Here is a 53,493-nt window from a genome sequence, read left to right on the forward strand (position 1 = left end):
GCCGGGCGGGCAGGCCATCATTGCCACCGTCGCGGTGGCGCGCGCCGAGCCGGACGGCTACACGCTGGGCTTTGCCGGCACCAACGGCATGATCCTGAACCCCTTGCTGTACAACAACCTGCCGTACCAGCCGTCGGACTTCAAGCAGCTTGGATCCATGGGCAAATCGCCCATGCTGCTGATCGTGCATCCCGACCTTGGCGTGAACACCGTGCAGGAATTCATTGCCCTGGCCAAGAAAAAGCCCAACGACATCACGTGCGCGCACGCGGGCCGCGGTGTCATCAACCACCTCGCGCTGCTGCATTTCCAGTCCAAGACCGGCACGCAGTTCCAGGACGTGCCCTACAAGGGCAGCGGCCCGGCGCTGCTGGATCTGATGGCTGGCACCGTGCAAAGCACGTTCGACTTCCCGACCTCGGCGCTGCCCAACATCAAATCCGGCAAGCTGAAGGTCCTGGCCGTGACCGCGGACAAGCGGCTGTCCAGTCTGCCCGATGTCCCGACCATGAAGGAAGCGGGCGTGGACGACTTCGAGCTCTACACCCGCATGATGATCTCGGGCCCCGCCGCAATGCCTGCCGACGTGGTGAAAACGCTGGAACACGCCGTGCGCGAAGGCACGCGCGACCCCAGCTTGATCCAGCAGTTTGCCGAGCAGGGCGTGGCCGTGGAGTTCACGTCATCCGCCGACCTGGATAAGGTCATCGCCGACGAATCGGCGATGTGGGCGCAGGTCATCAAGGCCAACGGCGTGCCCAAGACCGATCTGAAGGCATGAGACCGCGACTGCCAGGGAGACGACCGTGACGCACCCCCGTATCACCGTAACGCCCGAACGCGCGCTCATCGACGTCGAGCGTGACATCCACATCGAAGGTTTTCCGGCGTATGCCTTCATCACCGTCACCGCCAGCATGAGCATGTGCGGCGCGACGTGGCGCTCGGAAGCCGTGTTCATGGCTGGCCATGACGGACGGCTGGACCTGCGGCGCGATTGCCCGGTGTCCGGCTCGTATGCCGAGCCTTCGGCCATGGGACTTGTCTGGTCCATGGTGTGCCAGGACATGGACCGCGTGGTGTTCCCGCCCGACAACACCCAGGCGCTGACCGTGCGTATCCATGCCGCCAGCGGCACGCTCACGGCCGACGCCACGATGGTCCAGGACTTCCTGGCCGACGGCGTCACGCACCGGTCCGTGCGAGAAACGGTGGACGGCATGTTGGTGTCCGGCGAACTCTACGTGCCCGCCGGCCCCGGTCCGCATCCCGTCGTGGTCTACATGAACGGCTCGTCGGGCGGCGTCAATGCGCCCCGCGCCGCGCTGTTCGCCGCCCGCGGCTACCAATGCCTGGCGCTGGCGATCTTCAACTACGATGGCCGGCCGAAATACCTGAACGACATGCCGCTGGAATACTTCGAGGCGGCGCTGAAGTGGGTCCGTAAATCGCTGCAGCCCCGCGACGGCTTCGTGGCGGTGTCCGGCATCAGCCGCGGCGGCGAGACCTCATTGCTCGTGGCCTCGCATTTCCCCGACCTGGTAAGCGCCGTCGTCGCTTATGTGCCGTCGCCCGTGACACACGGGGTGGTCAGCGCGGGCGCGCCGGGCACGGGACGCAACGCCCAGGTCTGGACCCGGCATGGCGAGCCCTTGCCGCACTTGTGGCAGGACAACGCCACGGCCGACTGGGACGCCGCCTATGCCTCGGATCCGCCGTACCGCCAGACCCTGGCGTTCCTGAGCGCCACGCGCGATGCGGCGGCCGTCGAGCGCGCGCGCATTCCCGTCGAAAACTATCCCGGCCCGGTCATGCTGGTAAGCGCATCGGACGATGGCTTCTGGCCCAGCACCGCGTATTCGGAAATGGTGGTGCGCCAGCGCCAGGCGCATGACCTGCCGACGCGTCATTACGTCTGCGCGGGGGCAGGGCACCACGTCCACTATCCTTGTCTGCCCGCCACGCTGATCAACAAGCCGCACGCGATGTCCGGGCTGCTGCTGGATGCGGGCGGCACGCCGTCCGCCAATGCGGCCGGCAACGAAGGGTCATACCGGGCGGTGCTGGACTTTCTGGCGCAGGCGCGGGCCGGACAAGGGTAGGACGGCTGGGCGTCACTGCCGGCGGATCGCCTCGACCTGGATCTTCAGTTTCACTTCCGGCTTGAAGCCCATGTCCAGCCCGAAGTTCATGCCGAAATCCTTGCGGCTGAATTCCGTGGAGGCATCGGCGCCGCAGACCTCGCGCTTGACCATCGGGTGGTCGATGCACTTGAAGTCGTCGATCTCAAGCTTGACCTGGCGCGTGACGCCGCGCAGCGTCAGGTCGCCCGTCGCTTCTTCGGGCTTGTCGCCGTCGAATTTGGTGAACTTGCCCTTGAACGTGGCGGTGGGGTACTTGGCCGCATCGAAGATGTCGGGCGCGATCGCGTGCTGGTTCATCTCGTCGTGGCCGAAGTCGACCGATTTGATGTCCACGGTGACTTCCAGCGTGCCGGTGCGCGCCTGGCGGTCCAGCACGACCACGCCGCTGGACTGGTTGAATTTGCCGCGCCAGGTCGACAGGCCGCCGAAATGATCAGCCTCGAAGCTGGGATACGTATGCGAGGGATCAAGATCATAGGTGACCGGCGCGGCAGTGGCGCCCACGGTCAGCGATAGCGCACTTGCGCCCAGCAGCAGGGTCGGGATCAACTTCATTGCGGCTCCTTGAATATGGCGTTCACGTCACGGCTGCGGCAGGCCGCAAGCGTGCAGGGAAGGCAAGACAATAACATTCAGTTCTGTGTCAGCCGCGTGGCTTAAATCAAAAACTCGCGGTCCTGCATTGCGCACCGTCCGATGGCATCAATCCACTTTGCCCAGCCACGCCGACAGGTCCTGCAAGGTCTCTCGCAGCGCGTTGAAGCGCTGTTCGCCCAGGTGTTCCTTCCATTCCTGTTCGACGTCGGCCACGCAGGTGCGAATCAGCGCATACATCTCCTGGCCGCGCGCCGTAAGCTGCAGCTCGGTCGAATTGGAGGCCGGGCCAGGCCGTCGCAGCAGATAGCCCCGCCGCTCCAGTTCCGCCAGCACGTAGTTCATCGCCTGGCGCGACATATTGCATTGGCGCGCCAGCTCGATCGGCCGGCGGCCGTGCGGGCCGGGGTACATGAAGACGCCGAGCTCGGTCAACGACACGTCAAAGCCCTGCGCGTTAACGGTGGTCAGCATGCGCGCGACGACATGCTCGCGCGGCAGCCGCAGCAAGGAACCGATCATCGGCAGGCCAGCTTGCGGTTCGGATGCGGCGCTATTTTTTCTGCTGGACATGGCGTAAAAAATTTGTACACTGTGGAGTAAAGGAACTTTACGCGGAGTATGCCATGAACGAAGACGCCGTATTCGATGCAGACGAAGTGATCCGGATAGGCCAACTGGAGATTCGTTATCTTCAGCCGAGCGGGCAAGGCAATCACATGGGGGCGTTCGAATTGCGGGTGCCGCCGGGCTCGAACGTGCCGCCGCCCCACAGTCACGACAATGAAGAGCTGATCTACGTGCTGGAGGGGACGCTGCGCTTTACGGTCGGCGGGCAAACGCGGGACTTGGGGCCGGGCGACTCGATGACCACGCCCACCGGCGTGGCCCACGCGTTCAGCAATCCGCACAGTGTCATGGCCCGGGCGCTGGTCATGAACACGCCTGAAATCAGCGCGGATTATTTCCGCGAGATGGCCGCGCTGATCAATGGCGGCGGTCCGCCGGATAAAGCCCGGATGATGGAAACGATGAAGCGATTCGGCCTGACCCCGATCGCGCCGCCGCCGGCAGTTGCGGCGCCGCCGGCAAGTTGACCGGGCTGTCTGTTTACTCGTCGTTCGCCCACTCGACCTGCACGCCCAGGCTGCGCAGGTTTTCGACAAAGCGCGGGTGCGCCCGGCGGATCGGCGTGGCGTTGCGGATCTCGGAACGGCCCTTGATGCTGCTGGCCACCATGAACAGCGCGATCGCCACGCGGATGATGTAGGGGCTTTCGACCACGCCCGGCGTCAGCGGATTGCCGCCGAAGGTCACCACGCGGTGCGGGTCCGACGAGAACACATGCGCCCCGAACTTGGACAGTTCGCCCGTCCAGCCCAGCGCGCCGTCGTAGACCTTGTTCCAGAACATCGCATTGCCCTCGGCGCATACGCCCAGCGCAATGAAGATCGGCAGCAGGTCCACCGGAAAGTACGGCCAGGGCGCCGCTTCCACCTTGGTCAGCACGTTGCTGGTGAACGGCGTCTGCACCTTCAGCGGTCCATCGCGCAGCGCACGTGACCAGCCATCCTTGTGTTCGATCCGCACGCCGAACTTGGCGAACGTGCGGTCGATCAGCGGGAAGTTGCCCGGCGTGCGGTTGCGCACGACCACGTCGCCGCCGGTGATCGCGCCCAGCGCGAGGAACGTGGTGATTTCGTGGAAGTCCTCTTCGAACGTGAACTCGCCGCCGCCCAGGCGCTTGCCGCCGCGCACCACCAGCCGCGACGTGCCGATGCCGTCGATGTCGGCGCCCATCATGGCCATGAAGCGGCAGAACTCCTGCACGTGCGGCTCGGAGGCCGCATTCGTCAGCGACGACTCGCCTTCGGCGGCAGCGGCGCACAGCACGAAATTCTCGGTCGTGGTCACCGACGCGTAGTCCAGCCAATGATGCGTGGGCTTGAGCGGACCGCCCGCGCGCACCAGCAGCGATCCGCTGGCGCGCTCCACCTCGCCGCCGAACGAGCGGAAGATATCCACGTGCGGATCGATTTCGCGCACTCCCAGCGTGCATCCCTTGACGTTGTCTTCCAGCCGCGCCACGCCAAAGCGGGCCAGGAGCGGCGGCACCAGCATGATCGACGAACGCATCTCCTCCGGCAGCCGGTGCGCCGCCGCGTCGAACACGGTGTTCTTGTGATGCAGTTCCAGCGTGCGCGTCGCATCGTCCAACCGCACGTCGCTGCCCAACGTGCGGAAGATATCCAGGATCTTGCGCACGTCGGTGATGTCCGGCACCCCGTGCAGCCGCAACGGCTGGTCGGTCAGCAGCGTGGCGCACAGGATCGGCAGCACCGCGTTCTTGTTGGCCGAGGGGACGACGCGGCCGCGCAAGGGCGTGCCGCCGTGGACGATGAGGTTGGACATGGGGATGGGACAGCCGGGAAAGAAATAGGGGAGAGCGCGGGGATTGTACCGGGGTCCTTCAAGGGGTCATTTTGACGAAAGGCGGCTAAACGTTTCAGACTGCAATGTTCTAACGCAGATGCCGTTCTAATTCTGGTCACCGTCTACCGGTGCGCGTCCCACCATCGTCAAATGAAATCGCTGCCGCAGCCGAAACCCCAGGCGCTCATACAACGCAATCGCACCGGCGTTCTGGCCAAGCACGTGCAGGAACGGCGATTGGCCCTGCCGCCAGATCAGCGCTTGCAGGTTTTGCACCAGCCGTTGGGCCAGTCCCTTGCCACGCCATTGCTCGTCGACACAGACGGCGCTGATCTCGATGTGGCCGGCCGGGCGCATCCGTTCGCCCGCCATCGCGACGAGGCGGCCTTGCCATCGAATTCCGATGTAGCGGCCCATCTCGTGGGTGCGCGGGCAGAACGGACCCGGCTTGGTTTTGGCGGCCAGCGCCTGCATCTCGGCAGCATCGGCCGCGGTGAGCGCGACCATGTCGGCGGTGTCGTCGACACAGAGCCCGCGCCGCGTCGCAACCATCTGATGGATCACGCCAACCGGATTGGCGCGCAGCCGGGCGGGGGGCCTGAGCGGGTCGAACGAAAGCAGCGCCACCTGCTCGCCCGGCGGCAAAAGCTGTGCAAGCGCCGCCCATGCCTCGGGTGAGTCATCGGACGCCATCGCGGCAAACGGCGCGACATTTGGGTGATAGCGGCGGGCAAGGTGCTCGCCGGTGCTCAGATGCGCCTGCTCCGTGACGAGGGCCGTCCAGATCGGGTTGTCCAGACTGTGTGCTTGTTGGTCCATGCGGGCTCCCATTGATCCGCGCCAAGGGCGCGTGGGGCCAATGTAGACAGGAACGGGGCGCCGTTCTATGGTCGCAAATGACATTTTTGGAGTTGTTTCCGCCATGAAGATTTCCGTGCTGGCGCTGGAGGGCTGCTTCGACACAGGGCTGTCGGCCATCCTGGACGCATTCACGACGGCCAACGAGCTGGCCGACCTCCAACAGCCCGGCGAAGGGCCGCGGTTTGACATCGACATCATCGGTGTGCGGCGCGAGGTGCGCACGGGTCTAGGCATGCGCGTTCCGGTCAAGCCTGTCAGCGCAATGGGCAATCCCGATTGGGTCGTGCTGCCAGCCATCGCCACCAAGATGCCGGAGCAACTGCTGCCGGCGCTGGAGCGCCGGGACGTCAAGGACGCGCAAGGGGTGCTGCGGGATTCCCATACTGGTGGCGCCAGAATCGCGGCAGCGTGTATTGGCACCTTCGTGCTGGCCGAATCCGGGTTGCTCGATGGACACGAGGCTACGACGTCATGGTGGCTGGCGCCGCTGTTTCGCCAGCGGTATCCGGAAATTGAACTGGACAGCGCACGCATGATGGTGCCGTCCGGCAGCTTCACGACCGCGGGCGCGGCAATGGGTCATCTGGATCTGGCCCTGTGGCTGGTGGGCCAGGCCAGTCCGGCGCTGGCCGCCGTGGTCGTGCGTTATCTGCTCGTGGACGCGCGGCCGTCGCAGGCGCCGTACATGATCCCCGATCACCTCGCGCGCGCCGACCCGCTGGTCGAGCGTTTCGAGCGTTGGGCCCGCCAACGATTGGCGCAGGGGTTCTCTGTGGCCGACGCCGCGGACGCGCTTGCGACCAGTACCCGCACGTTGCAACGCCGTATCGAGGCGGTGCTGGGCAAGTCGCCGCTGTCTTACTTCCAGGACTTGCGCGTCGAGCGGGCGGTCCATCTGCTGCGAACCAGCCACCTGAACATCGATGCGATTGCCACAGAGGTGGGCTATGAGGACGGCGCGACATTGCGGACGTTGCTGCGCCGCAAGCTGGGTAGAGGGGTGAAAGAGTTACGGCTTACGCGGGCTTATCCCGATTCTTGCGAATCAGCACCGCGCCGCCGATCGTCAGCAACAAGCCGCCGCCCAGATACGGCAGGCCAAAGATGAGCAGGAAGAAGAACAGCGCGGTGTTTGCATCCCGCGCGTCCGCGCCGCCGCCGGTGTGCATGGCCGGGTCCATCTGCAATAGCGCAATCGGCACGGTCAGCAGCAGCGTCACGCCTAGAGCAAGGCAGCCCCAGCCGATCAGCCGGCGCAAATTCCCGATCCGCGCCAGCAATACGGCGGCAATCACCGCGATCACCGCGTAAAGCACGGCGCTGGCGATCTGCATCCGCTGCAGCGCGGTGTCGTCCAGCGGCACGTAGGTGCCGCCGGCGGGCTGGTTCAGGCCGAACAGGGCTTGCAGCAGCGGATTGGTGACGCCAAAACTGGCGCTGCCGATCAGCAGACCCAGGACAATGCTGGCCAGCCATTTGATCGCGGTCGGGGGCATGGGGGCGGCGGGTCGCTTCTTGTGGATCAGTAGTAGATGTCGACGTAATCGGTCAGGCCGCCGCACGCTTCCATCTGCTGCAGACGCCAGTATTTGCGCTTGCCGGTCGCCTTGAATTCGTAGTCGCCGGTACGCTCGCAGCGGCGGCCTTTGTCGGGCGCGTCCAGGATCAGGATCGTGCCGCGCAGCACGAAGCTGTCGCGGCCAATGGAGACGACCTCGCCTTTGACCTTCAAGGTGCCTTCATGGTTGGCCTGCGTGCCGTCAAGACGCACCACATCGTTGTCGTCGATCGCGTTCATCTTGCCGCGCTTGGCGGACCACAGCCATTGCAGCGTCACGCCGCTGTTGTTCAGCAACCGCTCGTAAGCGGCCTGGTCGTTGATCTGTGTTTTTTGCACCGGCGCAAGGGCGCCACCGGCGGGGGCCTGTTGCGCGGGCGCTTGACGGGCGGGCGCCTGTTGAACCTGGGGTTGCGCAGCGGGGGCCTGCTGCGGCGCCGGCGCCTGGCTGCCCGAATTGGCGCGCGGAGGCAGGATGGCCGCGCCGGGATCCTTCTGCGCGAAGGCGGGAGCGGCGGCTGCGAAGGCCAGTCCCAGAGCAAGAAGCAGATTACCGGACTTGCGTTTGATTCCCGAGGCGCGGGCAACGTGAGTGTGCATGGTCTGTATCAAGAGAGGAAAGGGATGTGCCGTACAAACCTGACCCCGATTACGGCACGGGCGCCAACTTATCACGCCCGTGCGCGCAAATAATTGCGGTGTTTAGCGTGTCTGTATCCATTCGTTAAGCGGAAAACAGAATGCTTCACCGTCTCGCCTGTGCAAACCCATCAGGCTCGGCGCCGCACGTTTTCTTCGTGGAGCAATCGCACGGGTTCCACGAATTCCGGGACCGGCCCCTCCGCCTCGATCCCGCTGACCACCTCGGCGATGGGCAGGGACCGCACGGGCGAGGGCGGCACGCCCCATTCGCGCATCCATTCGGCGTACTGGGCGGACGACACGGCGTACACGATCCGGCCGAGTCCCACCCAGCCGTGCGCCGCCGAACACATGGCGCAATGCTCGCCGGACGTGTACACCGTGCAGGCCGCGCGGTCCGCGGGCGGCACGTTGTTCGCCGCCCAGCGCGCGATCTCGAATTCCGGATGCTGCGTGCGGTCGCCGCTGGAGACATGGTTATGGTCTTCAAACAGCACCCGTCCGTCGCCCGACACCAGCACCGACCCAAACGGCTGGTCTCCCGCATCGAGCGCCTGCCGGGCCAGCTCGACGCAGCGTGAAAGGTGCTTCTTGTCCTCTGCGGTAATCACGCGTGATCTCCTTGTAAAGATTGAGCCGGCGCGCGATGTGCGCACCGGCCGTTTTGTCCTACAGCAGCAGCGGCGAAATCTTGCTGCCGTCCACCGAGACGCCCGCCATCAGGCCACCGTTGTTCATCACGAACCCCACGATGGGCTGCTGCGCGGTATAGGAATCGATGCTGCCGTTCACGCCCACGTTGGCCACGGCGACGGTGGCGTCCGCGCCGATGGTCCAGCCGCTGCTGGCGCGGAATTTCGCCAGCGCGTCGTCCGTCATGAAGAGCAGCACCATCGCCTTGGACTGCGCGCCCGCCTGAAAGCCGATGGAGCCACCCGTGATGCTGTAGTAGCCCTTGTCCTGCCCGCCGACCTGCAGCACGCCGGAGCCATGCTGGGCGCCGACGATGAAGCTGGCGCTCAACACAGCCGGAAACACCAGCACGCCGCGGGCACGTTCCACCAACTGCTTGGACTGCGGCGCGGACTCATAGAGCTTGGACAGCGTCGCCGCCGCAGCGGTATCCAACTCCTGACGCTTTTCAGCGGCGGTTGCCGTGGCGCGCGAGTCTGTCGTGGTGCAGCCCGCAAAGAGCAGCCCGGCCATGCCGAATGTGATGGCCGCCACGGCGGTTCTGCGGAATTTTGAATTGATATCAAGCATTTGCGCTTCCTTTTTGTAGGGGACCACGGTGCACTTCGAATCATCTCCTGGCTGGAGATTACTCCGGCTTGCGGGTGCAGGCGATGGGGTTGATCTTGCGAGGACAAAAATGTCCGCTTGTTAGGAAAGCCGCCTCGGGTGCTCGCGCGCTCAAGGCGAGCGAATCAAAAATCGTTGCTGTGGCCGCTGCGGTATTTGTGCGGCCAGGATGGTGTTCTCCCGCGCGCGACAAGCGGCCAGAGCGGTCAAGTCATCCATCGAATTGACCTGATGGGTTCGGGCAAGGTGCTGAAAGCGCCGAATCTCCGCTGACGAGCAGGCGCGATGCGCGTCCCGCAGCAGGCCATTGGCTTGCAACAGCCGCAGGTTTTCCGGGTGGATCAACGCCAGCAGGCTTTCCACCTTGCCGATTTTTTCTCGAAGGTGCTGTAGGGCATCCGGTTCGCTCAACACGCCGTATCGCTTCCATGCCGGTTCATGGTGGAAAAGGCGGTTGCGGAAGTCACGCAAGGTCGCGACCAGATCATGCGCATGGGCCAGCATCGCTGCGGCGCGATGCACCGGCCACGGGCCGCGGAATACCGCCGACAAGTGCTTGGGCCAGATCATTCCGCGGCCCATGAACTCCGCGTCCAGCAAAAACTCCCAGGTCGAGAATTCCGTCTTCGCAATAATGCCGTGATGTTGCGGCATTACGTTGCCGCGCACGGCGTGGCGGCGGCGCTGTTCGGCAGCATGGCTGCGAGTCGCTTTGGCGAAGTTTTCGCGCACCGCCTGCACTGGATGCGGCGCGTCGGCGCCGGGCGCGAATGTGCGGTACCGCAGCTTGCCACCCGCCCACCAGAACCGGCCCATGTCGGCGACGAGCGCTTGGTCGATCGCGTTGCGCAAGGTGATTTCCACGGCGGCCATCAGAGGGTAAAGCGCGCCGCAGACGAAGCCGTTCCATAAGTACACGCCCATCAGTTCCACATCGTTGCCGGGAAGAAATACGTTCTGATAGCTGCTGATGCGCTCGTTGCTGATGAGCGCTTCGATCAGAAGGGGACGGTATTGCAGTGTTTGGGGCATGTTGCCGCGCCTTGAATGGAAAAACTGCCGCCGTGGTTTGACCGTGCCCGACGGGAAAGCATAGAATCCCCTCAAGGTTGGTGATGGCTTCCAATGGGCGCAAGCCTACGACCCATCATTTAAGACCTGATCCCACCCCGGCCTTGAGCCGGGGCTTTTATTTGCGGGTCCCCGATGCCTGTGGTCAGCTGAATCCCGGTGGCTCGAGACCGAAGCTCTCCACGGTTAACATCGCGCCATGCTATTCATCATCTTTCTCTGGATCGCGCTGGCCATCGTGGTCGGTTTCATGGCGCGTAAGCGTGGCCGCAATGGGGTGGGGTGGACGGTGCTGGCTTGTCTGATCAGTCCGCCGGTGGCGGCCGTTTTTCTGGCAAACATCGCCAATCGTTCGCCGCTGGCCGGCCAGCCGATTCTGTCATCGCATGTCGATTGCCTGCACTGCGGCAAGCCCATCCTGCGCGAGGCGCGCGTGTGCCGGCATTGCGGCGGCGACGTGACGGAAAGCGGGCTTGCGCCGGTGCGTCAGGCAATGCCTGTCGGGTACTGGTTCGATCTTCCCGATCCCGCCTTCAAGCTGATTCGATCCGCGGACCGCGTGTCGCTCGTCAAGCCCGTTCCGCCATGGATCGTGGTGGACCAGACGCTTGACTCCATCGTCATCGGAAGCCGCTGGCCGGGCCGGCTGTGGCGCGTGCGGGTCGAAAAGCAGGGCGACATGTCCGATCTGGTCGCCCAACCCGGCTATTGGCGCGCCAGTGCGATCGCTTTGCTGGAAGAATTGCCGCTCTCCGCCCTGTTCGGGCCGACTGGCGAGGGCGTGCTGGAGATCGTTGAGCTGATCGGGACGTTGTCGCGCAGCCAGGCGCAGGCGTTGGCGGACAACCTGCCTGAAGACGCCTGGCGGGCGTACAGCCGGGCCTGGATGCGTTGGTCCCAACAGGGTGGCGAGCCAACCTCGAACGGCGAGGACGACTGGCGCGGCACGCTGGCCGCCGCGCGGCGGGACGACAAGGCGCGTTCGCCGGTCCATGCCGGCTTTCTGCTGATCCATGACCAACTGCGCAAGCGCGCCGAACAAGTGGATGGCGGCGGCGCCTTCATCCTGGTCGAGGAAGATGGCGAGACCGAACAGGTGTTGAACCCGTTGTGGCAAGCCGCTTGCGATGCGTTGCTGTTTGCCGCCATGGCGCGGGGGGCGCCGAAGTACGTGACCGAAGCAGACGCGCTGACCTTGACGCAGGCCTGGACCCGCGTTCTGGATGGGGCCAGCCAGCGCGCCTGAGCGTCACCACATTGCTTCGTTCAGGATCTTTCGGGCCCGCCTGAAGGTAATCACCGCCGCCCAGCCAGCCAGCACCAACGCGATCCAACCGTTCATGTTGAATTGCACTTTGCGCGAATGGCTTTCGTCATGGATCTGCTTGGCATCGACCAGCGTTTCGCCGTTCTTGCGCACGCCATAGACCCGCACGGGAATGGCCATGTTGTATTGGCGCGCAATCGTGCCGTCGGTAAGCTGCTGTTGGTCTTCAAGCACCATGAATTCGACGTGCTCGCCCTCGGTGTACCGGACGTTGTAGGTCGCCTTGAAGAACTTGAACACCATGTAGGGATAGTTGCCCGAATAGACGCAAGGCACGGTGTAACGCTCCAACCGTCCGCGTATGCGCGCCTGGGCATCGCAGCTGGCGACCTTGTCGACACGAAGCTGGATCGTGTTCAGCTTGGCGGGGTCATAGGGCAGGCGGATGTCTTTTGCCGCATTGAAGCAGTAGATGGCAATGCCCAGGAGCACAAGTGCGGCAATCGCGGGAATGCGGCAAGGCTGGAAGGCGCTTTTCCAGTCAGCCAGTTCACCCGGCATGCAGGCTGACTCGGAAACGATGGCGACGATTGCGGGAACTAGTATCGATGTTCATGAGGCGCGCTGCGGAACTTGCCAGCGCGTATCTTAAAACAGCCGCTTGCCGCGACGCAGGCTACTTCGGGTCGCAGTGATTGCGAAACGCCTTTTCGCCCGCGTCGGACACCTCGACCCATTTCTGGTCTGGCGGCGCGTCCGGTGCGTAGCTGTCGTGCCAGTTCCACCATTTGTAGGGCGGCGTCTGCGGATAGCCGGCCGGAGAATCCTCCCAGGTTTCCTGTCGCCCCAGCGGCGTGATGTCCAGGTAGTTCCACGTGCCGCCCATCTGCTCGTCGCCCCGGTTGTTCAGGAAGTACGTGCGATAGATGCGGTCGCCGTCGCGAAAGAACACGTTGGTGCCGTGCCATTCGTCCACGCCGAAATCGGCGTCGAAACTGTCGGTCAGCGTGAACCACGGCATCGTCCAGCCCATGCGCGCCTTCAGCCGGTCGATGTCCGCCTGCGGCGCGCGCGACACGAAGACCAGCGTCGTGTCGCGGGCATTCAGGTGCGAAAGGTGGGCCACCTGGTCCGCCACCATCGAGCAGCCGCGGCACGCATGATCCGGCCATCCGAACACCCCCGGCTCGTGAAACGCGCGATAGACGATGAGCTGCCGGCGGCCGTCGAACAGGTCGCGCAGCGTCACCTTGCCCGTCGGGCCTTCAAAAACATATTCCTTGTCCACCGGCGTCCAGGGCATGCGGCGGCGCTCCGCAGCGAGCGCGTCGCGGGCGCGGGTGTGGGCCTTTTCCTTGATGAGCAGTTGCTGGCGGGCGGCTTCCCAGTCTTTGCCGGAAACGACCGGGGGCGTCAGCATGGCGGGGCGGGCGCCATTGCCGGGGGATTCGGGGGGCGTGGTCATGACTGGATCCTCCTGAGGGGTTCGGTGCCAAAGGCGCCAGGCGAGCGGCGCGGGTACGGGAATAGTGTGGCACCGGGAGGCGGCGGCCAGGAGTAACAAATCTGGCGCGTGTCTGGCGGCTCAGGCGGTAAGCAGCACGGCCTCTCGCGGCATGGCCTGTGCAGTCCACCCCCGCAGGCTTTCACGCAACAGCGTTACGGCGGCCTGACCGCTTTCGTTCAGACGGTGCGCCGCGTACAAGCCGAATTGCGCGGTCAGCGGCAGCGCGCCTTCGTCCCCGATGGAAATCACGCGCATGGTGTCGGGCCGCAGGCACTCGGTCGTCAGCAAGGCCACGCCCAGGCCGTTCTCGACGGCGGCGATCGTGGCGCCCACGTTGTGGCTGGTCAGCGACACCCGGAAATCGCGCCCCGACGCCGTCAGCGCATCGAACGCCAGCCGGCGCCATGAGCACGGCTCGGCGTACACGATCACGTCAAGCGGCTGGTCCGGGTCCAGGGTTTCGTCGATCCCGCAGGCCCAGTGCAAATCCACCGTCCACGTATCGATGGGTTCTTCGGTGAATCCCACGCAGGCGCCCACGGCCACGTCCAGCGTGCCGTCCTGCCAGCGCGCGGCCAGCCGCTCGCCGTCGTCGATGACAACCTCCAGATGCAGGTTGGGGCACGCGCGCCGCAGCCGCCCCAGCGCCGCCGGCAACGCGGCCACCGCCACGTCCTCGGACAGCCCGATGCGCACGCTGCCCGCCACCGCCCGTTCGCGCAGCCGCGCCGCGGCCGCCTCGCCCAGCGCAAGGATCCGGTTGGCGTAGCTCAGCAGCAACTCGCCCTCGGTGGTGGGGGCCATGCCGCGGCCGGTGCGATGCAGCAGCCGCTTGCCGACCATGTCCTCCAGCCGGCGGATCTGCGTGCTAAGCGCCGACTGCGCGCGGCCCGACATTTCGGCTGCGCGGCTCAGGCTGCCGTATCGGCAGACCGCGACAAAGGTGCGGAGCAGGGCGGGGTCGAAGTCGGCTGACATTATCAATCCATGAAATCTGGTTTACGAGCTATCAGTCTATCTGTAACTCTGCGGTGTACCTAGGATGACCCTTGTCGCGAAATGTCCGACTCAACTCAAGGAGCCATCCATGACACACCCCCAGAATCTGCGCGTCGTTCTCGCATCCCGGCCGGTTGGCCGCCCCAAGGCCACTGATTTCCGCGTCGAGCGCGCGCCCATTCCCGAACCGGCCGACGGCCAGGTGCTGCTGGAAGTCCAGACCCTGTCGCTGGACCCATACATGCGCTGGCGCGTCAGCGACGAAAAATCCTACGCCGAGCCCATGCAAATCGGAGACGTCATGGTCGGCGGCACCGTTGCCCGGGTAAAGACGTCCCGCCATCCCGACTGGCGTGAGGGCGACATCGTGCTGTCGTCTGCCGGCTGGCAACGCTACGCGCTGTCCGACGGCAGCGGTCTGCGCCGCCTTGATCCGGAGATTGCGCCGCCGTCGACGGCGCTGGGCGTGCTGGGCATGCCCGGCCTCACGGCGTACGTCGGGCTGCTCAACATCGGCCAGCCCAAACCGGGCGAAACCGTGGTCGTTGCGGCTGCTAGCGGCGCCGTGGGCTCGGTGGTTGGCCAGATCGCGCGGATCAAGGGCGCGCGCGTCGTGGGCATCGCGGGCGGGCCCGAAAAGTGCGCGTTCGTCAAAGAGGAACTGGGCTTTGACGTGGTCGTGGATCACCACGCGCCCGACTTTGCGCAGAAGCTGGTCGAGGCCTGCCCCGACGGCATCGACGTCTACTTCGAAAACGTCAGCGGCCATGTGTGGGACGCCGTGCTTCCGCTGCTGAACGATTTTGCCCGGGTGCCGGTGTGCGGCCTGATCGCCAACTACAACGATAGCCCCGCGGACCGCCGCGGCCCGGACCGCCTGCCCGCCACCATGCGCGAGATCCTGTCGCGCCGCATCACGATGCAAGGGTTTATCGTGTTCGATTTTCCGAAGGAACAGGAAGACGAATTCCTGCGCGTGGCAGGGCAGTGGATCCGCGAAGGCAAGCTGCGCTGGCGTGAGGATGTTGTCGACGGGCTGGAACAGGCGCCCGAAGCGCTGATCGGTCTGCTTGAAGGAAAGAACTTCGGGAAGCTGGTGGTGCGGGTGGGTGACTGACCCGCGGCGCGTGGCGCGGGTGCCGGGGGGGTTTACTGGCCGATGGTGCGCGCCTTGCTGCGCCGCGCCCTGGGTTTGGGCGCCACCCCCATCCGCGGATCCCGCGCCAGCGCCAACGCCGCCAGCGTGGCCGCGGTCGATTCGAAGGATTCGCTCGACTGCGGCAGATACAGCCACTTGCCCAGCACCGGATGCGGCAGCAGCTCGGGAATGTCCGCCAGCAGCGCCGCGTGGCGGTCCTGCGACGTGCTGACCATCACCCCGTTCCAGGGATCGTCGCGGTCGGCGACGATCAGATACAGCAAGCCGTCCAGGTAGGCCGCGTCGGCGCCGAACATCTTGCGATGCATGTAGCCGGCGTCGCGCGCCAAGGGCTCCAGGATCCAGAGCAGCGAATTGGTTTTCGCGGCGCGCTGCTTGCGGGGTGGGGCGAAGGGATCGGGTGGGGTGCGCATGAAGGGAAACCGGGCGGGCTGGGCACGGGAAATATGCCACAGCCGCTATTGCTCGAACAAGGGCGCCAAAGGCATCAGCGGGCCATATTTCTTCAGTTTTTCCCAGTTCTCGGCAGCCTGGCGCAGCTCCTCGTTCTTGCGCGCTTCCTCCAGGATTTCATCGATGCGCGGCGCCAGCGCCACGGACAGGTCGATGATGTCGTAGGCGGTATAACCGCGCTCCCAGCGCGCACGCAGGGTCACATCGTCGCCTTTGGCGCGCATGGCGCGCGTGCCTTCCTTCAGCATCGCCTTGCGTTGATCGGCATTAAGCCGCTCGGCAAACGAAATGCCCGCCACCAGCCCTTGCACCACCCCTTTCTCTCGATACCCGGTGGTGGCTGCCACCTCGCTCGCGACGCTGCGGCTGATGACTTTCGGCGCCAGGTTCTCGCGTATCCAGCTGCGGCTCAACCGCAGCAACCCGGCTGCCAGACCATGGCCAAAGCCCGTGCGCATCCCTTCCGCGCGCGCCGCTTCCTGCGCCTCGGCATACGTCATAGCGAACTGCACCATCAGCATGATCGCGTCCTGCGGCCCTGGCATCAGGAAGTCGGCGACCCAGCCCGCGGCGCTGCCGATCTTGCCGAGCGCCGAAGCGGTACGGCCCGAAACCTTCAGAAGTGAACCGGCTTCCTCGGCCACGACCGTACTGGCGGCGGTGGCGGGCACCGCGGTGGGCGCCTTTCCATACCGCGCTTCCAATTCCGCCATGCGGGGCGGTCCCGAGCCGACCTTCGGCGCTTCGCCGGGCACGCGAGGCTTGGTGGCGGGCTGTTCGACAGGCAGTTGCGGCAAGGACGATTTGGGGCGAGGCCGCACGGCGGTTTCGGGATGCTGGATGAACTTTTCGTCGGGCAATCCGGCCTGCACAGCGGGCTCACGCATGCTGGACAACGACCGGTAGTGACCCGATCCGTCGTTCCAGGATTTGACCTTGCCCGCCTCGAATTCCACCTGTCCCGCCCAATTTACGCGCCCGCCGCGCGCCGCCTCGGTGTGGCCTAGCGGGTTCATCGTGTTCTTGGCTTTGACCGCGTAGATTTCGCCGTCCTTGATGACAAAGTCATAATTTCCACGCGCCGTCCTGCCGTATTTTCCGCCGACCTCGCGCCAGGTGCCGTTTACGTTCTGCAGCTTGATGACGTTGCGCGACGACCCGAACGCGGGCGCGTCCCGCGGCAGATTGCCGTACGTCGGCCCGCTGGGCTCGCGCTGCAACAGGCGAGGGCCGTGCGCGCTGATCGACGACTGCTGGACCACATGCGCGAGTTCGTGCGCCAACAGCGCTTGGCCCGCGGCGGTGCCGGGCGCGTACTCGCCTGGTCCTAGGACGATGTGATGGCCGACGGTGAATGCGCGGGCTTGGACGGCGCGGGCTGATGCGCCAGCCCGCGCGTCCGAATGCAGCCGGACGTTGCTGAAATCTTTCTGGAATCGCGGCTCCATGAATGCGCGGGTATCGGCGTCGAGGGGATGGCCGCCGGCCGCCAGCACGTTGGCAAGCGGCAACGGGTCGGTCATCGATGCCGCGTTGCGCGCGTCGACGGGGTGCAGGGGGATCGGCGAAAAGCCCTGCGCGGGGTCGAGCCGTGGGAAGCGCATCACCTGTTCGGACGCCCGCTGCGCTTCCTGCTCCGATGCATCGCCTGACCGTGACATGGCAAGGCGGGCATCGGGGGGATGCGCCGCTGCGGTTCGTGCGCGCCGTTCGGCCGGTGCGGGGTGAAAAGCCGCTTTGGGCTTCTGTACGAAAGCGCGCATGAGGTCGCTCCTTTCGTTCGGCCTGTCGAAAGCCGGGAATTCAACATGCGGTGTTGGGCCCGGCAGGGGGGTGCGATCTCAGGCGGGCAACGCGGATTATTGTGCGCCTTTTTCAGGGCGCGCGCACCCACCTGCAAACAGGAGAGCGCAAGAACCGGATAGCCGCTGCGGCGCACGGTTCCGACAATGGCGGCACGCTATTCACTCAGGACAAACATCATGCCCCTCTTGCAAGGAAAGGTCGCCCTAATCACCGGCGCATCGTCCGGCATCGGCCGCGCCGCCGCATTGCTATTCAGTGCCGAAGGTGCCGACGTCGTGCTCAATGCCCGAGGCGAGGCGGCCCTGGACGCCGTGGCCGCCAGCATCCGCGACCGGGGCGGGCGGGTGCGTACCGTCGCGGGCGACGCCAGCCAGCCCGACACGCACGCGCGGTTGATTGCCGAGGCGAATGACGCCTTCGGCGGCCTGGACATCGCCTTCAACAACGCCGGCGCCACCGGCCCGATCGGCCCGCTGGCCGACATCAGCTTTGCCGATTGGCAAGCCACGATCGCCGTGAATCTCACCGCTGCCTTTCTGGGCAGCGCCCATCAGATCCCCGCCATGCTGGCCCGAGGTGGTGGCGCCATCATCTTCACGTCCAGCTTCGTGGGCACCAGCGCCGGATTGCCCGGCATGGCGGCGTACGGCGCGGCCAAGGCGGGGCTGATGGGGCTGGTCAACGGCATCGCCGCGGACTACGGCGGCAAAGGCATCCGGGCAAATGCGCTGATGCCGGGCGGTGTGGACACGGCGATGGCCGGAGACGCCGCGCAGAAGGAGTGGGCGGCGGGATTGCACGCCATGAAGCGGATTGCGCGGCCAGAAGAAATTGCGTCGGCCGCCTTGTTCCTGGCCAGCCCGATGGCAAGCTTCGTCACCGGCTCCGCGCTGTTTGCCGACGGGGGAAACGCGGCGGTGAAATGATGACAAACACGCCGTGGCGCCGGGCAGTTTCTGTAATACTGCGGCTTCGTCGCTTTGGCGTGAATCGGTCCTCATCCGGTTTCGCGCCATCCCTCCCAGCGCCTGGATGACCGGTCATGTCTGAACACCATCAATTTATCTTCCCCCGCGATTTCCATCTGGCGGCGCCGGATTGGCCCGCCCTGCAAGCGCGGCTGCTGGAAGGCGGTTACGTCCTGCCCGCGCAAGGCGACGGCATTCCCTACAGCGCCAGCCGCGACAGCTTCGACGAAGCCGACGCGGCTTGGCATAGCGTCCAGTATTGTCTCGGTCCGGCGGCCCGGCCCTACCTCAGCGCCGTGGTCAGGGACGATTACGACGCCGATCCCCGGAACTTCCCGGTCCTGCTGCTGGCGTTTGACGGCGCGAACCCGCGCGTCATGGTCGGCGAGAATCTATGCGCACCCAGCCCCCCGGGATCGAACGAACCCGCCTCTCCCATGCCGGCCGACTCGCATGTGGACTTCATCGGCCAAGCCTACGAGAACCCGGCCGCGCAATGGCACTGCGAACAGAGCGGACGCAGCTACCGAATTCTTGAGCTGGACTGGCACTACAGCCTGGCCATGGGGTTTCGAATGGTGCGCTGTGAAGGGCTGGACCGGGAAAGCGCGCAAGGCCTGGCGCGGTTGATTGGCGAGCTGACAGGGCAGGTGATGGGCTGCAGTCATCGGCATCTTTGATGGCGAATCGCCGCGCCGTTAACCTGCCTGCGGCCAGAGACAATTCGATACGCAACGTGTTGCGGACCCTCGTTTCTTCGTCCATGCTGAACGGCATTGCTGCGCCGGACCCACCGGCGCTACAGACCCATTCAAGGAGCGATATGTCGATTCAAACGTTAGGCCGTTGCAGTGTCTTGTTGTTTCTTGCTGCGTTGAATGCCGGCTGTTCCTCGGTCGTTGGCGAGTGCGGAATGCTGCGCAGCAGCTGCATGTACGAAGGTCAGTACGAGTCAGGCGAGGAAGGCTACGCGGAAGACGAAGCGAAGCGCTTGAACAAGGAGTCGACGGATCGGCTGCGCCGAAGCTCGGGCGATTGATTGGAAGCGATTGATTGGCAGGCGGTTGACGGGCAGGCGCTTGATGGGCAGGCGATTGGCGTGCGCGCGGCACGCCAGAGGCCCGCGAAATTGAAACGACCCTATTCAGACGCGGTGGCCGCGAACCGCGCCGCCAGTTGATCGCAGTGGCGCGCCAGGATCGCCGCGTCCACGCCCACCGCCGTATACAGGCTTCCCGCAGCCATGTAGCGCCGTGCCAACGTCTCATCCGTGGTCAGCACGCCCGGCGCCTTGCCCGCCGCCCGCACCCGGCGGATGGATTGTTCAACGGCCGCCACCACGTTGGGATGCTGCGGCTCGCCGGGATATCCCAGGCTCGCCGCCAGGTCGGCTGGCCCGATGAACACACCGTCCACGCCGTCCACCGCAATGATGGCGTCAAGATTTTCCAGGGCTTCGCCGGTCTCGGCCTGAACCAACAGGCAAAGCTCTTCCTCGCAACGGCGCATGTAGTCGGGCACGCGTCCGTAACGCGTGGCGCGCATGGTGCCGCTTACGCCGCGCACGCCGCGTGGCGCATAGCGCATGCCGGCCACGGCGCTTTCGGCTTCCGCCGCATTTTGCACGTACGGCAGCAAGAGCGTCTGCGCGCCAATGTCCAGGTATTGCTTGATCTGCACCTTGTCGTTCCACGACGGGCGCACGACCGGATGGCTGCCATATGCCGCCGCGGCCTGCAGCTGCGCCATGACGGTGGGCAACAGCGCCGGCGTGTGCTCGGTGTCGAGCAGCAGCCAATCGAAGCCGCTGGCCGCCACCAGTTCGGTGCTGTTCGGATGGGCAAGCGTGACCCAAAGCCCCGTCTGGTGACGCTGTTCGCGCAGCGCGCGCTTGAACGTATTGATCGGAAGTTCCACGTCTTGTCCTAGGAAAAATGCACCGAAATGCTGCCGAGCTTGCCGTAGTCGGCATGCAGCGTGTCGCCCCGCTTGACTGCGACCGTGCGGGTGAACGACCCCGCCAGCACGATCTGCCCCGCAGCCAGGCCCGTATCGTGCAGGGCCAGCTTGTTGGCCAGCCACGCAATCCCCAGCGCCGGATGCCCCAGGACCGCGGCGGATACGCCCGATTCCTCGATCACGCCGTTCTTCAAGAGCAGGGCGCCCACCCAACGCAGATCCACGTCCATCGGACGCACGGGCCGGCCGCCCAACACGATGCCGGCGCATGCGGCGTTGTCGGCGATGTTGTCGACGATACGGCGCGGATACTTGCTGCGTCCGTCGATCAGCTCCAGCGCCGGCACCACGTAATCCGTGGCATCCAGTACGTCAAACAGGCTCACGTCCGGCCCGCGCAGCGGCTTGCCCAGTACGAACGCCAGCTCCACCTCGACGCGCGGCACGATGAGCTTGTCGGTCGGGATCGTCTCGCCGTCCTGATAGAACATCGTGTCCAGCAGATGTCCGTAATCCGGTTCGTCGATGCCGACGGTGCTTTGCATCGCCTTGGACGTGAGGCCGATTTTGTGGCCGCGCAGTTTGGCGCCCGCAGCCAGCTTGTCGTCAATGATGCGCTTCTGGATCGCGTAGGCGTCCGCGATCTCGATGTCCGGAAAGACCTGGTCCAGTTGCGTGGTGGGCACGCCGCTGCGCTCTGCTTCCAGCAGCAGGCTCGCGGCGCGGTCGCGGTCTTTTTCATTCAGCATGTCGGCTCCTTATGCGGACACGGCCGGTTCATCGGCCACGGGATTGGACAGGACGCCGATGCCGGCGACTTCCACCTCGACCACGTCGCCGGGTTTAAGGAAGCGCGGCGGGGTGAAGCGCACGCCCGCGCCAATCGGCGTGCCGGTCGAGATCACGTCTCCTGGCTTGAGCGTGGTCCAGATCGAGATGTAGCGGATCAGTTCGGCGAACGGGAACATCAGGTTCTCGGTCGTGTCCTGCTGGCGCAGTTCGCCGTTCACGCGCGTGCTGACCGTGAGGGGGGCGGCCGGATCGAACTCATCCGCGGTCACGAGCCACGGTCCCATTGAACCGCTGGCGTCGAAGTTCTTGCCCTGGGTCACATTGAACTTGCCGTGCTTGAGCCAATCTCGCACCGTGCCTTCGTTCAAGCACGTTAGGCCCGCGACGTGGCTCCACGCGTCTGCCGCGACAATGCGGCGGCCGGCCTTGCCGATCACGATGGCGATCTCGCCCTCGTAGTCCAGCTGTTCGGACTCCGGCGGGCGCAGCAAGGGTTCGCCATGTCCCACGAAAGATCCTGGAAAGCGCGGGAATACGCTGGGATAGGCCGGCGGCGCGCTGCCGTCCTGGTATTCCTCGTTGCGCTTGCCGTAGTTCACGCCCACGCAGATGATCTTCTCGGGGGCGGGGATGGGCGGCAGCAGACGCACCTGATCCAGCCGGTGCGTCGCGGGCAGCGACTCGGCCAGGCGCGCCAGCGCAGGCAGATCGCCAGCTTCCAGCGCGGCCTGCAAGCTGTCGTGGCCGTGGCCGTCCAGCGCTACGATCTCGTCCTGGCCGCGCAGCGCGCCAAAGCGCGCCCGGCCATCATGCGTAAAACTGAGCAGTTTCATTCGTCGAATCCAAAAAGGTGCGCGGGGTTGTCGACCAGGATCTTCTTGAGCGTGGCCTGATCGCCGGCATAGCGCGCCAACTGATCGAGCAGCCGGCCTTCGTTGGGCGTGGCTTTCACCGACACCGGATGCGGCCAGTCGCTGCCCCACACCACGCGGTCCGGGTTCGCGGCGATCAGCGCCTGAGCCAGCGGGATCACATCGTCCCAGGGCTCTCCCGTGCGCGAGATCTTCTCCGTCAACGACAGCATCACCCAGAAGTTACCGCGCGAGAGCAGCGACTCCAGCAAGCGTCGCGTGGGGTCGGCGGCGCCCGCGCCCGGGTCCGCCCGGCCCATGTGGTCCAGCAGCACAGGGATGTCCAGGTTCTCGAACTGTGCTGCCTGCGCCATCATGCCGTCAGGTTCGGGCTGGAACTTCGCGTACCAGCCCAGCTCGCGGATGCGTGCGATGGCGCGGTCGAAGACCTTTGGCGCCATGCTGATGCCCAGCCCCTGGCGCGTGAACCGCGCACCGCGCACGCCGGCGTCGTGCAGCTTCTGGATATAGGCGTCGTCGCATTCCGCCAGCACCACGGCATTCGCGCAGCCGCGATACGACGGGCCAGCCGCGGCCAGGCCGTCCAGCACCACCTGGTGATCGGCGCCGTACGTGGTGGCTTGCACGATCACGCCGCGCTGGATGCCCAGCAGCCGGTGCAGGCCCAGCGCCGTCTCGATGGTCGCACTAGGCATCTCATAGGCCGCGCCCGGGCGCACCGGGTAGCGGTCGGCGGGGCCGAACACGTGGAATTGGCTATCGCACGATCCGGGCGGCAGGCGATAGGCCGGCGCGGTCGGGTTGGGATTGAAGGCTTGATATTGCGGCATCGTCCGGCTCCTTTATTCGATCACGGCCACGAAGTCGCACTCGATGAGCTTGTCGCCATCCAGGTCCGCCTGCATGGTGTGACGCGCCGGACGATTCTGCGCATCCGGAAAGGCTTGCAGCCACACCGCGTTCAGTGCCGCGCGCTGGCTGCGATCTCGCATCCACACCGTCATCTTGGCGATGTGATCCAGCGAACCGCCGCCTGCCTGCACGATGCGGCGCACGTGATCGAACATCAGCTCGCACTGGCGTTCCAGCGAGTCGCCATATCCGCCCGTCGCGGGGTCCGTGCCCTGGATGCTGCCGGAGTACAGCATGGGCCCGATCCGGCAGGCGGCGGGAATGGGGTTCTTGTGGCTGAAGCCTTCGGCATAGATGCTGCGTCTGCTCATGGCGTTTTCCGTCTCAGTCGAAGTGTCGGGGAAGGGGGCCGGCGTTGCCGCACCCCGGGATTCAGTGGGCTGCCGGGCTGGCTGCTCAGTTGTCGGGTCAGTTGTCGGCTCTGGCTGCCGCTCAGTTCGCCGTGATGCCGGCGCGCTTGATGATCGGCGTCCACCGCGCATCTTCCGCGGCCAGATAGCGCGTGAATTCTTCCGGAGAGCTGCCGCGCGCCTGTGCGCCCAGATCGTCAAAGCGCTGGATGATCGTCGGCTGCGCCAGGATCGTGGTCAGCGCCTCGCTCAGCTTGTTCAGCACCTCGGGCGGCGTGCCCTTCGGGGCCAGCAATCCAGTGAAGGTCGCCGCTTCCATGCCCGGCACGCCGGCTTCCGCAAACGTTGGCACGTCCGGCATCGATGGCACGCGCTTGGCCGTGGTCACGGCCAGCGCGCGCAACCGGCCTTCCTTGACGTAAGGCAACGCCACCGAAATCTGGTCGAAATTGAAATCCACCTGGCCGCCCAGCAGATCCGTCGTCGCGGGTGCATTGCCCTTGTATTGCGCTGTCGTCCAGCGCGCCCCGGTCAGCGACTGCAGCAGTTCGCTCACCAGGTGATTCGTCGTCCCCGCGCCGGGCGATGCCATGTTCAGCTTGCCCGGCTCCTTCTTGGCCAGCGCCAGCAGCTCTTCCAGATTCTTGGCCTTGAGCTCCGGCCGCACCTGCAACACCAGCGGCGTATAGGACACCGAACTGATCGGCGCAAAGTCCCGGTCCCATTTGTAGGCGTCGCGCTTGAAGATCAGCGGCGAAAACAGCAGGGGACCGTTGGCCGCCATGAACAGCGTGTAGCCATCCGGTTCCGACCGCGCCACCTGCTCGCCGGCAATCATGCCGCCCGCGCCCGGCTTGTTCTCCACGATGAACGGCTGTCCCAGCGCCGCCTGCAACCCCGGCGCGATCAGCCGTGCCGCCACATCCACATTCCCGCCGGGCGGGTAGGGCACAACGATCTTCACGGGTTTGTCGGGCCAGGCGCCGTGCGCCATCGAGGTAAGTACGGTCAGCGCCACTGTGGCGCAGGCGCGGAGCGCGGTGCGGTTCATGGTGAGTCTCCTGTGCGTGTCATCGCGTTTTGTTTGTTTGTTGACACTCTAGGAATTTGCGCCGCGCTGAACAACGGCAATTTTTCAAAAAGGTCCGGATATTGGACTCTTTTGGAACGCTGGGTCAGGCGCTCCTTTCGATCGGCCCCTGCTTCACGGGAAAATGACGCTCGGCGCACGAAGTCCGCAGGGACGCGCCCCTTAAACTGATGTTCAATATCCGGACTACGGAGCGAGACGACCATGCACTTTCCCGCCAGTGACCTGAACCCCGAGCAGACCTACCGCCTGATGAGCGGCATCATCGTGCCCCGGCCGATCGCCTGGATCAGCAGCGTCAACGCCCACGGTGTCGTCAACCTGGCCCCCTTCAGTTGCTACACCTTCGTCTCCAACCAGCCGCCCATGATTGGCGTGAACATCGGCAGAAAGGCCGGCCAGCGCAAAGACACCGGCCGCAACATCATGGACAACGGTCATTTCGTCGTGAACATTGCCGACGAAACGCTGCTGGACCCCTTGCACGAAAGCGCTCAGGAACATCCGCCCGAAGTCAGCGAAGCCGATTTGCTGGGCCTGCCCGTCATCCCCGGCGTGGTGGTCGCCACCCCCCGCCTGGCCGCCGCGCCCATCAGCCTGGAATGCCGGCTGCACAGCGTCACGCCGTTTGGCAACACCGGCGCCGAGTTCTTTGTGGGTGAAGTGGTGATGTTCCACATCCGCGAGGGCCTGATGCAAGACGGCAAGATCGACACCGCAACACTGCGCCCGATCTGCCGCATCGGCGGGCCAAACTATGCATCGCTGGGCGAAATCATCACCAAGCGCGGCATCGCCCAAACGGCAAAGTCCGTCATGAAACCGGAGGCCGCATGAGCGGCTCCGAGGATAAAAGCGCGACCGGCGCCCAGACCGTCCGGCGCGCATTGGCTTTACTGCGGTTGATCGCGTGCGGGCAGGAACGGGGCGTGCGTTTGGTGGACCTGGAGCGCATGTCCGGCCTGAACCGGCCGACCGTGCATCGGCTGCTCAAGACCTTGGTGCAGGAAGAGGCGGTAGAACAGGACCCGGAGACGCGCCGGTATTTGATTGGCCAGGAAATCACCTTGCTCGGGCTGGCGCGAACGCGGCGGTTCCCGTTGTTGACGCTGGCCGATCCCTATATGGCGGAGCTTGCGGATCAAGTCGGGGATACCGTGTTTCTAAGCATCCGGCATGGACATGACTCGATCTGCATTGGGCGCCGCACGGGAAGGCATCCGATACAGGTGTTGTCGATTGAGGTGGGTGTTCGCAGACCGCTTGGGGTGGGGGTCTCCGGGGTGGCGTTGTTGGCCAGCCTGGACGCAGACGAAAGCACGCGGCTGGTCCGCAGTAATGCGGCGCGGTTGGAGGTGTTGGGCGAGCGGGTAGAGGATGTGATCGCGCGGGTCGATGCGGCGCGCCGCGAGGGCTTGGCACATGCGCCCGTGGGCCTGATGCCAGGGACCAGTGCGGTAGCCGTGCCGATCATGTCGGCTAAAGGGGAAGCGCTGGGGGCGATTACGGTGACAGCGATGGCGGAGCGGTTGGGGGCCGGGAGGTTCGGAGAGGTCGTGGACCGGATGAGGCAGGCGGTGGCCGGGATTGCGGCAAGGTGGGGACAGGTATCGGCTCGGGCGTGACAGGCCCGCCCGAAAGGCTGACTAGGCGGCGGCCGGTCTGGCGGCGCGCGTGCGGCGCAGTTCGACCACCTTCTCCGCGCCCACGGCGCGCGCGCGCAGCTGGCCACAGCCGCCGTCCACATCCTGCCCCGCGCTATTCCTGACTTTGGTCAGCACGCCACGGCTGTGCAGATAGCGGACGATTTCGCGGGTGCGCTCGGCATCGGGGCGCTGGTAGGTATCGCCTTCAAGGCTATTGAACGGAATGACGTTGAGCACGCCGTACTTGCCCTTGAGCAAATCCGCGACCGCATCGAGTTCGTCGTCGCCGTCGTTGACGCCCTTGAGCAACGTCCATTGATACTGGATCGGATAGTCGGTGCCGCGAGCATATCGCTCGCCAAGTTCGATCAGTTCTTCCGGCGAAATCCTGGGCGCGCGTGGCAGCAGATGCTCTCGCAACTCGGCTTTGGTCGTGTGCAGCGACAGCGCCAGTGCAGGCTTGACGCGTTGCCGCGGCAGCGCGTCGAACACGCGCTGGTCTCCCACGGTGGAGAACACAAGATTCTTGTGCCCGATATTGCCTTCGGTGCCCAGCAGGTCGATGGCTTCCAGCACGTTGTCGAGGTTGTGTGCCGGTTCACCCATGCCCATGAAGACGACCTTCTTCACCGCACGCTGACGCCGCGCCAGCACGACCTGGGCAAGGATTTCCATGCTGGTGACCTGACGAATCAAGCCGCTCTTGCCGGTCATGCAGAAGCGGCAGCCGACCGCACAACCGACCTGGGTTGACACGCACAGTCCGTCGCGCGGCAACAGCACGCTTTCCACCATCTGCCCGTCGGCCAGTTCGACAAGCAAGCGCGAACCGTCGCTGCCGGCATGTTCGGAGCGGATGCGCGCAAGGCCGTCCAGTTCTGCCGTCAACGCGGGCACGGCATCGCGAACCGCGAGGGGCAGAAAATGCTCCGCGCTACGGCGCCGCGTGCCGGTGTCGAGCGCTTGTCCTTGCAGCCAGACGCGCATGACCCGCCCGCGGTGAACGGGCAGCGCGCCGAGGGCGGCGAGGCGTTGGTCGAAGTCAGAGAAGCGCATGGGGAGCGGATTTTACTTCGGTCGTGGGAATGGGCTGGGGGCGTCTGAGCCCAGCCTTAAAAATCCCCCAGAAATTCCTCGGGGTCGGCTTCGATCTCAGCGATTGATCCCGTCAGTAGCGCGGTGAAGCTTGGCGCCACCCACGTGATCTGATCCGGGTCATGGGTGAATGCGATGATCTGCCCCGGTGTGCCGGATTCGCTCGGGGAGTGGTCGACCATCAGCAGCATCGTTGCGCCGCCAAAGTTGGCGAAGGGGAGCCAGCCCGGGTGAAACCAGCCGTCCCTGATGCGCGCATCGCGCGGTTCCGGTTCCTTATATCCGGCATATCGCGGCGCGCGGTCCGCCATCCGTGCTCGTCCTGCAATCGCCTTTTCCAGCGGCAGAAAATCATAGGCCGTCAGATAGCCCGGACGCATGAATACCGGCACATCGCGCTCGGCCCCATTGGCCAGAAGCCAAGCCTGCCTGGCGTTCGCAGAGATGGGGAAACCAAGTTCCGCCTCGACCGCTTCAAGCCCCGATTCCGCCGCACCTGGGTTGAGGTCTAGCGCGTGGCCATGCGCATCGCACACCGCACGTAGCCGATCAAGATAATGGGAAAAATTCATCGCCGCAGGCGGTCCTTTTCAGTATTACGCAGCTTGCGGCAAGAAAAACCGATCCTTCAATTCCTGCAGCCCGATCCGATCCAGCATCTCGGTCAAGCGCTGCGCGGGCTTGCGCGTCGGCAGGTTTTTATATTGCGCGATGATCAGCTCATTCTTCATCGAATGCTCCCAGCCGACCAGTTCGGTCACGCTGACCTGATATCCGTGCGCCTCAAGCTGCAGGCATCGCAGCACATTCGTAATCTGGCTACCAAACTCCCGCGTGTGCAGCGGATGCCGCCAGATCTCAGCCAACGGATCCGCCAGCGCCTTCGCTTTGTTCTTGCGCAGCACCGAAGCCACCTCGGCCTGGCAGCACGGCACGACCACGATGTATTTGGCTTTCTTCTCCAACGCAAAGTGAATCGCGTCGTCGGTAGCCGTATTGCAGGCGTGCAGGGCGGTCACCACGTCTATCGACGCGGGCAGTTTGTCCGAGGTAATCGACTCCGCCACCGACAGGTTCAGGAACGACATGCCGCCAAAGCCCAGCCGCTTGGCCAGATCTTCCGACGACTTCACCAGTTCTTCGCGGGTTTCGATCCCGTAGATATGGGAGCCGTTCTTCAGCGCCTCGGGCTGATCCTTGAAGAACAGGTCATACAGGATGAAGCCCAGATACGACTTGCCCGCGCCGTGGTCGGCCAGGGTAACGGCGCCGCGTTGGTCTTGGACATCCTTGAGCAGCGGCTCAATGAACTGGAACAGGTGATAAACCTGCTTCAATTTGCGGCGGCTGTCCTGGTTCATCTTGCCGTCGCGGGTCAGGATGTGCAGGGCCTTGAGCAGTTCGATCGACTGGCCGGGGCGGATGTCGTGGGTTTTTTCGGACATGGGGAAAGGCAAAGCGCCCCGCTGGGGCGGGGCGCGTGTATGTGCAGGAAGGACAGTTTAACCCTCCGAGTGTCTGACACCCGTATGCGCAGGCGAGGGAGCCTAAGCGAGCGTACGCGGGTGTCAGACACCGGCTGAATGTAGAGCTGCCCGTCAGACCGTTACAAGCTCCGGCTCACCCAAATTCAGCATCAACCGGTTCGCCCACGCAAAGATCGCGTCCGAATGCAGCAGATCCAGGATCTCGCCGTCATTCAGACCCACATCCTTCAGCGCCTGGATGCTGGCCGCGTTGACGTCGGCCTGCGCCTCGGTAATCTGGATCGAGAACTTCCCAATCGCCTGTTCACGCTTGGTCGTGCCAGCCGTGACCGGATTCTCAAACACCTGCCCAATCACGTCATTGCGCTTGGCCAGTTGCTCGAACCGCTGCGCGTGCACCGACGCGCAGTACACGCAGCCGTTCACGCGCGACACCACGGTGGCGCCCAGTTCGCGCTCGGCGCGCGACAGGCCGCCCGGCGCGTACATGATGGCGTTGAAGGCCGTGGAGCGTTGGCGCAGGATTTCGGGCTGGTGGACCAGGAAGAGGTAATAGTCCGAGACCTTGGCCTTGGGGTGGCTTTCTTCCAGGACGGCGATCTGTTCGGGCGTGGCGGTGTCGACGTTGACGACGTCAAGCCACGCCTTCCATTCCAGGACCTCGTTGGTGAAGCCATGGGCCTTGATGACGGCGCCGGGTTCGGTGTTGCCGGGGTTGATCACGGCCGTGGCATCGGCGGCAGCAGCGCCAGACCCCAGGCTCTCAGCCGCTTTCATCGCGACCAATCCGGCCACCAGGCGCGTCTGATACGACAGGAACGCGATCAGTTGCGACAGCGTGACGACGGCCGGGGTGGACACCCCCGCAGCCGGCAGCGTCTTCAATGCGGCTTCGTCGCCTTCGACCGGCTTTTCGATCAGCTTGCGGGTGAATTCCAGGATGGCGGCCAGGCGGGGGTCGGCGGCATCGGCCGGCTTGCCGGATTCGGCGACGGCGATGTCCGCGGCCGGCACGCCGGCCTCAACTGCACGGGCGCGATAGTGCGCGGCCAACAGCGGCGACGGCGTGATGCGCGTGGCGTACAGCGCGACCAGAAGGCGGTCGGCCAGCGGCAGGCCGGGCAGGGCGGGGTCGAAGAGGGCGTCGTAGCTGCCTTGCGTGGCGGCGGCGACCTTGTCGCGCTTGTGGCGCACGTCAAAGGTCTGGGTGCCGGGCGCCAGGCCCACGAGCTGGTCGACGATGTCTTTGCTGATGTCGTAGACGATCGGTTGTTGTGCCATTGAGGAGGTCTCCTAAAGTTTCGTTCAGCGGACGTTGCCCGAGGCATCGTTCGCGGTCGCTACCGGCTTGCCAGCCGCCGCGCCCTTGGCCTTTACCGCCGCGTCCAGGAACGTCTTCACGCCTTCCCAGGATTCCTGGTCGGCGCGGGCGTTGTCCTTGGGGTTGCCGCCGCTGGTGCTGATCTTGCCCGACACGGGGTGGGCATACACGAGCTGGGTGGTGGGCACGTAGGGGAACAGGATCGAGTGGCCTCCGTTCTCGTAGTCCAGCCACTGGACCGGGTACGGGTGCCGCACGTCGGTCAGCTTGTCCTGCACCATCTTCGAGTACAGGCTGGACGGCCACGAGCCGTCGTCGGTGCCGGACAGCAGCATGACCGGGCCTTCGATGTCTTCCACGCGGATGCGCGCGCGCGCCACGGCGTCCGGGTCCTGCAAGGCCGTCAGGATGGCTTTCTCGTGGCGATGGGGCGCGGGGCCTTCATCGAACGGGGCCCAGGTGGCCGTGCGGTTGTTTTCCCAGACGTGGGGGATGGGCTTGCCGCCCAGCAGCCAGGTCGGGCCTTCGCGGCCGATCTTGGGGTCGCAGGCGTTCTGGCCGCTGTGCACGACGGCGCCAGGCACGTAGGCGACGACGGCCGACACTTCCTTCGGGAAGGTGGCGCCCAGCAGCAGCACCAGCTCGCCGCCGCGCGACTGGCCGCTGATGGCGACGAAGTCGTGCAGCGGCTGGACCGTCTTGCGCAACCAGCGCAGGCCCGTCTGGAAGTACTCCAGCGGGGTGTTGGAAATGTAGTCCGACAGGCCGGGCGCCTTGAAGTACGCCAGCGCGAAGGCGGCGTAGCCGCGCGAGGCGTACAGGGCGGCGCGCGGTTCGTTGATGCCGCCGCCGGACCCGTTCAGGATCATGACGGCGGGATGCGATCCCGGGGCGCTGCCGGCGGGCAGGTACAGGGTGCCGACCAGGCCTTCCTCGCGGACCTCGACGCGTGTGACGCCGTCAGCCGCCAGGCGTTGCGTGAAGCTGCCGCGCGCCTCGGCGCCTTCGACGCGGACCACCACCTCGGTGACAAGGGCATCGGTCACCGGCTGGTTGAAGTACTCGCGGCTCTTGCCGTCATCGGGAGACTGCGCCCAGATCAGCCCCATCGGGGCCAGGCCGGTGTAGTCGCCCGAGACGGGCGCGTCGCGGGTCAGGTCGACGGCGCCGTCCTCGCCTGCCGTGTAGGCGGCCTGGGCTTGCCAGAGCACGCCGTTGCGGCGGGTGAGGGCGGTGATCTCGACGGTGGCGCCGGGCGCGACGTGTTCGACGCGGATCTGGCGCGGGACGTCGATCAGGGCGTCCGCGGGGCTGATGTGCAGGGTCGGCGCCATGGCTTACTTGTCCGAGACCTTGGTGACCATCATGGCGGCCGTGCGGTCGCTGGTCATCGGGGTAACCTTCAGACCCTTCTTGGTGGCCCAGATGTTCTTGTAGTGGAACAGCGGGATGATGCCGACGTCGTCGGACACGAGCTTGACGGAGTCGCGCAGGATGGCTTCACGCTTGGCCACGTCGAATTCCGAGGTGGATTGCTCCAGCGCTGTGTCGACCTTGGGGTTCGTGTAGTGTCCCCAGTTGGAGGCGCCCAGGCCCTTCTTGGCGTCGACGGTGGCCAGGATGTTGACCAGCGCGTAGCTGGCTTCGCCGGTGCCGTTGCCCCATGCCAGCATGCTGACGGCGAATTCGTTCTTGTTGGCGCGGCCCGAGTACACGGCCCACGGCACGACTTCCACCTGGGTCTTCACGCCAACGCGGGTCCAGAACTGCGCCACCGCCTGGGCCGTTTCCGGGCCTTGCGGGTAGCGGTCATTGGGCACGTGCATGGTCAGCTTGAAGCCGTCGGGAAAGCCCGCTTCGGCCAGCAGCTTCTTGGCTTGCGCGACGTCGTTGGGGATGTCCTTGATCTCGGGGTTGTAGCCGAAGGTACCCTTGGGCATCCACTGGTTGGCTTCCGTGGCGGCGCCTTGCAGGATGCGGTCGGCGATGGCCTTGCGGTTGATGGCCAGGTTCAGCGCCTGGCGCACGCGCACGTCCAGGAGCGGGTTCTTGTCCAGCGGCTTGCCGTTGTTGTCGGTGATGTACTGGTTGGGCGCGGGGTTGAAGCTGGGTTGCAGCAGCATGACGCGCAGGCCGTCGTACGGGTAGACGGAGATGTTGGCGGCCTTCTCCAGCTTGGCCAGATCGGACACCGACACCTTGTCGATCACGTCCACGTCGCCGGCCAAGAGCGCGGCGGTGCGGGCGGCGGCGTTGTTGATGTAGCGGTAGTTGACCTTTTCCCAGATCTGCTTGTCACCCCAGTAGGCGTCGTTGCGTTCCATCAGGACGCGGTCGCCGGGCGTGTAGGAGACAAACTTGTAGGGGCCGGTGCCGACCATGGCCTTGCCCGAGTTGTAGTCTTCGGTCGAGGACTTTTCGCCCACGTGCTTGCTGACGACGTGGATGGACGCCAGGTTCAGCGGCAGGTCGGGGTTGGGGGCCTTGGTCTTGATGATGAGGGTCAGCGGATCCTTGGCGGTCATCGTGTCGATGGTGCGCAGGTAACCCGCGTAGGTGGCGACGCTGCCCGGCACGCCGCGGGCGCGGGTGTAGGAGTAGATCAGGTCGTCGGCGGTGAACGGCGTGCCGTCCTGCCACTTGACGCCTTCGCGCAGCTTGAATTCCCAGGTGGTGTTGTCCAGCGGCTTCCAGCTCACGGCCAGGCCCGGCTGCAGCTTGTTCCACTTGTTCTCGATCAAGAGGTCCCAGAAGTGCAGGGCCACCGAACGGTCGCCGGCGTGGTTGTTCAGCTGCGGGTCCAGCGACGACAGCGGGTCGGCAAAGCCGATCGACAGGTTGTCCGCGGAGGCGGCGGCCGAGGCGCCCAGGATGGCGGCGGTGAGGGTCGAGAGAATCAGGCGTTTCATTGTCCGGGATCCTTGGTGAAGGGGGAACGGTGTGGGTCCAGCGGCCGCGGCGGTCGTGCCGCGGCCAGTGATCGTCAGGCCATGTCGTTCAGGTGACAGGCGCTCAGGTGGTTGATGGCGATTCCCTTCAACGTGGGAACCTCGGTCTTGCAGCGCGGCATCGCGTGCGGACATCGCGGATGGAAATGGCAGCCGGTGGGCGGATTGAGCGGGCTGGGAATCTCTCCCTTGATCGCGGTGAACGTCTTGTGGCGCGATTTCAGGCTGGGGATTTCGGCCAGCAGGGCTTGCGTGTAAGGGTGGTTGGGACGCCGGAAGACTTCTTCCACCGTCGCCGTTTCCACGACTCGGCCCAGGTACATGATGACCACGCGATCGGACAGGTGTTCGACCACGCCCAGGTCATGGCTGATGAACAGATACGTCAGGTTCAGTTCTTCGCGCAGGTCCATGAACAGGTTCAGGATCTGCGCCTGGATCGAGACGTCCAGCGCGGCCACGGCTTCGTCGCAGACCAGCATGGACGGCTGCACCGCCAGCGCGCGGGCGATGCCGATGCGCTGGCGCTGGCCGCCGCTGAACTGGTGCGGGTAGCGCTGGCGCAGCGACGGGTCCAGGCCCGCGCGTTCCAGTTGCGCGCTGACGTAGTCGTCGAAGTCGCCGTTGCCGACCAGGCCGTGGATGCGGGCGGCCTCGCCCACGATCTCGTCCACGCGCAGGCGCGGGTTGAGACTGGCGTAGGGATCCTGGAAGATCATCTGCACTTTCAGGCGCGCGGCGTGGGCCTGGGCCGGATTCATGTCGGCGGGGCGCACGCCATTGATGCGGACCTCGCCGCCCGAGGGCGTGAGCAGGCCCGCCGCGATGCGGCCCAGCGTGGACTTGCCGCAGCCGGATTCACCGACCAGGCCGACCACCTCGCCGGGATTCACGATCAGATCGACGTGGTCCACGGCGCGCGTGATGGCGGGCGGCTTGGACAGGCCCAGCGACTGCATGGCGCGGCCGGCGGCGCCGACCTTGCGTTCGCCAAAGCGCTTGCTGACCTGACGCAGGTCGATCAGCGGCGCGGGGGCGTTGGCAGCGAAAGTGGCGCTCATGCCGCCACCTCGCGGTGGATCTGAATGGAAGGATGAAAGCAGCGCACGTTGTGTTGGGGTAAGGCTTCGGTGATGCCGGGTTGCTGGCCGCAGGCGGCGGTGGCGCGCGAGCAGCGCGCCGAGAAGGCACAGCCGGCCGGCAGGTGCAGCAGGTTCGGCGTCATGCCGGGAATCTGGCGCAGGCGCTGGCCGCGCGCATTGTTGCTGGGCAGGCTGTCGATCAGGCCCACGGTGTAGGGGTGCTGCGGACGGTCCAGCACGTCGTCGACCTTGCCGTGTTCGACGATGCGCCCGGCATACATGACGGCCACTTCGTCGGCAAGGCCCGCCACCACCGACAGGTCGTGGGTGATCCAGATAAGGCTGGTGCCGTGCTGCTGAGCCAGCTTCTGCACTTCGGACAGGATCTGCGCCTGGATGGTGACGTCCAGCGCGGTGGTCGGTTCGTCGGCAATGATGAGGTCCGGCCGGTGCAGCATGGCAATGGCAATCGCCACGCGCTGGCGCATGCCGCCCGACAGTTGGTGCGGATAGGCGAGCAGGCGTTCCTCGGGGCTGGGAATGCCCATCATGCCCAGCGTGTCGCGTGCCAGGATGCGGGCCTGGGCGCTGCTCATCTTGTTATGCGCGCGCACCGTCTCGATCATCTGCACGTCCACCCGCAGCACGGGGTTCAGCGTCATCATCGGATCCTGGAAGATCATGGCGATGCGGTTGCCCTGCAGGCGGCGCAGTTCGCGCGGGGGCAGCGTGGTCAGGTCGCGGCCCTGGAACAGGACCTGGCCGCCCACGATGCGGCCGGGCGCGTCGACCAGACCCATGATGGAAAAGCCCGTCACGGACTTGCCCGAGCCGGATTCGCCGACCAGGCCCAGGATCTTGCCGCGTGGCAAGGTGAAAGAGACGTCGTCCACGGCGGGCAGCACGCCCGCGCGGGTGTGGAAGTGCGTGCGCAGGTTGCGCACTTCAAGCGTGGCCGGCGCGCCAGCCGAGGCAGAGCGGTCGGTCATTTGTGGGTCCTCGGGTTCAGCACGTCGCGCAGGCGGTCGCCCACCAGGTTGATCGCCACGATGGTGATGAGCAGCGCGATGCCGGGGTAGAAGCTGATCCAGTATTCGCCGGACAGCATGTATTGGAAGCCGTTGGAAATCAGCAGGCCCAGCGACGGTTCGGTCACGGGCACGCCCAGTCCCAGGAAGCTCAGCGTGGCTTCCAGCGTGATGGCGCGCGCAATCTGCAGCGTGCCGATGACGATCAGCGGCGGCAGGCAGTTGGGCAGGATGTGCTTCAACATGATCCGCCAGTTGGGAATGTCCAGGCAGCGGGCGGCCTCCACGTATTCGCGGCGGCGCTCGACCAGGGCCTGGCCGCGCGCGGTGCGGGCGTAGTAGGCCCATTCCAGGATCACCAACGTCAGCACCACGTTGCCCACGCCCTTGCCCAGATAGGCCAGGATCATCATCGCGACCAGGATCGACGGGAACGACAGGATCAGGTCCACGAGGCGCATGATGAAGGCGTCGACCTTGCCGCCGGCGTAGGCGGCCAACAGGCCCAGCAGCGTGCCGATGATGCCGGCGATCAACGCCGAGCCCACGCCCACCATCAGGCTGATGCGCAGGCCATACAGGATGCCCGACAGCAGGTCGCGGCCCTGGCCGTCGGTGCCCAGCCAGTAGTGGAACGTGTCCAGGCCATTCATGGAACCCGGCGGCAGGCGCGAATCCAGCACGTCGATCTGCAGCAGGTCATAGGGATTCTGCGGCGAGATCCACGGCGCCAGCACGGCGGCCAGGATCAGCAGGGTGGCGACAACCAGGCCCAGCACGGCCGTCTTGGACGACATGAACTCGGCAAGGTTGCGGCGCCACGGCGACTCGCGGCGCAGGGCGGGCGCCTGCGCGGTTTGGGATACGGAACTCATGCCGTGGCCTCCAGCCGCACCCGGGGGTCCAGCACTTTGTACAGAATGTCGACGATCAGGTTCAGCGTCACGAACAAGCACACCACCACGATCAGATAGGCCACGATCACGGGGCGGTCCAGCGCGTTAAGGCTGTCCAGGATCAGCTTGCCGGCGCCGGGCCACGCAAAGATGCTCTCGGTGATGACGGCAAATGCGATGGTCGAGCCCAGCTCCAGGCCCAGCACCGTCACCAGCGGAATCATGGTGTTGCGCAGCACGTGCACACAGACCACGCGAAACGGCGACAGGCCCTTGGCGCGCGCGAACTTCACGAAGTCCAGCGGCATCACGTCGCGCACGCCGGCGCGGGTCAGGCGGATCACCAGGGATATCTTGAAGAGCGACAGGTTCAGCGCCGGCAGGATCAGGTGGCGCCAGCCGTCGGCCGTGAGCCACGACCACTGAAAGCCCAGGAACTCCACCGTCTGGCCGCGGCCGCTGGCGGGCAGCCAGCCCAGCGACACGCTGAACGCCATGATGAGCATCAGCGCCACCCAGAAGGTGGGCAACGAGAAGCCGACGATGCTGCCCGCCATGATCATCTTGGCCGCGCGGCTGTCCGGATACAGCCCCGCAAACAGGCCCAGCGGCAGGCCGATGATGACCGCAAAGGACAGGGCGGTGATGGCCAGTTCGAGCGTGGCCGGCAGGCGCTGGATCACCAGTTCGATCGCCGGGATGTTGTAGACGAAGCTGTTGCCCAGGTTGCCGTGCAGCGCGCCGTTCAGGAAGGCCAGGTATTGCTGCCAAAGCGGCTTGTCCAGCCCCAGTTCGGCGATGATGCGCGCGCGGTCCACCTGGTCCACGTCCTGGCCGATCAGGATGTCCACGGGGTTGCCAATGGCGTGCAGGCCCACGAAGACGATCAGCGTCATCAGGAACACGACCACCGCGGCCTGCGCCACGCGGCGTAGCAGCCATGCGGTCATTGCGCGGTCTCCGCCTGCGAAGCCGTGGCCGGCGCGGCGGCCGGCGTCCACTCGTCACCGAACACTTCGGGCTCCGAGAACGCTTCCATGTTGGCGTAGTGCGTGACCACGTCTTCGCGGTAGAACAGGCCGGCAATGCCTTGCGCCAGGCGCTTGGCGCCTTCGCTGATGGCGGGGATGTCGCCCGAGATCGTGCCGTGCGTCAGCGCGGCGGGGTACGAAAAACAGTGCACGCGATCCAGGCCCGGGCAGGCGCCGGGGACCTTCTCCTGCAGTTCGAACACCGGTCCCAGATCGGGCGAGTCATGCAGTTCCTGGTCTTCCTCGCCGGGCGGCGGCGTGTAGCGGTCGCCCCAGGCGCGCACGTGAGGTGCCAGCGGCGCGAACTCCGGCCGCACGGTCCAATCGATGCGAAAGCCCGTGGAGAAGATCAGGAAGTCCAGCACGAACACGCCCTTGGGCGTGGTGACGTGGATCTCGTCATCGATCAGGGCCAGGTCCAGCACGCCACAGCCCAGGTTGAAGAACGCATTGGGATGGCGCGACACGCGCAGCGTGCTGCCGCGCGGGGGCGGCACTTGCGCGGCGTTGATGTAGTGGCGGATCTTCCACTTCCATTCGTCCGGCAGCGTCAGGTGGCCGTGGGTCAGGCCCGGGTTGCCCGCGCCCTTGCCCTTGTTGATGCGCGGGATGTCGTTGCGGCGGATCAGCAGGTCGACGCTGGCGGCGCCGGCTTCCAGCGCGGTCGCCGCGCTGTCCATGGCGGACGCGCCCGCGCCCACGACGCCGACGCGCTTGCCGGCCAGCGTGTTGTAGTCCATCACGTCGGACGAATGCGCCCAGCGGTCGCGCGGCAGCTTCTTTGCAAAGTCGGGCACGTATGCACCGCCCAAGCCGTCGCGGCCGGTGGCGAGCACGACGCGGCGAGCCAGGACGGTCGTGCGTCCGGCCGGCGACTGGATGTCCAGCTCAACTAGCTGATCGGCGCGCGGCTGCACGGACAGGATGCGGTGTTCATTGCGCACGTCCAGGTTCAGCACGCGGCGGTACCAGCGCAGATAGTCCATCCATTGCAGGCGGGGGATCTTGTCCAGGGCTTCCCAGGCCTCCTGGCCGAATTGCGCCTCGAACCAGGCGCGGAAGGTCAGTGCGGGCAGGCCAAGCGCGGGACCGGTCAGTTGCTTGGGCGAGCGCAGCGTTTCCATGCGGGCCGTCGTGGCCCACGGGCCTTCGTAGCCTTCAGGCGCCTGATCGAAGATCGGCGCATCGATGCCCAGGTGCTTCAGAGACGCTGCTGCGGCCAGGCCGGCCATGCCGCCGCCGATGATCGCCACATCCAACACCTGCTGGCCGTCGACCAGCCGGGGCGTCACCCAGTTCTTGGCGGGGATTTCCAGCCAGGAGAGGTCTTGCCGAAGGCGCGCCTCCAGGGCGGGCAGGCCTTGCGGCGGGGTGGCGAGGGGCAGATTCATGATGCGGGTGTTTCCAAGACAGGGGTGTCATCGCCGTAGATCGACTGCAGCAGCGCCGAATGCTCGGACGCGTCGTGCAGCACAAAGCCGGGCAGCAGGTCTGCGGCGGCTTCGGCCAACGCGTCGGCCATCGCCCGGCAGGCGGGCGACAGCGCTTGCGACTGCGGGGTGATGACCCCAAAGAAGAAAGGGATGTCCAGATCGATGGGACGGATCGCCACGCCCGCCATCGGCGAACCATAGGCGGTCACGGGTTCCAGCACCGATACGCCCAGGCCCGCGCGGACCGCGGCCAGGGCGTTGACGGACGAATTGGTTTCGATGGTGCCCAGCGCCTGCACGTTGTGCGCGAGCGCCGCGTCCAGCCGGCGGCGCAGGCGATAGGGGTTGGCCATGGTGATGAGGCGGCGTCCGGCCAGCGCCGATACCGGCACCACGGCGTGGCGCGCGGCGGGATCGTCTTCGGGCAATGCCGCCACGCAAGGCGCCTGTGCAATCCAGTGCACGGTCAGGCCGCGGTGCTCCAGCGGCAGGCTGGTCGCGCCCAACTGCGCGGCGCCCGACAGCACGGCATGCACCACGCGCTCGGGCGAGGCGCTGCGCAACTGCACGCGGGTGGGCCCAAGCCGGTCTTCGATGCGTTTGAGGGCGGCCGGCACCAGGCCAGCGGCAAGGGCGGAAGTGGCAGCCATCAACAGCGGCTGCGCCTGGCCGCGCGCAATTTCGTCGGCCCGGCTGCGGATCTGCTGCAGGCTGGACAGCGCGCGTTCGACGTCGTCGTAAAGCAGGAAGCCCTGTTCGGTGGGCGTCACGCGCGGACCGCTGCGGTTGAACAGGGGATAGCCGATTTCGGCCTCCAGTTCCTGCAGCAACCGGCTGATCGCAGGCTGCGAGCGTCCCAGCAGCCGTCCGGCCGCGGTGACGCTGCCGGTGGACATGACGGCCGCGAAGGCCTCGAGTTGACGAAGTTCCATTGGTCTTGATTTATGCCAAGGACGAATTCTGGCCGCTCGAGTATGCGCTTTGCAAATAATAAAAGCGCATAAGCAAATTCCCTAATGGGGTTTTCCTTAGGGAATTTGATAACTTCGCGTTATTTCAATTGCTTAGCTTATTGCTGCGCGCCTGGCGGGTGCACTGGTCCAGAAGCGCGATCCCGGCATGTCACGGCAGACCGGGAAAATGGTCGACCCATTTAATCGATAAGTCGCCAAACGAATCGACCAATCTGATCGTGAAATCCGGGAAGTTGTCGACGATTTGCCATCTGCCGCAGCGGTCGGGGAATGAGCTGACTTTCTCTACCAGCAAATCGGGGAATGCGGTGGCCACTTTGACTTCGATGTCAGGAAACGATTTGACGATCTTCACTTTGCCGTACAGGGGGATGCCCTTGTAGGTGCAGTTGGCCTTGTCAATCTCGGCTGCCCAAACGGAGGACGCCGCGCCGAGCAGGGCGCAGGCGAAGATGGCGCGGTTGAGCAAGTGCATGGAGATCCTTATGTGCCGGGGGCCTCTGGCCGACTTGGGCGTACCGAATTGGGGACAATGAGAGGGCGGCAATTATGCCTGCCTTTGCGCGGCAGCTCCAAGCCGGCGCGCTGCCAGACTACGGCCGGCGTAGACGTCAGGAATGCGCTGAATCAGATCCGCTTTCAGTGCGGCCGGCTGCGCCCGCCAGGACGGCGCGCCCCTTTTCCGTCAGCACCACCACCGCTTCCCCGCGCACCGAGCTTTCGCCCGGCGACATGTCGATCAGGCCATTCGCCGTGGCGTCTTCCCAAGCCGACAGCCGGGGGCAATTGGTGCGCCAGGCCTCCATCGTCTCGGCATACGTGCGCGGCCGGGCGGCGATCCACAGCAGGAATTGCACCAGGTTACCCATCTGGGACGCGCCGGCCTCGATGTCTATTTCGGGTTTTTCAGTCATGGGCGCCTCCGTTCCTGGATCAGGGATGCGTCTTGACGATACTCTCGTGCCCGCCCGCGCTCCAGTCCTATCTGGGCGCCATCCCCTTGCGCAATCTGTTGGCGGGTTCCATGAGGGCGTCCTTCATGTCGTCGCGTTCGAGCACACAGGGTTCGTGGTGCAGGTCCCGCATGAAATCGTCGTAGAGCTCGCCGGTGATGCCGGCCGGACGCTTGAAATCGCCGGACAACTGGTACGCGCGCAAAAGAATCGAGCGCAGACGCTTGACCTCCCAGAGCAGGGCGATCACATCGGGATTCCAGGGCTGACGCTCGCGGATGAAGCGCAGGTCGGCGTGGGAGAGCGGGGCTTTGAACGGCATGGCGGAAAATACTGTTTATATATCCAGTATAGTCCGCCAGCGTCGAAGGAGCGAGTGGGTGTTTTCCCAACTGCGCCCAGAACGGGCCACGGGGAGGTAGCGCAGGTCGCGCTGCGTTCACACCACCCGCGTATGCACCCGGCCTTCGCGGAACCACGAATCCAGATTCGCGCGCATCAGATCCGCCATCGCGCGACGCGTTTCGTGGGTGCCGCTGGCGATGTGCGGCAGCATCACCACGTTATCCATGGCGTTCAATTCCGGGGGCGTGGCGGGCTCATGTTCGAACACGTCCAGCCCCGCGCCGGCGATGCGCTTATCCTGCAGCGCCGCCACCAACGCGGCCTCGTCGACCACCGTGCCGCGCGCAATGTTGATCAGCCAGCCGTCGGCGCCCAGCGCATCCAGCACCTGCGCATTCACCATGTGCCGGGTGGCGCTGCCGCCCGGCACGGCCAGCACCAGGTAATCGCATTGCGAGGCCAGGTCCACGATGGTCGGGCAATAGCGAAACGACTCGGGCGCGTCGGGGCGCGGCTTGCGGTTGGTGTAAAGAATTTCCATGTCGAAGGCCTGCGCGCGACGCGCGATCTGAAGGCCGATGTTGCCCAGGCCGACGATGCCGCAGCGCTTGCCGGTCATGCGCGAACCCAGGCCGAATCCTTCGGTGGGCCAGCGGCCCGCGCGCACGAAGCGGTCCGCTTCGGCGATACGGCGCGAGACGGCCAGCATCAGGGCCAACGCGGTGTCGGCCACGCAGGCGTCCAGCACGCCGGGCGTGTTGGTGACGACGACGTTGCGTGCCTTGGCGGCCGCGATGTCGATGGTGTCGTAACCCACGCCAAAGCTGAAGATGCCTTCCAGCGCGGGCATGGCGTCGATCAGTTCCTTCGTTGCACCAAACCGGCCGCTGGTTGCGATGCCGCGGATGGCGGCGCCGTGCTCACGCAGCAGCGCCGCCTTGTCCTGGGCCTCCCAGAGGCGATGGACGCGGTAGCGCGATTCCAGGTCGGCCACCAGTTCGGGCAGCAGGGGACCGACCATCAGCAGATCGGCGGCGGAAGCGGGAAGGGATGCAGTCATGGATACGGCTTATCTAATTAGAGGAAAAGGCCCGCCGAAGCGGGCCGGGACCGGAATCAGTTGGTCTGGATGTTGCGGGACTTGATTATCTGCCCATAGCGTTCGCGCTCGCTGGCGGCCAGATCCTGCAGTTCCTTTGGCGTCGAGCCGTGCGCCACGGCGCCCTGCGATTCCAGCTTGGCCTTGACGGCCGGATCGGCAGCGACGGCGCGGATGGCCTCGGAAAGCTTGTCGATCACGGCCTGCGGCGTGCCGGCAGGCGCCAGCACCGCCGTCCACGAGCCGCTTTGCGCGTTCTTCACGCCAGCTTCGTCGATGGTGGGCACGTCCGGCATGGCGGGCGAGCGCGTCGCGCCCGTGACGGCCAGCGCCCGCAGCTTGCCGGCCGTCACGTACGGCATGGTCTCCAGAACCGACGCGAACAGCATGTCGACGCGGCCGGCCATCAGGTCGGTCATGGCCGGGCCGCCGCCCTTGTAGGGCACGTGCACCAGATCCACGCCCGTGGCTTGTTGGAAGATTTCGCCGGACAGATGGGGCGCGCCGCCCGTGCCCGAGCTGGCAAACGTGTGCTTGCCCGGCTGGGACTTGGTCAGCGTGACCAGTTCCGCGACGTTCTTGGCCGGCAGGCTGGCGGGCACCACCAGCACAAACGGCAGGTCCGAAAACAGCGATACGGGCGCAAACGCCTTCACCGGGTCGGAATGCAGCTTGTAGATCCAGGGGTTGATCGCCAGCATGCCCGAATTCGCGAACAGCAGCGTGTAGCCGTCGGGCTGCGAACGGGCCACCAGGTCGGCGGCGATCTGGCCGCCCGCGCCCGGCCGGTTGTCCACCACCACCGACGACGAGAATTTTTCACCCAGGGCCGCGGCCAGCAACCGCGCCGAGATGTCGGTGCCGCCGCCGGGCGAGAAGGGAACGATGAGATTGATCGGGCGTTCCGGATAGCCGGCGGCGCTGGCGGCGTGGGGCACGGCCGCGGTGGCGGCCAGGGCCAGCGCCGCGGCGAGGAGCCGGACGCGAATCCGGGCGGGGTTCTTTGTCTCCATGGATTTTCTCTTTTATGGCGTTGATGGCGGCGAGGCCGCAAAAAATGGTGCTGCGGGTAAGGCTCCTGATGCTTGGCGGACCGGATTCGCGGCCCTGCAGGCGAGTATAGGGAGGCCTGTCCATGGATATCCGTTCGAGCTATAAATAGCATCAATCAATTCAAGGATTGAATCGATGGAATTCCGCCAGCTCGAATGCTTCATTGCGGTTGCCGAGGAACTGCATTTCGGCCGCGCCGCCGAACGGCTGTGCATGACGCAGCCGCCGCTGTCGCGCCAGATCCAGTTGCTGGAGCAGGATCTGGGCGTCACGCTGTTCGAGCGCAACAGTCGTCAAGTGGTGCTAAGCGCCGCGGGCCGGCGCTTTCTGCGCGATGCTCGCCACCTGCTGGAGTTTTCAGCGCAGGCCGCCGCCACCGCGCGCCGCACATCGGGTGGCGAGGCCGGCCACATTACGCTGGGCTTTACTGCCGTGGCGTCGTACCGCCTGATGCCGTCGCTCATCGTGCAGGCGCGCAAGCTGCTGGCGGGCGTGGAGATCCAGCTTCGAGAAACCGTCACCACCGAACTGGCCCGTCTGCTGCTGGCCCACGAGCTGGACGCCATCCTGGCGCGCAGCGTGCCGCAGCAGGCCGGCATTGAATCGCGCCTGGTCGAACGCGAACCGCTGGTCCTGGCGCTGCCTGCCGATTCGCCGTTGTGCGAACACGCGACCGTGCCCCTGAAATTGCTTCAAGGCCAGCCATTCGTGCTGTATTCGCCGCGGGAAGGAAAGTATTTCTATGACCGCATCGTGGGCGCCTTCGGGCTGGCGGACGTGCAGCCGCAGTACGTGCAGCGCGCCGGGCAGACGCATACGCTGCTGGCGCTGGTGCGCGCGGGACTGGGCGTGGGCATCGTGCCGGATTCGGCGCGGGAACTGCGCTTTGAAGGCGTGGTGTTCCGGCCCATCGACCAGCGCAATCTGTATGCGGACATGTACCTGGCGTGGCACGCGCAACACGACAACCCGGCGCTGGATGCGTTCCTGCAGCGCGTGGCAAAACTGGATACCCCGCAACCCGTCCGCGGCGGCTGACGGGCGGGGGCTTGTCTGGTTGCTATCGGCGCTTCGCGCGGTTCGGCGCAGGCAGCGGCGCGCCGACGTGGCTGGCCAGCCAGTGTTCGATCTTGTCGTCCCGGCGGGCGGCCCAGTCCTTGCCGATTTCCAGGATCAGCAGGTTGCGGGTGTCACCGTAATCCTGCCCCGGCGCCTTCTGGAACATCTCGCGCCAGATTTCGGAGGCGACCAGTTCCGTCGTCACCAGCACGCCGATTCCCTTCGCATCGATCCACAACGGCGCGGCGCGTTCATCCACATGGGTCTTGATGTTTTCCAGGATCTTCTGCGCCAGCGCGGCGTTGTCTTTGGATGCCGCGATCAGGATCAGATACTGCCTGTGGTCGCCGGCCGGCTCGTCGGCATCGCCGAACGGATTTTCCATGATGTGTTCCTTTTGGGTGAACGTTGATGGGACCGACTGTAGTTCATTGGTCAAGGGGGCCGGCGTACGGGGCCTGGAAGTCCTGCTGCATCGCCTCCGCGCGGGCGCCTTGATCCTGCAACTGCTGCGCCTGGGTCGAGCACGCGGTCAGCACCAGCCTGCATTCGGATCCCGTCTTGTCGCGGCACAGGCCCAGAACGTAATCCCCGGTCCGCTGCCCGTCCCACGCATGCTCGCCAATGGCGACGACGTGCTGCGCGCCGTTCGCAGCCACCGCCACGCATTGGTTCTTGAAGCTGGCATACACCGCGCAGGTGGCGTGGGGCTCGTCTTCGCGGCAAGCGGCGAGCGCGCCGCTGCGCGCCGCTGCGGCGGAGCCGTACAGGATCGACGCGTAGTAGCGATACGTTGACGAGACGATCAGGGCGCCATGCAGATCGGGCGGGGCCGGCTGTGCGCTGGCCGCGGTGGCGCACGCAGCAGACATGAGCAAGCCCGAAACAAGCCGTCGCGGCATAGGAATCCCCTGGGGTTCAAGACCACAGTAGCGGAGCGGCGCGCGCCTTGCCAGCATCAACCGGGCTGGCGCGGATATATCAAGTTGAAACATCCATAGACCATCCAAGTGGATGGTTTATGATTCGATCCATGCCGCCTCGCACCTCACAACTCGCCTCCACCCCCAAACCTGCGGACGAGAAGATCACGATCAATCTGGGTTATGTCGACCTTGGCCAGATCGATCTGCTCGTCCAGGAAGGGTTTTATGCAAACCGTACGGACCTGATCCGGACGGCGATCCGCAATCAGCTTGCCACCCATGGCGACGCGGTGCGTCAGGCCGTCAGCCGTAAAACGCTGGTGCTTGGCATCCAGCACTACACCGCCCAGGAGCTGCTGGCGGTTCAAGCCGCGGGCGAAATGCTTCAGATACGGGTGCTGGGCCTGGCGACCATCGCCTCCGATGTCACGCCCGAGCTCGCGCTTGCCACGATCGAATCTCTAACGGTATTGGGGGCGCTGCATGCCAGCCCCGCCGTCAAAGCCGCCTTGCGTCAGCGCATCCGCTGATCGTCCACGCCGCAAAAAGGTCACTCAATGCACCCTGAATTCCAGCACCTCATGAACCGCGCCACCCAGCTCACGCAAGCCGGCGATCTGACGGCTGCCACCGCCGCGATCCAGGCCGCGCTGCGCGGCTTGCCGGCCGCTGCCGCACCGAGAAACGACGATACGGACGTCATCGACGTTGAGGCCTGGGAGGTTCCCTATTCCGGCCGGGCCTCTGGTGCGGCCCGGCCCGCGTTCGACGAAGCCGTCCCGCCCACGCAAACCGCCGCTGTCTCGGGCGATACGTTCACGTCGGGATCATTTCGCAATGCGTCCGGACAGCGCGGCTACAAGCTGTATGTGCCGCCCAACCCGGAGGGCGCGCCGCGTCCCCTGGTTGTCATGCTGCACGGCTGCACCCAGGACGCCGACGATTTCGCGGCGGGCACCGCCATGAACGACGCCGCCCGCGAACAGGGTTTCTACGTGCTGTATCCCGTGCAAGCGCGCGATGCCAATCCCCAGAAGTGCTGGAACTGGTTCAAACACAACCACCAGCAGCAAGGGCGCGGGGAACCCGCCATCCTGGCGGGCATGACGCGCGAGGTCATGGCCACCCACAACATCGATCCGGCGCGCGTGTATGTCGCCGGACTGTCGGCGGGCGGGGCCATGGCCGCGATCCTGGCCGGCGCCTATCCCGACCTGTATGCGGCGGCAGGCGTGCATTCGGGGCTGGCTGCTGGCGTGGCGTCGGATCTTCCGTCGGCGCTGTCGGCCATGAAGGGCGTGGGCCTGAAAACGGCCGCGCCGGCCAATGCCGGCGTGCCGGTCATCGTCTTTCACGGCGACCGCGATGCCACCGTGCACCCCGGCAATGCCGACAACGTGATCGCGGCCAGCGTGGGGCCCGGCGCGCGCGTTGAAACCGTGCGCGTTCCTGGCGCCGCCAATAAGCGGCACAGCACCCGGCATCTGTACCGCGACGCCGCGGGTGACATCGTCGCCGAACGTTGGGATGTTCACGGCGCCGGACATGCCTGGGCGGGCGGATCGGAGCAAGGGTCCTACACGGATCGGTCCGGTCCGGACGCCACGGCCGAGATGCTGCGATTCTTCTTCGTGCGCGCATTGACGCCCTAGTCTTCGCGCGGGCAGGGCAGTGCGGATCACGGCCGATGTAGTATCTGCCGTGATCCCTCGCTTGAAAGCGACAACCCTCACCGCGCCGCCAACGGGCGGCAGGAGCACCGTGCAGATCGTCAGAATTCTCGAAGACATGCGCCAGGGCGACCAGGTACAGACCCGCGCGCATCACACTCCCACCGAGGGCGACCTGCTCGCCGCACTGGACAGGCTGGATGGCGAGGTCTTCAGCTCGACCGCCTTCGTGATCGACGACGACACGGTCATGTCGATCGGCGGCGGCGACGGCGCCTACGTCGTGTTCATCTCTTCGGATGGGGACGCGCGTATACACACGCTGATCGATCCCACCAGATCCGAAGACCATGACCAGGATCTGGTGGCGGGCGGGCAATCAGGCAGCTATCCGCAGTTCCAATGCGTGGACCGCTCGTTGGCGGCGTCGGCGCTATTGCACTTTCATGCGCATGGAACCGCGTCGCCGGACCTGAACTGGGCTAGCGAATAGCCACCGGCTTGCCGTAGAGCACCCGCGCGCACAACAGGCCGGCCACCGCAGCGGGCAGGGCGCCCATGAATAACGGGAACCCCAGGGCCGCAAGGGACCGGTCGCGCGTGCCGAACGTCAGCAGGAAGACGAAGGCATACGCCGCGCCGATCAGACCCATGCGCAGGATTGCCAGCCAGGACGGCGCGGCAGGCTTGAGCGCGCCCGCGGTCATCCCGCAAAGCAGCGCCGGGATGCCGCCGAAAAGATAGGCCCACGGCAGCCCATAGAGACCGAACAAGAGCAGCTCCGGATCCTGCGCACCGATGGATATGACGACGGCCATGACCAGCATGCCGACGGCCGGCCCCATAAATGCAAAGATTGCCGCGCCCGCCAGCATGTCGCGGGACATGGCGCGGCCCGAGTCCGCGGGCCGGCGCTGCAGGCGGCGATAGACGGCCGCGGCCAGCGTGCATGCGAGAAGCAGGGCGCCAATAAGGTAGATCATCAGGTCAGTTCCGGACTGATTGGATAAAACGGCGGGGCGGGCAAGCGCCCTGCCAGCAGGGCGCGGCTGCGAGGCCCGCGGCCAGCAGGCGTGGGCGTTAGGGCGCGTAGCGTGTGCGAGTTGCGCGAGTTGCCTTGATTGCGCGGCGTACGCATCAAGGCATCTTCTTCTTGCCCAGCAAGGCCAGCGTCAGGCTGCGGCCCGTGCGCATGAACGGATATAGCGCCTTGGACAGGCAGGCGTTGCTGAAGATGGTGGCGTTCAGGCGGTTGAACACATCGCTGCCGGTACTGAGTAACGCCAGCCGGTGGATCGCGTCGGCGCCCCAGTAATCGCGGCCGTCCAGGTGCAGGAGCATGCCCTGATTCAGGTCGTAGCCTTGCGCGCGATGGTGCGCGGCCAGCTCGGGATGGTCGCGCATGTTCAGCAGAGCGATGGGCCCGGCGGCCTTGCGTAGCCGCATCATCCGCACGTAGTTTGAGCAGAAGGGGCAATCGCCGTCGTAGAGTAAGTAGTTTTCGTCGGACTGCATCGTGGGGATCCGTCGGGTGTTCCGGGAACATACCTCATAAATCCGGCGGGATGGTTGCGGGGCACCCCTTCGGCTTGCGCTGTAGTTTGCCGCGCGCGGGGGCGCCCATTGGCGCCGGGCAGCTCGCGGCCGGATTCAAACATCTTCGGCCGGCGCTTGGGCAGCGTCCCACGCCAGCGCCATCGCATAGCGCCGCACGTCGTGCGGCCATTGCCCCACATGCCGCGCGTAGGCGTCGCGATCGTTCGCGTAGAGCGCGCGCGTGGCTTCCTCGAAACCAGGCAGGTTGCCCGCGACGCTGGCCATGAAGCGGTACGCCGCCTCCTGGCGATGGCGTCGCGCGTCCTGCGCCTCGTTGTCGCGGCGGGCCTGCTCCACCAGTTTGCGCAGCGCCACCGAAGCGCCGCCTGGTTGGGCGGCCAGCCAATCCCAATGGCGCGGCAAGAGGGTCACCTCGCGCGGCACCACGCCCAGTTTCGGTCGGCCCCGGCCGCGCGGCGCCTCGTCGGGCGGCGTGTCTTGAACCACGGGGTCGGCAGTGTCCGCCCGGGCATAACGGTCAGCGATCTGCGCATCATCTCCGCTTACGTCCAGATCGACCTGCTTGCCTGTCGAATCCTGGAACACCAGCACGGCGTCATTACGGCGCGCGGCCAGCGCCTGCTTGACCGCCAGCGCCACGTCGGCCAGCGAGCCCGCCGCCAACAGCCGATGGCCTTCGAAGGCGGTATGAGAGTCGGAAAGGTTAGGAATCATTTTTTTGTCCGGGTAAATTTATGGATTGGATTATTACCCCGCCAAAATTCCCTGTCAATATAGTCCGGGTAAAAATAAGTCACTCAGGTTGTCGTGTCGTTGCGGTGTCATAAATATCCCTCTCGACCTATGGTTAACACCTAGTCAAATCAGGCTGGCGGCGTATAATCTCGCTTTGCGCCCGGAGTTACCCATGCGTCTCGTACAAAAAGCGCTCACCTTCGACGATGTGTTGTTGGTGCCTGCGTATTCCGAGGTGTTGCCGCGCGACACCTCCCTGGCCACGCGCCTGACTCGCAACATCAGCCTGAATATCCCCCTCGTGTCCGCCGCCATGGACACCGTCACCGAATCGCGCTTGGCCATCGCCATGGCGCAAGAGGGTGGCATCGGGATCATCCACAAGAATCTCTCCGCCGACGCCCAAGCGCGTGAAGTGGCTCGCGTCAAGCGCCACGAATTCGGCATCGTGATCGATCCGGTCACCGTCACCCCCCAGATGAAAGTGCGCGACGCCATTGCGTTGCAGCGCCAGCATGGCATCTCGGGCCTGCCGGTCGTCGAAGGCCGCAAGCTGGTCGGCATCGTCACCAACCGCGATCTGCGCTTCGAAGAAAACCTGGATCAGCCCCTGCGCAACATCATGACGCCGCAGGAACGCCTGGTCACCATGAAGGAAGGCGCCACGCTCGAAGAAGCGCAGGCCCTGATGCACAAGCACCGTCTGGAGCGCGTGCTGATCGTGAACGACGGCTTTGAACTGCGTGGCCTGGCCACCGTCAAGGACATCGTCAAGAACACCGAGCACCCGATGGCCAGCAAGGACGGCCAAGGCCAGCTGCGCGTTGGCGCGGCCGTGGGCGTGGGCGGCAACACCGAGGAACGCGTGGAAAAGCTGGTCGCCGCCGGCGTCGACGTCCTTATCGTCGACACCGCGCACGGCCACTCCAAGGGCGTGCTCGAAGGCGTGCGCTGGGTCAAGCAGAACTACCCCAAGGTTGAAGTCATCGGCGGCAACATCGCCACGGCAGCCGCTGCGCGCGCGCTGGTCGAATACGGCGCCGACGGCGTCAAGGTCGGCATCGGCCCTGGCTCCATCTGCACCACGCGTATCGTGGCCGGCGTTGGCGTGCCGCAAATCCATGCCATCTCGCAAGTTGCCAAGGCGCTGGAAGGCACGGGCGTTCCGCTTATCGCCGACGGCGGCATCCGCTACTCGGGCGACGTCGCCAAGGCGCTGGCCGCCGGCGCATTCTCGTGCATGATGGGCGGCATGTTCGCCGGCACCGAAGAAGCCCCCGGCGAAGTCGTGCTGTTCCAAGGCCGGTCGTACAAGTCGTACCGCGGCATGGGCAGCCTGGGCGCCATGACGGAAGGCTCGGCCGACCGCTACTTCCAGGACCCGGCCAACAACGCCGACAAGCTGGTCCCCGAAGGCATCGAAGGCCGCGTCCCCTACAAGGGCAGCGTGCTCGCCATCATTTACCAACTGGTCGGCGGCATCCGTGCCTCCATGGGCTACTGCGGCGCCGCCACCATCGACGACATGCGCACCAAGGCCGAGTTCGTGGAGATCACCTCCGCGGGCGTTCGCGAGTCCCACGTGCACGACGTGCAGATCACCAAGGAAGCGCCCAACTACCGCGCCGACTGATCCGCACAGTCAACTACAATGTCATGCATCACGCACCGGCAGAACCGCAACGATCAGCGGGTCTGCCGGTGCGGTTTTATTTCCAACGGGTAGAGTCTCCATGCACCAGCGCATTCTTATCCTCGACTACGGTTCGCAAGTCACGCAGCTGATCGCCCGCCGCGTCCGCGAGGCCGGCGTCTATTCCGAAGTCCACCCTGGCGACGTCGACGACGCCTTCGTGCGCGAACAGATGGCGCAGGGTCTGAAGGGCATCATCCTGTCCGGCAGCCACGCTTCGGCCTACGAAGAGGGCTCCATGCGCGTCCCGCACGCCGTGTTTGAGCTGGGCGTGCCCGTGCTGGGCATCTGCTACGGCATGCAGTCCATGGCGCAGCAACTGGGCGGCGTGGTCAGCTTCTCCGATCACCGCGAATTCGGCTACGCCGAGGTCCGCGCCCACGGCCACACCAAGCTGCTGGAAGGTCTGGAAGACTTCAGCACGCCCGAAGGCCACGGCGTGCTCAAGGTCTGGATGAGCCACGGCGACAAGGTCACCGAGCTGCCCCCGGGCTTCAAGCTGATGGCATCCACGCCGTCCTGCCCCATCGCCGGCATGGCCGACGAAGACCGCCGCTTCTACGCCGTCCAGTTCCACCCCGAAGTCACGCACACCGTTCAGGGCAAGGCCATGCTGGCCCGCTTCGTGAACGAGATCTGCGAGTGCTCGGGCGACTGGAACATGCCCGACTACGTGTCGGAGGCCGTCGCCCGCATCCGCGAGCAAGTCGGCACCGACGAAGTCATCCTCGGCCTGTCCGGCGGCGTGGACTCCTCGGTTGCCGCCGCGTTGATCCACAAGGCCATCGGCGACCAGCTCACCTGCGTCTTCGTCGACCACGGCCTCTTGCGCCTGGACGAAGGCAAGCAGGTCATGCAGACCTTCGCCGAAAACATGGGCGTGAAGATCATTCACGTCGACGCCACCGCGCAATTCATGGGCAAGCTGGCCGGCGTCGCCGACCCCGAAGCCAAGCGCAAGATCATCGGCCGCGAATTCGTCGAAGTCTTCCAGGAACAAGCCGGCAAGCAAAAGAGCGCCAAGTGGCTGGCCCAGGGCACGATCTACCCCGACGTCATCGAGTCCGCCGGCGCCAAGACGGGCAAGGCCACCTCCATCAAGTCGCACCACAACGTGGGCGGCCTGCCGGACACGCTGAACCTGCAACTGCTTGAACCCCTGCGCGAACTCTTCAAGGACGAAGTCCGCGAACTGGGCGTGGCACTGGGCCTGCCGCCGCAGATGGTTTACCGCCATCCGTTCCCCGGCCCGGGCCTGGGCGTGCGCATCCTGGGCGAAGTCAAGCATGAATACGCCGAACTGCTGCGCCGTGCTGACGCGATCTTTATTGAAGAGCTGCGTAATACCAAGGACGAGGCCAGCGGCCTGACCTGGTATGAGCTGACCTCGCAGGCGTTTGCTGTGTTCCTGCCGGTGAAGTCGGTGGGCGTGATGGGCGATGGCCGCACGTATGAGTACGTGGTTGCGCTGCGTGCGGTTCAGACGTTCGACTTCATGACCGCTGATTGGGCCCCGCTGCCGCATCCGCTGCTGGCTCGCGTTTCGTCGCGGATCATCAATGAAGTGCGCGGGATCAATCGGGTGGTGTACGACGTGTCGAGCAAGCCGCCGGCGACGATTGAGTGGGAGTAAACCCGCGGCCGGCACAGACCGGCATCAAGCAGTAAGCAATACGCCGAAAGCCCGCATAAACGCGGGCTTTCGGCATTTGCATCGGGCGGCGTTTAGTGGTGTCGCCTTATTTCTTGCTCCGTGACCATCCCCAGCGAAAGCCATAGAAGCACAAGGTGAATATGGGCGCCGATACCGCGGCGGACAGCACGCTTCTGTCGAACGGGAGAAGGCGTACGTAGTACGCAACCAGATACGTCGTCGCGAAGCAGACCAGGAAAACACTGATCGCAGTCCGTCTTATGTTGGGTTTGGAAGACAGCGCACTCTTTCTGGCACTTGAGGAGGCAATGAAGATCAGGACGGTGTTCATGGCAATCATGAGGGCTTCATCGTTAGTCATGCGGCGCGTTCGAATGGCGGTGATGTTGGCCTTGAGGCTACAGTGCCGCGAAAAGGGGTGCCAATAGGAATAATCTGATTCGCCGCGGCGTTGTTGAACGCCAAAGCCATTCATCGCGCGCTCCTTAAATGGTGACCGACCATTGATATACTGCCCGATCTCATTTAGGTAACACCCCACAGGAGATATCGGATGCGCTTAAAGGCCCTTGCACTTGGCTTGATGACTGTTTGCGGTACGTCGATGGCAGCACAGGACAGCACGCAAACCTTGCAACAGGCCTTGAAGCAAGTACCGCAGGCGGTGTTGAGTGCCCCTGAAGCGATACAGATATCCTTCCTTGATGTGCAGGCGTGGCGCGGCCTTGAAAAAGATGGGCCCACCGCAGATGCGATGCGCCGGTTGTCCATCGCGCAGGCGATCACGCCGCTGCAATCCATGGGCTACGGTCTGGATAAATGGTCCGACAGCGCGCATATTCCTCTCAATGATTTGTCCTATTTCGCAGGCTTCGGCCAGTCGCCCAGCAATGTCACCTATTGGGGGCTGAAGGACAAACAATCGGCGGCAAAGTTTGCCGATCGTCTGAAGCAGGCAGACTTCAAGCCTGTGGACGGCGATGTGGCCGGATTGATGGCAAACGGCGAGCCCAATAAACCCGATCTGACCAAAGCCACCGGGCAGCAACCATGGCGGGGCACGATGGGT

General features: G+C 65.3%; 61 protein-coding genes (2 of these 61 cut by a window edge). 18 read left to right on the plus strand and 43 right to left on the minus strand.

What is annotated here, in order from left to right:
* A protein-coding gene (locus ASD87_RS06845; protein WP_056319078.1) for a tripartite tricarboxylate transporter substrate binding protein crosses the window boundary here: on the plus strand, positions 1-781 show its 3' portion. Its footprint begins 209 nt before the window's first position; only the last 781 of its 990 coding nucleotides appear in the window; the start codon falls outside the window, past its left edge; its stop codon occupies positions 779-781.
* Between the two features lie 25 nt (positions 782-806).
* Positions 807-2,102 carry an acyl-CoA thioesterase/bile acid-CoA:amino acid N-acyltransferase family protein gene (locus ASD87_RS06850; protein WP_056319081.1) on the plus strand — a complete coding sequence of 432 codons (1,296 nt, stop codon included), beginning with the start codon at positions 807-809 and terminating at the stop codon, positions 2,100-2,102.
* 12 nt (positions 2,103-2,114) lie between these two features.
* On the opposite strand, the gene ASD87_RS06855 is transcribed toward ASD87_RS06850, so the two are convergent.
* Complete coding sequence (locus tag ASD87_RS06855; RefSeq protein ID WP_056319084.1) at positions 2,115-2,699, minus strand: YceI family protein; 585 nt, start codon at positions 2,697-2,699, stop codon at positions 2,115-2,117.
* 147 nt (positions 2,700-2,846) lie between these two features.
* Positions 2,847-3,311 carry a MarR family winged helix-turn-helix transcriptional regulator gene (locus ASD87_RS06860; protein WP_156403395.1) on the minus strand — a complete coding sequence of 155 codons (465 nt, stop codon included), beginning with the start codon at positions 3,309-3,311 and terminating at the stop codon, positions 2,847-2,849.
* 53 nt (positions 3,312-3,364) lie between these two features.
* Here ASD87_RS06860 and ASD87_RS06865 point away from each other — a divergent pair, with 53 nt between their 5' ends.
* Positions 3,365-3,835 (plus strand): cupin domain-containing protein, encoded by a 471-nt coding sequence (locus ASD87_RS06865; RefSeq protein ID WP_056319088.1) that lies wholly within the window; start codon positions 3,365-3,367, stop codon positions 3,833-3,835.
* 13 nt (positions 3,836-3,848) lie between these two features.
* Here the strand turns inward: ASD87_RS06865 and ASD87_RS06870 are convergent, their stop codons facing one another.
* Together ASD87_RS06870 and ASD87_RS06875 are read right to left on the minus strand one after the other, a co-directional pair.
* On the minus strand, positions 3,849-5,150 hold the full coding sequence (locus ASD87_RS06870) for a UDP-N-acetylglucosamine 1-carboxyvinyltransferase (protein ID WP_056319089.1): 1,302 nt from the start codon (positions 5,148-5,150) through the stop codon (positions 3,849-3,851).
* A gap of 126 nt (positions 5,151-5,276) precedes the next feature.
* A complete protein-coding gene (locus ASD87_RS06875; protein ID WP_056319093.1) occupies positions 5,277-5,990 on the minus strand; it encodes a GNAT family N-acetyltransferase in 714 nt (237 codons plus the stop codon).
* A 103-nt stretch (positions 5,991-6,093) separates the two neighbouring features.
* Here ASD87_RS06875 and ASD87_RS06880 point away from each other — a divergent pair, with 103 nt between their 5' ends.
* Positions 6,094-7,140: a GlxA family transcriptional regulator gene (locus ASD87_RS06880; protein WP_082586216.1), complete on the plus strand. Its 1,047-nt coding sequence runs from the start codon at positions 6,094-6,096 to the stop codon at positions 7,138-7,140.
* On the opposite strand, the gene ASD87_RS06885 is transcribed toward ASD87_RS06880, so the two are convergent.
* The 5 genes from ASD87_RS06885 to ASD87_RS06905 all read right to left on the minus strand — a co-directional run bounded on the left by ASD87_RS06885 (position 7,049) and on the right by ASD87_RS06905 (position 10,566).
* Positions 7,049-7,528, minus strand: coding sequence for a hypothetical protein (locus ASD87_RS06885; RefSeq protein ID WP_056319096.1), 480 nt, complete (start codon positions 7,526-7,528; stop codon positions 7,049-7,051). The two genes, ASD87_RS06880 and ASD87_RS06885, sit on opposite strands and share 92 nt — an antisense overlap.
* A 26-nt stretch (positions 7,529-7,554) precedes the next feature.
* Complete coding sequence (locus tag ASD87_RS06890; RefSeq protein ID WP_056319098.1) at positions 7,555-8,190, minus strand: hypothetical protein; 636 nt, start codon at positions 8,188-8,190, stop codon at positions 7,555-7,557.
* A gap of 170 nt (positions 8,191-8,360) precedes the next feature.
* Entirely contained in the window at positions 8,361-8,843 is a 483-nt protein-coding gene (locus ASD87_RS06895; RefSeq protein ID WP_056319099.1) for a nucleoside deaminase, read from the minus strand.
* Positions 8,844-8,901: 58 nt separating this feature from the next.
* A complete protein-coding gene (locus ASD87_RS06900; protein ID WP_056319237.1) occupies positions 8,902-9,495 on the minus strand; it encodes a YSC84-related protein in 594 nt (197 codons plus the stop codon).
* Between the two features lie 150 nt (positions 9,496-9,645).
* Entirely contained in the window at positions 9,646-10,566 is a 921-nt protein-coding gene (locus ASD87_RS06905) for a CAAX protease (protein ID WP_056319102.1), read from the minus strand.
* Between the two features lie 238 nt (positions 10,567-10,804).
* Between ASD87_RS06905 and ASD87_RS06910 the strand changes: the two genes are divergently transcribed.
* Complete coding sequence (locus ASD87_RS06910) at positions 10,805-11,851, plus strand: hypothetical protein (protein ID WP_235512637.1); 1,047 nt, start codon at positions 10,805-10,807, stop codon at positions 11,849-11,851.
* Between the two features lie 3 nt (positions 11,852-11,854).
* Here the strand turns inward: ASD87_RS06910 and ASD87_RS06915 are convergent, their stop codons facing one another.
* The 3 genes from ASD87_RS06915 to ASD87_RS06925 form a co-directional block, all read right to left on the minus strand.
* On the minus strand, positions 11,855-12,433 hold the full coding sequence (locus tag ASD87_RS06915; protein WP_056319104.1) for a hypothetical protein: 579 nt from the start codon (positions 12,431-12,433) through the stop codon (positions 11,855-11,857).
* 115 nt (positions 12,434-12,548) lie between these two features.
* On the minus strand, positions 12,549-13,337 hold the full coding sequence (locus ASD87_RS06920; RefSeq protein ID WP_056319106.1) for a DUF899 domain-containing protein: 789 nt from the start codon (positions 13,335-13,337) through the stop codon (positions 12,549-12,551).
* A gap of 120 nt (positions 13,338-13,457) precedes the next feature.
* Complete coding sequence (locus ASD87_RS06925; RefSeq protein WP_056319109.1) at positions 13,458-14,357, minus strand: LysR family transcriptional regulator; 900 nt, start codon at positions 14,355-14,357, stop codon at positions 13,458-13,460.
* A 109-nt stretch (positions 14,358-14,466) separates the two neighbouring features.
* Here ASD87_RS06925 and ASD87_RS06930 point away from each other — a divergent pair, with 109 nt between their 5' ends.
* Positions 14,467-15,495: an NADP-dependent oxidoreductase gene (locus ASD87_RS06930; RefSeq protein WP_056319111.1), complete on the plus strand. Its 1,029-nt coding sequence runs from the start codon at positions 14,467-14,469 to the stop codon at positions 15,493-15,495.
* A gap of 32 nt (positions 15,496-15,527) precedes the next feature.
* Here ASD87_RS06930 and ASD87_RS06935 read toward each other — a convergent pair whose 3' ends face one another.
* Both ASD87_RS06935 and ASD87_RS06940 read right to left on the minus strand, forming a co-directional pair.
* Complete coding sequence (locus tag ASD87_RS06935) at positions 15,528-15,950, minus strand: hypothetical protein (RefSeq protein ID WP_056319114.1); 423 nt, start codon at positions 15,948-15,950, stop codon at positions 15,528-15,530.
* A gap of 45 nt (positions 15,951-15,995) precedes the next feature.
* Positions 15,996-17,753 carry a DUF4157 domain-containing protein gene (locus tag ASD87_RS06940; RefSeq protein WP_056319117.1) on the minus strand — a complete coding sequence of 586 codons (1,758 nt, stop codon included), beginning with the start codon at positions 17,751-17,753 and terminating at the stop codon, positions 15,996-15,998.
* A gap of 219 nt (positions 17,754-17,972) precedes the next feature.
* Here ASD87_RS06940 and ASD87_RS06945 point away from each other — a divergent pair, with 219 nt between their 5' ends.
* The 3 genes from ASD87_RS06945 (at position 17,973) to ASD87_RS27585 (ending at position 19,803) form a co-directional block, all read left to right on the plus strand.
* Complete coding sequence (locus tag ASD87_RS06945; RefSeq protein WP_056319119.1) at positions 17,973-18,722, plus strand: SDR family oxidoreductase; 750 nt, start codon at positions 17,973-17,975, stop codon at positions 18,720-18,722.
* A gap of 116 nt (positions 18,723-18,838) precedes the next feature.
* Complete coding sequence (locus ASD87_RS06950) at positions 18,839-19,444, plus strand: hypothetical protein (protein ID WP_056319122.1); 606 nt, start codon at positions 18,839-18,841, stop codon at positions 19,442-19,444.
* The gene (locus ASD87_RS27585) at positions 19,444-19,803 is read left to right on the plus strand and encodes a hypothetical protein (protein WP_369818506.1); all 360 of its coding nucleotides are present in this window, start codon (positions 19,444-19,446) and stop codon (positions 19,801-19,803) included. The genes ASD87_RS06950 and ASD87_RS27585 overlap by 1 nt, the downstream gene beginning before the upstream one ends.
* Positions 19,804-19,904: 101 nt before the next feature.
* Here ASD87_RS27585 and ASD87_RS06960 read toward each other — a convergent pair whose 3' ends face one another.
* From ASD87_RS06960 to ASD87_RS06985, 6 genes are all read right to left on the minus strand, one after another.
* Positions 19,905-20,681, minus strand: coding sequence for an aldolase/citrate lyase family protein (locus ASD87_RS06960; RefSeq protein WP_056319127.1), 777 nt, complete (start codon positions 20,679-20,681; stop codon positions 19,905-19,907).
* Between the two features lie 8 nt (positions 20,682-20,689).
* On the minus strand, positions 20,690-21,472 hold the full coding sequence (gene hpaH / locus ASD87_RS06965; protein WP_056319129.1) for a 2-oxo-hept-4-ene-1,7-dioate hydratase: 783 nt from the start codon (positions 21,470-21,472) through the stop codon (positions 20,690-20,692).
* 9 nt (positions 21,473-21,481) lie between these two features.
* The gene (locus tag ASD87_RS06970; protein WP_056319131.1) at positions 21,482-22,348 is read right to left on the minus strand and encodes a fumarylacetoacetate hydrolase family protein; all 867 of its coding nucleotides are present in this window, start codon (positions 22,346-22,348) and stop codon (positions 21,482-21,484) included.
* Positions 22,345-23,217, minus strand: coding sequence for an amidohydrolase (locus tag ASD87_RS06975; RefSeq protein WP_056319133.1), 873 nt, complete (start codon positions 23,215-23,217; stop codon positions 22,345-22,347). Before ASD87_RS06975 ends, ASD87_RS06970 begins: the two co-directional genes overlap by 4 nt.
* 12 nt (positions 23,218-23,229) lie before the next feature.
* Positions 23,230-23,610, minus strand: coding sequence for a RidA family protein (locus tag ASD87_RS06980; RefSeq protein ID WP_056319137.1), 381 nt, complete (start codon positions 23,608-23,610; stop codon positions 23,230-23,232).
* 121 nt (positions 23,611-23,731) lie between these two features.
* Positions 23,732-24,700 carry a tripartite tricarboxylate transporter substrate binding protein gene (locus ASD87_RS06985; protein WP_056319140.1) on the minus strand — a complete coding sequence of 323 codons (969 nt, stop codon included), beginning with the start codon at positions 24,698-24,700 and terminating at the stop codon, positions 23,732-23,734.
* Positions 24,701-24,943: 243 nt separating this feature from the next.
* Here ASD87_RS06985 and ASD87_RS06990 point away from each other — a divergent pair, with 243 nt between their 5' ends.
* Positions 24,944-25,576 carry a flavin reductase family protein gene (locus ASD87_RS06990; protein ID WP_056319142.1) on the plus strand — a complete coding sequence of 211 codons (633 nt, stop codon included), beginning with the start codon at positions 24,944-24,946 and terminating at the stop codon, positions 25,574-25,576.
* Positions 25,573-26,364, plus strand: a complete 792-nt coding sequence (locus ASD87_RS06995; RefSeq protein WP_056319144.1) for an IclR family transcriptional regulator — start codon at positions 25,573-25,575, stop codon at positions 26,362-26,364. Before ASD87_RS06990 ends, ASD87_RS06995 begins: the two co-directional genes overlap by 4 nt.
* A 21-nt stretch (positions 26,365-26,385) precedes the next feature.
* On the opposite strand, the gene ASD87_RS07000 is transcribed toward ASD87_RS06995, so the two are convergent.
* The 17 genes from ASD87_RS07000 to ASD87_RS07080 all read right to left on the minus strand — a co-directional run bounded on the left by ASD87_RS07000 (position 26,386) and on the right by ASD87_RS07080 (position 43,090).
* Positions 26,386-27,441 (minus strand): RNA methyltransferase, encoded by a 1,056-nt coding sequence (locus ASD87_RS07000; RefSeq protein ID WP_056319148.1) that lies wholly within the window; start codon positions 27,439-27,441, stop codon positions 26,386-26,388.
* Between the two features lie 56 nt (positions 27,442-27,497).
* Positions 27,498-28,052 (minus strand): SMI1/KNR4 family protein, encoded by a 555-nt coding sequence (locus ASD87_RS07005; protein ID WP_082586217.1) that lies wholly within the window; start codon positions 28,050-28,052, stop codon positions 27,498-27,500.
* A 24-nt stretch (positions 28,053-28,076) separates the two neighbouring features.
* Positions 28,077-28,925 (minus strand): SAM-dependent methyltransferase, encoded by an 849-nt coding sequence (locus tag ASD87_RS07010; protein WP_056319153.1) that lies wholly within the window; start codon positions 28,923-28,925, stop codon positions 28,077-28,079.
* A 153-nt stretch (positions 28,926-29,078) separates the two neighbouring features.
* On the minus strand, positions 29,079-30,248 hold the full coding sequence (locus tag ASD87_RS26545; RefSeq protein WP_082586218.1) for a CMD domain protein: 1,170 nt from the start codon (positions 30,246-30,248) through the stop codon (positions 29,079-29,081).
* A 24-nt stretch (positions 30,249-30,272) separates the two neighbouring features.
* Positions 30,273-31,622, minus strand: a complete 1,350-nt coding sequence (locus ASD87_RS07020; RefSeq protein WP_056319155.1) for an acyl-CoA thioesterase/bile acid-CoA:amino acid N-acyltransferase family protein — start codon at positions 31,620-31,622, stop codon at positions 30,273-30,275.
* A gap of 3 nt (positions 31,623-31,625) precedes the next feature.
* Entirely contained in the window at positions 31,626-33,197 is a 1,572-nt protein-coding gene (locus ASD87_RS07025) for an ABC transporter substrate-binding protein (RefSeq protein WP_056319159.1), read from the minus strand.
* 74 nt (positions 33,198-33,271) lie between these two features.
* Complete coding sequence (locus tag ASD87_RS07030) at positions 33,272-34,297, minus strand: ABC transporter ATP-binding protein (RefSeq protein ID WP_056319163.1); 1,026 nt, start codon at positions 34,295-34,297, stop codon at positions 33,272-33,274.
* Positions 34,294-35,307, minus strand: a complete 1,014-nt coding sequence (locus ASD87_RS07035; RefSeq protein WP_056319166.1) for an ABC transporter ATP-binding protein — start codon at positions 35,305-35,307, stop codon at positions 34,294-34,296. The genes ASD87_RS07030 and ASD87_RS07035 overlap by 4 nt, the downstream gene beginning before the upstream one ends.
* A complete protein-coding gene (locus ASD87_RS07040; RefSeq protein WP_056319169.1) occupies positions 35,304-36,221 on the minus strand; it encodes an ABC transporter permease in 918 nt (305 codons plus the stop codon). Before ASD87_RS07040 ends, ASD87_RS07035 begins: the two co-directional genes overlap by 4 nt.
* Positions 36,218-37,192 (minus strand): ABC transporter permease, encoded by a 975-nt coding sequence (locus ASD87_RS07045; RefSeq protein ID WP_056319244.1) that lies wholly within the window; start codon positions 37,190-37,192, stop codon positions 36,218-36,220. Before ASD87_RS07045 ends, ASD87_RS07040 begins: the two co-directional genes overlap by 4 nt.
* Positions 37,189-38,664 carry an NAD(P)/FAD-dependent oxidoreductase gene (locus ASD87_RS07050; protein ID WP_056319171.1) on the minus strand — a complete coding sequence of 492 codons (1,476 nt, stop codon included), beginning with the start codon at positions 38,662-38,664 and terminating at the stop codon, positions 37,189-37,191. Before ASD87_RS07050 ends, ASD87_RS07045 begins: the two co-directional genes overlap by 4 nt.
* Positions 38,661-39,638 carry a LysR family transcriptional regulator gene (locus ASD87_RS07055; protein ID WP_056319174.1) on the minus strand — a complete coding sequence of 326 codons (978 nt, stop codon included), beginning with the start codon at positions 39,636-39,638 and terminating at the stop codon, positions 38,661-38,663. Before ASD87_RS07055 ends, ASD87_RS07050 begins: the two co-directional genes overlap by 4 nt.
* A gap of 190 nt (positions 39,639-39,828) precedes the next feature.
* Complete coding sequence (locus ASD87_RS07060) at positions 39,829-40,155, minus strand: hypothetical protein (protein ID WP_056319177.1); 327 nt, start codon at positions 40,153-40,155, stop codon at positions 39,829-39,831.
* A gap of 136 nt (positions 40,156-40,291) precedes the next feature.
* Positions 40,292-40,594 (minus strand): hypothetical protein, encoded by a 303-nt coding sequence (locus ASD87_RS07065; protein WP_235512638.1) that lies wholly within the window; start codon positions 40,592-40,594, stop codon positions 40,292-40,294.
* A 67-nt stretch (positions 40,595-40,661) separates the two neighbouring features.
* On the minus strand, positions 40,662-40,955 hold the full coding sequence (locus ASD87_RS07070) for a hypothetical protein (RefSeq protein ID WP_056319180.1): 294 nt from the start codon (positions 40,953-40,955) through the stop codon (positions 40,662-40,664).
* 117 nt (positions 40,956-41,072) lie between these two features.
* On the minus strand, positions 41,073-42,038 hold the full coding sequence (locus tag ASD87_RS07075) for a 2-hydroxyacid dehydrogenase (RefSeq protein WP_056319182.1): 966 nt from the start codon (positions 42,036-42,038) through the stop codon (positions 41,073-41,075).
* A 56-nt stretch (positions 42,039-42,094) separates the two neighbouring features.
* The gene (locus ASD87_RS07080; protein ID WP_056319185.1) at positions 42,095-43,090 is read right to left on the minus strand and encodes a tripartite tricarboxylate transporter substrate binding protein; all 996 of its coding nucleotides are present in this window, start codon (positions 43,088-43,090) and stop codon (positions 42,095-42,097) included.
* Positions 43,091-43,265: 175 nt separating this feature from the next.
* Here ASD87_RS07080 and ASD87_RS07085 point away from each other — a divergent pair, with 175 nt between their 5' ends.
* Positions 43,266-44,168 (plus strand): LysR family transcriptional regulator, encoded by a 903-nt coding sequence (locus ASD87_RS07085; protein WP_056319188.1) that lies wholly within the window; start codon positions 43,266-43,268, stop codon positions 44,166-44,168.
* A gap of 22 nt (positions 44,169-44,190) precedes the next feature.
* Here ASD87_RS07085 and ASD87_RS07090 read toward each other — a convergent pair whose 3' ends face one another.
* Both ASD87_RS07090 and ASD87_RS07095 read right to left on the minus strand, forming a co-directional pair.
* The gene (locus tag ASD87_RS07090) at positions 44,191-44,574 is read right to left on the minus strand and encodes a hypothetical protein (protein WP_056319192.1); all 384 of its coding nucleotides are present in this window, start codon (positions 44,572-44,574) and stop codon (positions 44,191-44,193) included.
* A 43-nt stretch (positions 44,575-44,617) separates the two neighbouring features.
* Entirely contained in the window at positions 44,618-45,061 is a 444-nt protein-coding gene (locus tag ASD87_RS07095) for a DUF4189 domain-containing protein (RefSeq protein ID WP_162256758.1), read from the minus strand.
* Positions 45,062-45,222: 161 nt separating this feature from the next.
* On the opposite strand from ASD87_RS07095, the gene ASD87_RS07100 reads away from it, so the two are divergent.
* The 3 genes from ASD87_RS07100 to ASD87_RS07110 all read left to right on the plus strand — a co-directional run bounded on the left by ASD87_RS07100 (position 45,223) and on the right by ASD87_RS07110 (position 47,278).
* Complete coding sequence (locus ASD87_RS07100) at positions 45,223-45,645, plus strand: hypothetical protein (protein WP_056319198.1); 423 nt, start codon at positions 45,223-45,225, stop codon at positions 45,643-45,645.
* Between the two features lie 27 nt (positions 45,646-45,672).
* Entirely contained in the window at positions 45,673-46,767 is a 1,095-nt protein-coding gene (locus tag ASD87_RS07105; protein WP_056319200.1) for a PHB depolymerase family esterase, read from the plus strand.
* Positions 46,768-46,876: 109 nt separating this feature from the next.
* Positions 46,877-47,278 carry an Imm1 family immunity protein gene (locus ASD87_RS07110; RefSeq protein WP_056319201.1) on the plus strand — a complete coding sequence of 134 codons (402 nt, stop codon included), beginning with the start codon at positions 46,877-46,879 and terminating at the stop codon, positions 47,276-47,278.
* Here ASD87_RS07110 and ASD87_RS07115 read toward each other — a convergent pair.
* From ASD87_RS07115 to ASD87_RS07125, 3 genes are all read right to left on the minus strand, one after another.
* A complete protein-coding gene (locus tag ASD87_RS07115; RefSeq protein WP_056319204.1) occupies positions 47,268-47,768 on the minus strand; it encodes a hypothetical protein in 501 nt (166 codons plus the stop codon). The two genes, ASD87_RS07110 and ASD87_RS07115, sit on opposite strands and share 11 nt — an antisense overlap.
* 154 nt (positions 47,769-47,922) lie before the next feature.
* The gene (locus ASD87_RS07120) at positions 47,923-48,300 is read right to left on the minus strand and encodes a DCC1-like thiol-disulfide oxidoreductase family protein (protein WP_056319205.1); all 378 of its coding nucleotides are present in this window, start codon (positions 48,298-48,300) and stop codon (positions 47,923-47,925) included.
* A 135-nt stretch (positions 48,301-48,435) separates the two neighbouring features.
* Entirely contained in the window at positions 48,436-49,056 is a 621-nt protein-coding gene (locus ASD87_RS07125; protein ID WP_056319208.1) for a DUF2239 family protein, read from the minus strand.
* A 193-nt stretch (positions 49,057-49,249) separates the two neighbouring features.
* Here ASD87_RS07125 and guaB point away from each other — a divergent pair, with 193 nt between their 5' ends.
* Entirely contained in the window at positions 49,250-50,710 is a 1,461-nt protein-coding gene (gene guaB / locus ASD87_RS07130) for an IMP dehydrogenase (RefSeq protein WP_056319209.1), read from the plus strand.
* 100 nt (positions 50,711-50,810) lie between these two features.
* Positions 50,811-52,403: a glutamine-hydrolyzing GMP synthase gene (gene guaA, locus ASD87_RS07135; RefSeq protein ID WP_056319212.1), complete on the plus strand. Its 1,593-nt coding sequence runs from the start codon at positions 50,811-50,813 to the stop codon at positions 52,401-52,403.
* Positions 52,404-52,509: 106 nt separating this feature from the next.
* Here guaA and ASD87_RS26860 read toward each other — a convergent pair whose 3' ends face one another.
* Entirely contained in the window at positions 52,510-52,899 is a 390-nt protein-coding gene (locus ASD87_RS26860; RefSeq protein ID WP_142054892.1) for a hypothetical protein, read from the minus strand.
* A 78-nt stretch (positions 52,900-52,977) separates the two neighbouring features.
* Between ASD87_RS26860 and ASD87_RS07140 the strand changes: the two genes are divergently transcribed.
* Positions 52,978-53,493 carry the start of a hypothetical protein gene (locus ASD87_RS07140; protein WP_056319215.1) on the plus strand. 621 nt of this gene lie beyond the right edge of the window, so the window shows 516 of its 1,137 coding nt (coding positions 1-516); its start codon is at positions 52,978-52,980; the stop codon falls past the right edge of the window.

This window comes from Achromobacter sp. Root170, from assembly GCF_001428165.1.
GTDB classification, from domain to species: Bacteria; Pseudomonadota; Gammaproteobacteria; order Burkholderiales; family Burkholderiaceae_B; genus Achromobacter; species Achromobacter mucicolens.

What these genes read in the sequence shown, in the direction of transcription:
- ASD87_RS06855 (WP_056319084.1), bottom strand. Translation starts at nt 2,699, where the DNA reads ATGAAGTTGATCCCGACCCTGCTGCTGGGCGCAAGTGCGCTATCGCTG.
- ASD87_RS06860 (WP_156403395.1), bottom strand. Translation starts at nt 3,311, where the DNA reads ATGTCCAGCAGAAAAAATAGCGCCGCATCCGAACCGCAAGCTGGCCTG.
- ASD87_RS06865 (WP_056319088.1), top strand. Translation starts at nt 3,365, where the DNA reads ATGAACGAAGACGCCGTATTCGATGCAGACGAAGTGATCCGGATAGGC.
- ASD87_RS06870 (WP_056319089.1), bottom strand. Translation starts at nt 5,150, where the DNA reads ATGTCCAACCTCATCGTCCACGGCGGCACGCCCTTGCGCGGCCGCGTC.
- ASD87_RS06875 (WP_056319093.1), bottom strand. Translation starts at nt 5,990, where the DNA reads ATGGACCAACAAGCACACAGTCTGGACAACCCGATCTGGACGGCCCTC.
- ASD87_RS06880 (WP_082586216.1), top strand. Translation starts at nt 6,094, where the DNA reads ATGAAGATTTCCGTGCTGGCGCTGGAGGGCTGCTTCGACACAGGGCTG.
- ASD87_RS06885 (WP_056319096.1), bottom strand. Translation starts at nt 7,528, where the DNA reads ATGCCCCCGACCGCGATCAAATGGCTGGCCAGCATTGTCCTGGGTCTG.
- ASD87_RS06890 (WP_056319098.1), bottom strand. Translation starts at nt 8,190, where the DNA reads ATGCACACTCACGTTGCCCGCGCCTCGGGAATCAAACGCAAGTCCGGT.
- ASD87_RS06900 (WP_056319237.1), bottom strand. Translation starts at nt 9,495, where the DNA reads ATGCTTGATATCAATTCAAAATTCCGCAGAACCGCCGTGGCGGCCATC.
- ASD87_RS06905 (WP_056319102.1), bottom strand. Translation starts at nt 10,566, where the DNA reads ATGCCCCAAACACTGCAATACCGTCCCCTTCTGATCGAAGCGCTCATC.
- ASD87_RS06910 (WP_235512637.1), top strand. Translation starts at nt 10,805, where the DNA reads ATGCTATTCATCATCTTTCTCTGGATCGCGCTGGCCATCGTGGTCGGT.
- ASD87_RS06915 (WP_056319104.1), bottom strand. Translation starts at nt 12,433, where the DNA reads ATGCCGGGTGAACTGGCTGACTGGAAAAGCGCCTTCCAGCCTTGCCGC.
- ASD87_RS06920 (WP_056319106.1), bottom strand. Translation starts at nt 13,337, where the DNA reads ATGACCACGCCCCCCGAATCCCCCGGCAATGGCGCCCGCCCCGCCATG.
- ASD87_RS06925 (WP_056319109.1), bottom strand. Translation starts at nt 14,357, where the DNA reads ATGTCAGCCGACTTCGACCCCGCCCTGCTCCGCACCTTTGTCGCGGTC.
- ASD87_RS06930 (WP_056319111.1), top strand. Translation starts at nt 14,467, where the DNA reads ATGACACACCCCCAGAATCTGCGCGTCGTTCTCGCATCCCGGCCGGTT.
- ASD87_RS06935 (WP_056319114.1), bottom strand. Translation starts at nt 15,950, where the DNA reads ATGCGCACCCCACCCGATCCCTTCGCCCCACCCCGCAAGCAGCGCGCC.
- ASD87_RS06940 (WP_056319117.1), bottom strand. Translation starts at nt 17,753, where the DNA reads ATGCGCGCTTTCGTACAGAAGCCCAAAGCGGCTTTTCACCCCGCACCG.
- ASD87_RS06945 (WP_056319119.1), top strand. Translation starts at nt 17,973, where the DNA reads ATGCCCCTCTTGCAAGGAAAGGTCGCCCTAATCACCGGCGCATCGTCC.
- ASD87_RS06950 (WP_056319122.1), top strand. Translation starts at nt 18,839, where the DNA reads ATGTCTGAACACCATCAATTTATCTTCCCCCGCGATTTCCATCTGGCG.
- ASD87_RS27585 (WP_369818506.1), top strand. Translation starts at nt 19,444, where the DNA reads ATGGCGAATCGCCGCGCCGTTAACCTGCCTGCGGCCAGAGACAATTCG.
- hpaH (WP_056319129.1), bottom strand. Translation starts at nt 21,472, where the DNA reads ATGCTGAATGAAAAAGACCGCGACCGCGCCGCGAGCCTGCTGCTGGAA.
- ASD87_RS06970 (WP_056319131.1), bottom strand. Translation starts at nt 22,348, where the DNA reads ATGAAACTGCTCAGTTTTACGCATGATGGCCGGGCGCGCTTTGGCGCG.
- ASD87_RS06975 (WP_056319133.1), bottom strand. Translation starts at nt 23,217, where the DNA reads ATGCCGCAATATCAAGCCTTCAATCCCAACCCGACCGCGCCGGCCTAT.
- ASD87_RS06980 (WP_056319137.1), bottom strand. Translation starts at nt 23,610, where the DNA reads ATGAGCAGACGCAGCATCTATGCCGAAGGCTTCAGCCACAAGAACCCC.
- ASD87_RS06985 (WP_056319140.1), bottom strand. Translation starts at nt 24,700, where the DNA reads ATGAACCGCACCGCGCTCCGCGCCTGCGCCACAGTGGCGCTGACCGTA.
- ASD87_RS06990 (WP_056319142.1), top strand. Translation starts at nt 24,944, where the DNA reads ATGCACTTTCCCGCCAGTGACCTGAACCCCGAGCAGACCTACCGCCTG.
- ASD87_RS06995 (WP_056319144.1), top strand. Translation starts at nt 25,573, where the DNA reads ATGAGCGGCTCCGAGGATAAAAGCGCGACCGGCGCCCAGACCGTCCGG.
- ASD87_RS07000 (WP_056319148.1), bottom strand. Translation starts at nt 27,441, where the DNA reads ATGCGCTTCTCTGACTTCGACCAACGCCTCGCCGCCCTCGGCGCGCTG.
- ASD87_RS07005 (WP_082586217.1), bottom strand. Translation starts at nt 28,052, where the DNA reads ATGAATTTTTCCCATTATCTTGATCGGCTACGTGCGGTGTGCGATGCG.
- ASD87_RS07010 (WP_056319153.1), bottom strand. Translation starts at nt 28,925, where the DNA reads ATGTCCGAAAAAACCCACGACATCCGCCCCGGCCAGTCGATCGAACTG.
- ASD87_RS26545 (WP_082586218.1), bottom strand. Translation starts at nt 30,248, where the DNA reads ATGGCACAACAACCGATCGTCTACGACATCAGCAAAGACATCGTCGAC.
- ASD87_RS07020 (WP_056319155.1), bottom strand. Translation starts at nt 31,622, where the DNA reads ATGGCGCCGACCCTGCACATCAGCCCCGCGGACGCCCTGATCGACGTC.
- ASD87_RS07025 (WP_056319159.1), bottom strand. Translation starts at nt 33,197, where the DNA reads ATGAAACGCCTGATTCTCTCGACCCTCACCGCCGCCATCCTGGGCGCC.
- ASD87_RS07030 (WP_056319163.1), bottom strand. Translation starts at nt 34,297, where the DNA reads ATGAGCGCCACTTTCGCTGCCAACGCCCCCGCGCCGCTGATCGACCTG.
- ASD87_RS07035 (WP_056319166.1), bottom strand. Translation starts at nt 35,307, where the DNA reads ATGACCGACCGCTCTGCCTCGGCTGGCGCGCCGGCCACGCTTGAAGTG.
- ASD87_RS07040 (WP_056319169.1), bottom strand. Translation starts at nt 36,221, where the DNA reads ATGAGTTCCGTATCCCAAACCGCGCAGGCGCCCGCCCTGCGCCGCGAG.
- ASD87_RS07045 (WP_056319244.1), bottom strand. Translation starts at nt 37,192, where the DNA reads ATGACCGCATGGCTGCTACGCCGCGTGGCGCAGGCCGCGGTGGTCGTG.
- ASD87_RS07050 (WP_056319171.1), bottom strand. Translation starts at nt 38,664, where the DNA reads ATGAATCTGCCCCTCGCCACCCCGCCGCAAGGCCTGCCCGCCCTGGAG.
- ASD87_RS07055 (WP_056319174.1), bottom strand. Translation starts at nt 39,638, where the DNA reads ATGGAACTTCGTCAACTCGAGGCCTTCGCGGCCGTCATGTCCACCGGC.
- ASD87_RS07060 (WP_056319177.1), bottom strand. Translation starts at nt 40,155, where the DNA reads ATGCACTTGCTCAACCGCGCCATCTTCGCCTGCGCCCTGCTCGGCGCG.
- ASD87_RS07065 (WP_235512638.1), bottom strand. Translation starts at nt 40,594, where the DNA reads ATGACTGAAAAACCCGAAATAGACATCGAGGCCGGCGCGTCCCAGATG.
- ASD87_RS07070 (WP_056319180.1), bottom strand. Translation starts at nt 40,955, where the DNA reads ATGCCGTTCAAAGCCCCGCTCTCCCACGCCGACCTGCGCTTCATCCGC.
- ASD87_RS07075 (WP_056319182.1), bottom strand. Translation starts at nt 42,038, where the DNA reads ATGACTGCATCCCTTCCCGCTTCCGCCGCCGATCTGCTGATGGTCGGT.
- ASD87_RS07080 (WP_056319185.1), bottom strand. Translation starts at nt 43,090, where the DNA reads ATGGAGACAAAGAACCCCGCCCGGATTCGCGTCCGGCTCCTCGCCGCG.
- ASD87_RS07085 (WP_056319188.1), top strand. Translation starts at nt 43,266, where the DNA reads ATGGAATTCCGCCAGCTCGAATGCTTCATTGCGGTTGCCGAGGAACTG.
- ASD87_RS07090 (WP_056319192.1), bottom strand. Translation starts at nt 44,574, where the DNA reads ATGGAAAATCCGTTCGGCGATGCCGACGAGCCGGCCGGCGACCACAGG.
- ASD87_RS07095 (WP_162256758.1), bottom strand. Translation starts at nt 45,061, where the DNA reads ATGTCTGCTGCGTGCGCCACCGCGGCCAGCGCACAGCCGGCCCCGCCC.
- ASD87_RS07100 (WP_056319198.1), top strand. Translation starts at nt 45,223, where the DNA reads ATGCCGCCTCGCACCTCACAACTCGCCTCCACCCCCAAACCTGCGGAC.
- ASD87_RS07105 (WP_056319200.1), top strand. Translation starts at nt 45,673, where the DNA reads ATGCACCCTGAATTCCAGCACCTCATGAACCGCGCCACCCAGCTCACG.
- ASD87_RS07115 (WP_056319204.1), bottom strand. Translation starts at nt 47,768, where the DNA reads ATGATCTACCTTATTGGCGCCCTGCTTCTCGCATGCACGCTGGCCGCG.
- ASD87_RS07120 (WP_056319205.1), bottom strand. Translation starts at nt 48,300, where the DNA reads ATGCAGTCCGACGAAAACTACTTACTCTACGACGGCGATTGCCCCTTC.
- ASD87_RS07125 (WP_056319208.1), bottom strand. Translation starts at nt 49,056, where the DNA reads ATGATTCCTAACCTTTCCGACTCTCATACCGCCTTCGAAGGCCATCGG.
- guaB (WP_056319209.1), top strand. Translation starts at nt 49,250, where the DNA reads ATGCGTCTCGTACAAAAAGCGCTCACCTTCGACGATGTGTTGTTGGTG.
- guaA (WP_056319212.1), top strand. Translation starts at nt 50,811, where the DNA reads ATGCACCAGCGCATTCTTATCCTCGACTACGGTTCGCAAGTCACGCAG.
- ASD87_RS26860 (WP_142054892.1), bottom strand. Translation starts at nt 52,899, where the DNA reads ATGAATGGCTTTGGCGTTCAACAACGCCGCGGCGAATCAGATTATTCC.